Here is a 56,614-nt window from a genome sequence, read left to right on the forward strand (position 1 = left end):
AGCACCTACCAGACCGTGGGCAACAGGCTGCAGGATGCGCACACGCGTGTGGTCGAAATGTCAACCGAGCACGTCGAACAGAGAGTGGCCCATGCGCTCCTCAAGCTGGTGAACCAGACTGGAAGAAAGACGCAGGAGGGTCTCATGATCGACTTTCCGATTTCCCGCCAGGACATCGCCGAGATGACGGGGACGACGCTGCACACGGTTAGCCGCCTGATGAGCGCCTGGGAAGGAAAGGGACTGGTCAGAAGCGGCCGCCAGAAAGTGACTGTCGTGGAGCCGCATCGCCTGCTCATGCTGGCCGAGGGCCGGACGCAGAAGACATAGGAGCCGCCGAACGGCCGGAGGATGCAGCGGCTTCCAGATCGCTGCGCAACAAAACTTCATCCAATCCGTGCTCCCGAGCGGCGTCAGAAACCGTGTGGAACGATGCAATCGGACAACCAACGCACAGCATGCCGCGGCGGATGACCACGCGGATGGTCAGCGGCCATCTGCGCATGATCTGGTCCATGGTCATATCGTCACCAATCAAAGATTCCATCGTCGTCATCCGTTTGCGAAGTCGGTCAACTTTAAAGCCATGCACGTCAGTGGCTCTTTGCGCATCGACAAACTCCGGCGCGGAGCCAGCTTCATTGGCTCAGCCTCGCCGGATCACGACGCGATAATGTCCGTCGGGCTCGAGGGCTCCGCGCCAGAGATGGCCGCGCGCCTGCAGTTCCTCGAGTAGGAAAATCGGCTCGCGGGGCAGCAGTGCGACAAGCGTTTGTCCGGGCGACAGCGCCTCGACCCCTTCCAGCGTCCGCACCAGCGGCTCAGGAGGCTCAAGGTCGCGATTGTCCAGTTCGACGACAGGCGCAGGCCAGGTCTCGCTGGCGGGGGTTCTATCAACCGCCGGCGCCGGTTCTGGTGCCACAGGGTCCGGCTGCTGGTCGGCCGGCGTGAAGATCACCTCCCAGTCGCCATTGCCGATCTCGCGCGCCGCCGGTTCAAAGCCAAGATTGCCCAGGACATGAAACAGGGGGATCGGCTTGAAGGTAGCAAGCAGGCGCAGGCTCTGGCCGGGGACGAGTGCCTCGACCGCCGCCATGATGGCACTGAAAGGTTCCCCGCCTTCGCGCAGGATCGGCCTGACATCGACATCGTAGTAGGGAAGGGCCATTGCTATCTCCAGTAGATTTTCCATCAAGGTAGGGTGGGCAGGAAAAGTCGTGGCCGCGAGGCGCCTTCGGGCAGGCGTTTGTCGTCCGGTAGGTTGGCGAGAAGGCGCGCGAGGACGAGCTCGGCGACAATGGCCAGCGTCGCAAGCAGCGTCACGGCGGCTGCGGCACGAAACAAGCCAGGCTGGTCGCCGAGCAAGGTTGCCGTGCCAGCCATCACTCCAAGGAAATAAAGCGCGAACCACATCCAGCCACGTCGTTCGATGACGAGGTCCTGGACTCGTGGGGTCGGCTTCTTGCCCATGACCGGGCCATAGCATTCCAGCCAGGTCAGGAACGGCACGATCTTGTAGAGCTGCGAAAGTCCCAGCCCAGTTAGCCAGCCGAAGGCAACGAGATAGAGAAGCGCGCCGACATGGTGTTCCAGCGTTCCGGTCGCCAGCAGCGCAAGCAGCAGAACCCCCGACAAGGCGAGTGCCAGAAAGGCAGCTTGGGCCGCGCCGCTGTTCAATTCGATGGCACGGCGCTTGCGGAGTCGGTAGAAGAACGAAAGGTCGAGCCCGTAAAGGACGAGGGCAGCCATCCCGAGTACCACCGCCAGACCCGTAGCCGAGCCGGCCGCCGCCGCAAGTCCCACCTTTCCCAGAGCGGCGGCGATTGGCGAGGCCAGCGCGGTCAGGAGCAGTGCGACGACCCCTGTCCACCAGGACACATGACTGGTGGCGCGCTCCCGGTCCGGCGACAGCATGAACATGGGCAAAAGCCGGTAGGAGACGCCGATCGCCGTGAAACTCAGCCACCCGCCAAGCCCAATGGCGATATGGACAGGAAGCGCCTGCACCCGGAAGTCGACCACGGCCAGCGCGGGAAGATAGCCCGAAAGCAGCAACGAGAACAGCGCGCCGAGGATGGCCGTGACGAGCACGCATACCAAGCCCACGGCAACGAAACGCGCGGGAAGCTGCAGGTTCGCGCGCCAGAGCGTGCCACCGAGCACACCGCAGACGAGCAGGAAGCCGGCAGGCAGAAGCGTGCCTGCCGGGGCGAGCAGAGGAATGCCGGTATCGAAGACGCCGGCCAATTGCAGGAAACCCGCCAGAAGAAAGGCGAGCCCGGTCAAAAGACATATTAAGGCGGGCAACACCAACCGTTCCCCGCGCAGAGGCTGCGCGATCAGCACCGGCACGAACTGAAACAGGGCACCGCACATCAGCATGCTGAGCCAGCCGATCGTAACCATGTGCACGAGGACCAGCGTCTCGGGCGTCTCCGCCGCCACCGCAGGGAAGCCATAGCCGGCGACCATCAACATCTGGGCAGCGACAAGAAAGACCAGCGCTACGGTGAAATATGACATCGTCCAGCGCGATAGCGCAGTGCCTAACATAGCCTTTTCCTCGCAGCGCCTCCTTGACGGACAGCGCATCAAAACCGTCGAAACTTCGCTGTGCTTTCCGGCGAGGGAAGCCTTACTGGACTCCTCTTGCCGAGGCCACTCGCGCCCAAAGTTTAACCTGGCCTGTTTCAATAGACTTTGTCCAAACGCAAACTTTTTTGCGAGCGAAGCATTTTCTCTTCGACGTAAGGGGCGAGCCCACTGGACTGGCGGACGCGCTTGCCTCGATGGGCGTCTCTCGATTTCAGCCTGTCCGACCAGAACGCTGACATACTAGCGCAGCGCTTTTGATGATGTGATCATCGACAAGCGTGGTCAGGCGCAGCGCCGGGCTTTTCGAGGTCATTGTTGAGTTCAAGTAGTGGCGAAACAGGATCATGCCTTCCTGCGGTAGCCCGTTCAGGCCCGTCTGAGGGACAGCCAGTACGCCGGACCGAGCCGCTCGACCGTTTGCGAGGGCGGCGGCGGCGAGGAGTGGGGATAGCCTCAGCGCAGCTATCCCGGTTTCCATGGGGAGACGACGGCGACGTTGAGGAACAGTTTTAGTATAGTACCAATGGCGAAGCGTCGATTTGGATCCGCCAAAACAACAATTGCCGCGGCTTTGGCCAAGCCGTGAAATCATCGACATCAGGTCTCCCCCGCCTCCCCCCGCCGGCGTACGTGCCACCCGAATGCATCGGCTCCACGTATCGGGCACTCTCTCCCGCGAGCGTTGCCGACGTCGACCCCTGCCAGGGTTCAATCGGTTGGCTCCTGCCCGACGGGCGAGCGGAACTCGTCCGCGCGCTCCACGATGTCGGATGTGGAGCCGACACGACACTGCGCAGATAGCGGGCGAAACGTTGGGTCTAAGGGCTTGCGACATTGCCATCGTTCCAGCCGATACCGATAGCTGCGCCTTATGTTCTTGGCACTTGGCGAAGCGATCCGACGTGCAGGAGTTGCGCCGGGATGGCGTATATCCACACACCCTTCTGCGGATGGATGTGGATACGATGCGGTGGTGATCCGCGCGTCACGAAGGCGCATTGTTCGGCTGCCGCGCACGTAATTTGGGTTGAACGAGCATACCGCCAAACAGAACCGCGTATCCGAGGAAAGCCACCACCCACAACGTCGCCGATATGTGGAGAAGTATTGCATCAGTATGGACGAACGCCGCGCCGATGCGCAGGAGAGCCGCGAGTACGATCGCGACAAAGACCGCGCATGTGCCAATGCTCGCCCGCAACTCGCGGCCTGTATGCCCAAGGGTGGCTCGGGTCATGACGGCGAGCGTCATGCATGCCACCGCACCTACGCTGAACGCGTGAATGCCCGCCGCGGAAGGAACTGTCTCCGGTAGGACGGCGGCAAGTCCGGCCAGCAGAAAACCGATCGGCACAAAGACGAACGCTACGTGCAGGATCAGCACCAGCGGCTCGCGGAAGGTGCGATCCCCAGCCCAGCGCCCAAGCCGCATGGCGTTGAGGACCGCTCCGGCGATCAGCATTGCGCCCGTTGCGTTGCTTTCAGAAAAGAAGGCCCAGGCCGCCAATGCGATCGCGGAGAGTGCGATCGTTGCTGCGTCGAAACGGCTGAACGGGGACGGCAGACGTCCCTGATTTTCGCGCGCCAACCAATTCCGGCTGAAACTGGGAACAACGCGTCCCCCTATGATCATTATGAGGACGACAGCAGCCCCGAGGCCGAGCCGGCGGCTTATGTCCGAGATGCCTTGGTAATGGGCTTCGGCATGAAACATCACGTTGGCCGCCAAAAGCACGGCAACCGGCAGCAGCACCTTCAGGTTTCGCCAGTTTCGGCCCGCGATGACTTCGGTCGCGGCGGCGGCTGCTACCGCCAGGAGAAATGCGCAGTCGACTGCGGCGCCGACGAGCCAGCCGGTTTCAGCTGAAAAGAACACCGCAAGCCGTCCTGCAAGCCATAGCAGCACGAGCGCTAGCAGGGGCAGGCCTTGCACAGGCAGACGTCCGGTCCAGTTCGGGATGGCCGTCAGCAGGAATCCCGTCATGATCGCCGCGAGATAGCCAAAGAGCATCTCATGGACATGCCAATCAATGGGCAGAAAGACGCTGGAGGTTGTGATCTGGCCGTAAAACAACGGCAGCCAGAAAAGGATGGCTGCTCCGGCATACAGAGAGCCGAGCAGGAAGAACGGCCGGAAACCGTAAGACAAAACCGCCGGATAAGCGTATCTCATCGTCTTTGCCTTGCTGATCAGATTCTCGAATGACCTTCGTCTTATTTCTAGGCTGTCTTCGGCCCGAGAAGTTTGCGACAGCGCAAACAAGATTAGGAAATGTTAAAAAAAGCCGTAGTGTCCGCCACTTGCCGCTCGCCGGTTGCCTAACATGAGCCGGCTGAAGCGATGCTCGGTACCTAGCCGCCTCGTGTCGCCTTGAGCCTATTCGCTTTCACGGCTCTGTTGGCCGCCCACTTCATGCCAACGTTGGGATGGCAATGGAGGGCTGCAATCCCAATGCTTCAGCTTCCAGCCTCGATACCCAGCAGTGATCTGGAACAGTATTCAGTTGATTGCTAACCTTGTCGGGCCGGAGCTGCTTGATACCTTCGAGCGAGTGCCGGACGCGTGGATCGCGAGGAGATGCTGCAGCTCACATTCATGGGCACAATGAAGCAAGGTCGTCGACGCTCTCGAGGAGGATGGTCCCGAGATTGTTGTTCGCTTCGTTTCCGACATGGTCAACGTTACCCCCTCGGCCAACGATGCGGTTGTCGCCGGCGATCCCAGACAGATTGTCGAGGTGATCGATACGTGGACGTTCGCAATGTGAAACCCCGTTAACGAAACGCAATGCCATGTTGATCGGACTTCGAGTGATTACGCGGGGCAAGCTCGAGCGTCCTGTAGGATTGCGTAGACTACCGGATCGCCGCCAGATGGTCGGAGCGTGATCGGGTTTCATTGCTGCTCTCATTTTGCGGACGCATCGCATGTGCCGGATGATTGTGTCGGCGAGACACGGCATGCTGTTGGTGAGCTCCGTATCGTGATACGATATAAATAGACAAGGCCGTTCTTGCTAAAAGCGATCGCAATCAAAAATGACGCATCCGCAAAAACCACGCCCCGCCATCAGCCAGGCCGACTACCAGCGGCTGTCGGAGTTTCGCTATCTGATCCGCCGCTTCCTCGAATTCAGCCAGGTCCAGGCGGAAGACGCCGGCCTGACGCCGCGCCAGCATCAGGCGCTGCTGGCGATCAAGGGTTTTCCGGGCGGCGGGCCGGTAACGGTCGGCGACCTCGCGGAGCGCCTGCGCATCCGCCACCACAGCGCCGTCGAATTGGTCAATCGCCTTGGCGATGCAGGGCTGGTCGCAAGGGATCAGGACAAGGACGATCACCGTCGTGTGCTGCTGCAGTTAACGGAGCGTGCCGACGACCACCTGGCCGATCTTTCGGTTGCGCATCTGGACGAGCTTTCGCGGATAGAGCCAATGCTGAGACCCTTGCTGCGTCATGGCGACGAATGATCCGGATAGTTTGGATCGACTTCATTGGCATTCGTCGCAACACGCAGCCTCTTGCACGACGACTTGGGGCAGCCCGTCCGACGTCAGCAAAAATAGCGACGGTACATGACCCGATTATGGTTTCCATGCGTCGCGCCCCCACAATCCACGCCAGATCGTCTCCAGCCGTCGGATTCCTTCATCGTCGGATCGCCAGGATAGTACACCTCGTTTAGTGTGCCACGACACCCCATATCCGCTGCATTGCCGTGGCGCGCGAGCGAGCGCAGCATGCCACCCTGAATGGCGCCGAAGCTGTCGCCGCCCACAAAGACAAAAGAGGTCGTTGCCTGCGCAACTTGCTTGAGCACGACGCACCTGCCGAATTGTGGGATCGCGGCGCTTGCCGCGATCCCACGCTCCAGCTACGGTGTCACCGCGAGATGGCCCTTCATATTTGGGTGGAAGCGGCAGAAATAGTCGACCGCTCCCGCGGCCTTCAATGTCAGGCTTGCGGATTTCTTCGGCGGGATCATCACCTCCCAACCGCCCTTGACGGTGGCCGTGTGGGCGAACATGTCCTTGTTCACCCACTCGATCGTATCGCCAACCTTCGCCTCGACCGTCGCTGGCGAGAACACCAGCTTGTCGATGGTGACCTGGATGGTTTGGGCCTTCACCGGCGTAGCAACGATTGTCAGCGCCAGTGCAATCCAAAGATGACGTTTCGGCACCATCAGCGCCGGCCTCATTTCAGCATACTGGCGACGTGTTCGGCATGCTGCTCATGGCCCTGGAATATCATCAGGCCGGTCTCCAGCAGGCTCTTCAGTTCGGCATTGGTGGCTGACGGGATGAGCAGCGTTTCGAGAGCGCCGTCGACCTGCTTGTGATAGGCCACCTCGTTGTCGACGTAAGCCTTGTCGAAGGCCGCGCCCTTGAGCTTGGCGAGCTTGGCCCGCTCCTCGGCGGCTGCCTTGGTCAGCGCCTTGCTGGTAGCGTTGTCTTCCGGCGTAACCTTGAGTTTCTTGACCAGGTCGAGCGCTTGCACATTCACCGCCTCATGGTCGCGAACCATGTCCTTGGCGAAGGCGAGCACCTCCTTGTTCTTCGACTTCTTGAGCGCTTGCTTGGCCGCCTCGACATCGATCACGCCGGCTGTGTAGGCGATGTGGGCGATCTGCGGGTCGGTCGGTTTGTCGGCAGCTTGTGCGAGCGGGGCAATGCCGAACAGAAGCAGCGCGGCCAGGGTGGCTGTGTGACGAATAAGCATGAAATCTCCTTCTCCGGACGCGGGAAGCGCGCCGGCCAGTTTTTTCGGTTGACGGTCATTGGATGCGGGGCGGCGGCAAACGTTCCCAGCTGAATCTGACGAAGGTCAGCCTTCCAGGCCGAGCCGCTTCATCACGGCAGCTGTCAGCCGCTCGCAGCGCCGACCGGCGAAGGGGAAGGCCTCGAGCAACACTGGCCCGATCTGGTCATCCAGCGCCTTGCGTAGCAGGGCCCGGGCGCGGTGAAGTCTTGTCTTCACGGTTTGTGGCCGCACGCCGAGCAGTTCCGAAGTCTCTTCGATGCTCAGGCCCTCGATCACCCGCGCCACAAATACCATCCGGTAGATATCGGGAAGGCTGTCAGTTGCCCGTTCTACTAGTTGGAGGATCTGCCGTTGCGCCATGGTCCGCTCCGGATCGTCGCTAGGGTTGAGAGGGAACTGGATGATCTCGGCCTGCGGGTTCTCGGGCATCGCCACCGTTCGCCGTCTTTTGCGCAGGCGGCCGAGCGCTTCGTTGATGACGATGCGCGACAGCCATGTGCCAAGCGATGCATTGCCGCGAAAACTCTCGAGATGGGCGAAGGCCCTGACATAGGCCTCCTGGACGATGTCCTCGGCTTCGGCGTCGTTGCGCACCACGCCGCGCGCGATGCGGTAAAGCCGCTGGTTATGCGTCTTGATGATGGTGCGGAAGGCGGCGCCGTCGCGCGCCACAGCGCGCTGTGCCAATTCCAGGTCGCCAGAGGCAGCGATAATTTCGGTCGCGTCTCGTCGAACATACGACATGAGCAGTCTCCTTGCCCTTCAATAGATGGGTCTCGACAACAAGGGTTCCCGAAAATTCGTCACACCGGAATCGACGACAGGAATTCGCACCTCTGCTCGGTAGGTTGACCATGCGCGGGCGTGCGCGTGACGCCGCGCGATACCGTGCAGGCTAAAGGAAGACCTTGGTGCAGACTGCCGTGTTCGCGGCAGCCACCTCGGCTCGCCATTGTTCGGACTTGAGCCTAACATAAAAACTGCATCCAATTACGGACAAAAATCGTTTGCTTGATGAGCCGATTGGCGAGAACATAACGTCGTGAGAGCGGAAGTATCTGGCCAATCATTTCGGTCTGCGGCACGTCTCGACGCGGTTAGAGGACACATCAGTCAAGCGCGATGCACGCCCGTTTGATCGCTCACGGCCACAGGCTTGAGATTTTTTGGTACCGGTTCACGCCGTATGACACGATGTGCGTCTTCCGCGTTGCGAGCAGCGATGATTATCCATGAGATGACACGAGCAGAAATTGGTACGGTTCTTTCCGAGAGCCGGCTTGGCCGCTTGGCATGTGTCAAAGACAACCGACCGTATGTAGTGCCCATCCATTTTGCTTTCGCTGAGAACCATCTCTACAGTTTTTCGTTGCTTGGCCGGAAGATCGAGTGGATGCGGATGAACCCGTGGGTGTGCGTCCAGGTCGATCAGTTTTCTGGCAAGCGCACGTGGCGAAGTGTGGTTGTCAACGGTGTCTTTCATGAGTTGCCCGAAGACCCGGTTATGAGGTTTGACCGTGGGCATGCGTGGGACCTTCTCAGAAAACGGGCCGATTGGTGGGAGCCCGGCGGCCTAAAGCCAAGCAGCCAAAGATCGATGAGGGCACCCGAAACTATTTTTTATCGTATTCGGATTGAAAGCAGTAGCGGCCGGCAAGCCACTGTCGATGACGAATTTTAACGCTGATCGAGACGCGCGTTTTCGGCACCGGTTAGGACGACATTCTTTTGTATGAAGGCTCCGGACCTTGGGAGCCTAACTCCAAATAATGCTGCGTCCTCCCTGGGCGAAACCACAAGACTGGCTCTTTCGGCTGTCAATGGCTTGCGATGTGCTTGGTGCATCGGATCAACGGACCGCCAATCCGCCTCGCAGTCATCGAGGCGATAGCACTGCGCGAAAGGCAAGAAGTCCGAGACCGCCTAGCACCGCCACTGTTCCTTCGCCTGCGCGTGGGTGAGGATTGGCGTGATGATGACTGGCCTGGTTGCCGGTTTACCGGCGTAGTGACCTTGACGATGCAGCGCAGGATCTCGGAAAAGATAGGTCATGCTGAGACGGATCTTCTTGGTGGGATCGATGACGTCGTTCCGAAAATTCGTCACACTGGGATCGATGATAGGAACTCGCGCCTCAGATCGAGGTTCGTGTCGAAAACGCCAAACATGCGTTTGGTGACCATGTGCGTGCCGTGCGCGTGGACACCGCGCGATGTCATGCAGCCATGCTCGGCAACAAGCACGACGGCCACTCCGCCCGGCTGCAGAGCATCCTCGATGGCGCGAGCGATGTCATCCGTGAGCCGCTCCTGTATCTGCAGCCGGTGGGCGCAGGCTTCTACAACCCGTACCAATTTGGAGATGCCCACCACTCGGTTGACGGGCATGTAGGCGATGTACGCTTTGCCGTGGATTGCCGCCATGTGGTGTTCGCAGAAAGAGTGAAACGCTATGTCGTGCAGTTCAACCGCTTGGTCATAACTGCCGATCTCATCGAACGTTCGCTCGAGCAGCCTCGCAGGATCTTGCCGATAGCCCGCAAACCATTCTTCATAGGCGCGCACGACACGTGAAGGCGTATCGATAAGTCCGGACCGGGCCGGATCGTCGCCAGCCCATGAGATCAGCGTGCTGACCGCCGCCTCTGCATCGGAGCGCGTCGGGCGCGCTCGGGCGACTGGCCTAAGCTCTCTCACTGAATTTCCCTGGGCGGCTGCCGGCGCGGCGTCTTCAATGCCGTCCAGAATTTGCGATTGCAGGTCCATCGATCTCTCCAGTTCCATGCTCTAAATCATTGGATGCGCTTAGCGAGGATTGGTTCCCGAAGGCACGACGCAGACAGGAAAGCTTGCCGACCGTGGAAACTGCCCCGACCTCTGCGGAGTAATGTCTCACAGTATCCTTGGCTATATCTGGCGCCAGATCTGCATCGTCTCCGGGACCGTTGAAGCGCTCCAGCGTCGTACGTGCGGCCATCGCTGCAGCGCCGCACTGATCTGCGTCACGACGCGATACGCGGCCGCCCGGTGGCTGTCGCGACGACGATGGCTTCGACGAAACTGCGTTCGCCTTCGATTGTAGCAACCCTTATGTCCCGTGCGATCTCGATCCGCGCCTGGTCGGTTCCGGCGCGCTCGGCAAGGCCTGCCGCCAAGGCAAAAATGTGGGCCTCGGCGGCAGCCATCGCTTCGTCCTCGGTGTCATAGTCGTCCAACCGCTCGCCTGAATTCAGACGGAAAAGCCCGATCTCGGGCTGGCTGACGCGCGCTTCAGCCGACATCCTCACTTGCCCGACGACGGCACCCAACGCATTCGCGACATCGGCGTGTTCGGCGATGCTGCAGTCATTGCCGATCAATTGCGGTAGACCGACATAATGGAGCGCGGCGGAGGCTCCCAGGCCGATCACCGGCCGGTCGAGTGCGATCGACAGCCGCGCCATGCCGCCTCGCCGGCCAACCGCCCGCTGTACCAGCGGATTGGCAACGGACAGGCCGCCATCTAGCCCGTCCTCGGCAAAGACTGTTTCAAGAATGGCTTCGGCAGAACGCCGGGTGACCGCAGTGAGGACCATCTCGGAAAAGGTTTCTGCGTCTTTGGCGACATGATGCCCCTGCCCGTCGCGCTTGCGTGCGAACAATTCGGCGCCCAGTCGAGCCGCGACAGGATCCCAATTGTCCTGCCGACCGAGCACATGGGCCGCGTCGGATGGCGTGAAGCCCGCGATGTGCACCAGACCACGGGCAACCAGCCGATTGAGTGTCGCGACCTGTGACGTCGATACGAGCAGCCGGTCGAGCGCGGCGGGAATCGCCGAAATGTCGGCATACAGCCGCGCCTCGGTAGCTGTCAGGCCCGCAGCCAGACGCTCGGGCACGCCTGTGCGCAATGCGAAACGGCCGTCCAGCCGGCTGGCGTTGGGGCTGAGCAATTGCCGCTTGAGTCCTTTGTATATGGCATCGCCGTGTTTCACCGCGGCCAGCGCCAGCGGCACGAGCCGACGGGGGCCGAGAACGATGGTCGAAGTCAGCGACCGCTCATGAAGCGAGACTTCCGAATCTCCACCAAGACCAAAGGTGCGCATGGCGACGGCTTCCACCATGGTTCGCATTCCGCCGACAGTGGCGCCCTCCGGATCGAGCCGCAGGCGGCCACCGTCGAGAATGGCGATGTCCGTGGTGGTGCCGCCAATGTCAGACACCACGGCGTCATCTATGCCGCTCATATACCGCGCTCCCACCAGGCTTGCCGCTGGTCCTGACAGGATGGTCTCGATCGGCCGCGCGCGAGCGAATTCCGCGGTGACAAGCGCGCCGTCGCCGCGCACGACCATGAGCGGAGCGGCAATCCCACGTTCCGCCAGAAAGCCCTCGGTAGCGTCGACAAGGCGATCGATCATCGAGATCAGTCGCGCATTGAGAAGCGTCGTCAGCGCCCGACGCGGGCCACCGAGCTTCGACGACAGTTCGTGCGAACAGGTCACGGGAAGCCCGGTACGTTCGCGGATCACGTCACGTACCGCGATCTCATGTTCGGGATTGCGAACCGCGAAATAGGAGGCTACTGCGACGCCTGAAACCGTGTCGGCGAGAGACGGCAGCGCAGTTATGAGAGCGTCCAGCACCAGCTGACGCGGTTCGCCGTGGACGTCATGTCCGCCCGGGCAGAAGATCACGGGATCGGAGCCGAGGGCTTTTGACAATCCGTTCCGGGCAAGATCGGCTCCAGCGAAGCCGATCATCACCAGCGCGACCCGTCCGCCCTGCCCTTCGACGAGGGCGTTGGTTGCGAGCGTGGTCGACATCGAGACGAGCTTGATCGCACCGGGTTCGATGCCAGCCTCGGACAACACAGCGTCGACGGCGTCGGCTATGCCCTCGGCAAGAGCGTGCCGCGTGGTCAGCGATTTGGCCTTGGCCACGATGCCTTTGGATTCCGACCACAGCACGGCATCGGTATACGTGCCGCCGGTGTCGACGCCCAGATACAGGGGCGACGGCTGGTGGGTATATGCATTCATCTCGATCAATCGCCTAGCCCGGGTTCGGGTGAAAAATATTTCGCGATCTTGTCTGCTTCGCCGTCGAACGCCTTGGCGTCGGCGGGTGGATCGCGCTTGATCGCAATATTGGGCCACACAGACGCGTACTCCGCATTCAGCGCGAGCCAATCGTCGAGACCAGGCACGGTATCGGGAAAAATGGCTTTCGCCGGGCATTCAGGCTCGCACACGCCGCAGTCGATGCATTCGTCGGGGTGGATGACGAGCATGTTCTCGCCCTCGTAGAAACAGTCCACAGGACAGACTTCCACGCAGTCCATGTATTTGCATCTGATGCAATTGTCAGTGACCACAAACGTCATTCCGTGGCCTTCAGACCAAGCCGTAGGTCATATCGAGGGGAATGCGATGGTCGTCGATAGCAAGCACGCCAGCGGTGTTTTCTGCCAGGACGATCGAGGCTTTCCTCTCCTGCTCCGACATGTACGTTCCCCACAGGGTGACCACGCCGTTGTTCACGCTCACCTCCGAAGTCGAGGGCCACGATTCGGATCGCAAGGCGTCGACAATCTCCATCCTGATGCTGCTGTCGTCGTGCAAGGCCGGAGCGCGCCAGCCTTTCCTGGCAACGACCAGTGCTCGCACCAGATTGGCGCGACTGACGATCCCCACCACCTTTCCGTCGCGAACCACCGGAACTCGCTTGATCCGATTGTGTTCAAGCAAGGTTGCGATCTCGGCGACTGGCGTGCTCTCGACCACTGTCGCAACCTGCCGTGTCATGACGTCGGTCACATGTTCGGAATGAGACTTGATGTAGCCTTCCGCCTGAGCCGTGTTGTTGGTGAACAAATGAAGCCACCAGGAACGAGCTTGCGGCACCGTGCCGATCTCCGCCCGGCGGATCAGGTCCCCTTCGCTAACGATGCCCAGCAGCGCACCTCGGTCAATCACTGGCACGGCGCTGATCCCGTGCGACAAGAGAATATCGGCGACCTCATCCACCGTGCTGTCAGGCCCGACCGCGATGACAGGCGACGTCATGACATCCTTAGCGATCAGCATTTCGTTCTCCTTCACCTGTCTGCGGGCGGCAGAACCGGCGGCAAGATCGTTCCAGAGCCTTCCCCGTCGCCAGCGTGGAGGTGGATCGCGCGATAGAACTCCCTCGCATGGAATGCATAGGCTTCCAGATTGGTCGGATCGCCAGCGAACAGCCCCATATTCTCGGCTTTCCGGAAGAACCAGGGAGCGGGCAAACCGGGATCGAGCGCCTTCACGGCAACAGCCGCAACCAATGGCAGGCCTTCGTCCGCATCATCGTCCATCAATTGTTCGAGCGCATCCCGGATCACCCTTGTTGCGTCTGAACCAACTATGCTCTCGCCACTCTTGCATAGGTGATCGGCAGCCGGGTCTGTGCTTGCAGGAGCAGTTTCTCTCGGAGCCGTCTTTTGAGAGCACTGTCATCCACGAGAGCAATTGGGATGCGACCATCTACATCGAGGCGGGCAGATACCATTCGCCCTACTACATGACGCTCGATGTCTCTGCCGGAAAGTATTCTGCCGAAATCGTGTTCAAGCCTGTCCATTATCATCATCGCCGAGCCCAAGGTGCCCCTCGCGCGATAACGCCAAGAACTCCCTGGCGTTGAGACCTGCTGGCTGGCACCGAATGTCAATTTCGTTATGCACGAGCTTCACTCGTCTTTACCTGCAAGACAAACGAAATTTATTGCCGCTTTAACACAATTATTTTGCACCAGGATTCCCATTGCGGCGGGTGACGCAGCCCTTCCCTTTTCGGATTCGATATGCATCTTTGATGAGCGGAAACCATCGCGCCCCTGATTGCCCTGGCTCTTAGCAAGCGGTGATTTCGGCCCCGAGAGCGGTAACAGGAGATTTATGATGATCACTGGTGCTCAATGCCGTGCCGCTCGCGCGCTGGTCGAATGGACCCGTGACAAGCTCTCCAGCAATTCAGGCGTGGATTCGTTGGTCATCGAGGAATTCGAGCGCCGGATCAACCTTCCCGACCAGGATATCTGCGACACGCTTCAAACCGCGCTTGAAAACGCCGGCGCCGTTTTCATCGCCGAGAACGGCGGCGGTGTCGGCGTTCGCTTGAAACTCAACCGCTCGGAAGTCAGACGAATTGGCGTCCTGGAAAATGAAGGCGGCATCGTCGGAACGGACGCCGTTCCATAGGTCTAGGTCTTCGGAGCCGAAGATTCGACGCTCACAGTCCGCTGCTGGGCAGTTCAGATCCCGCTTGGCTGCGCAGGCGCAAGGAAGGAAGTCCTTCATGACGGTTATCTGGGACGATCTCACCGAGGACGAGCAAACGGCTCTCAAACGAATGAACCGCGGACCTTACCCATCTTTATCGAAAGCCTTAGCCGAACGTCTTGTCTCGCTCGGACTGGCGGAAGAAAGACCGGGCGGGACCGGGATAAACAGGGCGGGAAGAGAACTGGTGATAGCCACCTTGCTTGGCGCCCGCCACGATTAGGCGTGCGTCAAACGGATCGGATAGCAACTGACGACAGGGGCCGCTGACGGCATGCCGGAAGCAGCCGAACGCCACTTTTCTTGAAGGTCCGCAGCGAGCGCTCCCATTCACGCTAGGGAGCGTGGCAGTGGCGCTCGAATCCTTGATCGATGTCAGCAACCTCGCAAACTGCTCCTGCCTCCAACTGAGTGGTCATCGCGCGGCGCGGAGGGGTGTTCTGGGAACCCGCCAATCAATGCCTTGCCCAATGTCATCGGAGAACCATAATGGGCGGAGCCAGGCAAGACTTTGGGCTCTAATAGATGACAGACGACACGGCGCTGATACTGATGATTGTCCTGCCTTTCGCAGGCAGCCTTGCCGCTATCATACTCCCGACAAACGCCCGCAGCGCTGCAGCGATCCTCGCCGGCGCAGTGGCTTTTATCTGTCTGGGTCTGGCGGTCATGTTTTATCCCTCCATACTCGATCGACGTGTGGTGCGCAGCGATATCGAATGGCTTCCGACGCTTGGCCTTGATTTCACTTTGCGCCTGGACGGATTTGCCTGGCTGTTCGCCATGCTCATAAGCGGGATCGGCTTCCTCGTCGTCATTTATGCGCGCTACTACATGTCACCGGAAGATCCGGTTCCCAGGTTCTTTTCGTTCTTTCTTGCGTTCATGGGATCAATGCTCGGGGTCGTCATTTCCGGAAACTTGATCCTGCTGGTCGTATTCTGGGAACTGACCAGCATCTTTTCCTTCCTGCTGATCGGCTATTGGCACCACAATGCAAATGCACGTGATGGCGCGCGCATGGCGCTAACCATCACCGGCATCGGCGGCCTCGGTCTGTTGGCTGGCTTCCTGCTGATCGGCCATATCGTTGGAAGCTACGACCTCGATCGTGTTTTGGCGTCGGGCGACCTTATCTGCTCCCACGATCTCTATGTGCCCATCCTGCTTCTTGTGCTCCTCGGGGCGTTCACGAAGAGCGCGCAGTTTCCGTTCCATTTCTGGCTGCCCAATGCCATGGCCGCGCCGACCCCGGTCTCGGCCTACCTGCACTCAGCGACCATGGTGAAGGCCGGCGTGTTCCTGTTGGCGCGCCTGTGGCCGGTGCTTGCGGGCACATACGAATGGTTCTGGATCGTCGGCTTCGCCGGTATGATGTCTTTCGTTCTGGGAGCCTATTTTGCGATCTTCCAGCGGGACATAAAGGGTTTGCTCGCCTACTCGACCATCAGCCATCTCGGTCTGATTACACTTCTGCTCAGCCTCGGCAGCCCCCTGGGAGCCGTCGCCGCCATCTTCCACATGATGAACCACGCCACGTTCAAAGCCTCGTTATTCATGGCCGCGGGCATCATCGACCATGAGACCGGAACGCGCGACATGCAGCGGCTGGGCGGACTTTTCCGCTTCATGCCCTACACCGCAACGCTCGCGATGGTGGCAAGCGGGGCCATGGCGGGCGTCCCGCTCCTCAACGGATTTCTTTCCAAGGAAATGTTCTTCGCCGAGGCGATCGAAACGCACGCCGATTCCATTCTCGATACCGCCGCGCCCTATGCAGCCGTCCTGGGCAGCGCTTTCGCGGTTGCCTACTCGGCACGGTTCATCCACAGCGTGTTTTTCGGATTGCTGCCGGCTGGTCTGCCTCGCGAACCTCACGAACCGCCGTTTTTCATGCGGTTTCCGATCCAACTTCTTGTCCTCGCCTGCCTCCTGGTTGGGACTGTACCCGGCCTGACCATCGGCCCGTTCCTCCACACCGCCGTCACCTCCGTCCTGGGACCCGCGACGCCACAGTACAGTCTGGCCGTCTGGCATGGTTTCACAATTCCGCTGTTCATGAGCGTGTTGGCACTCGCCGGTGGTGCAATCCTTTATCTGCTGCTGAAGGATTATCTGGCGCACTGCGAGGACGGGCCACCCTACTTCCGTCGTCTCAAGGGCCAGCGCGTCTTCGAGCGCGTGTTGGTGGCGGTTTCGTGGAGAGGTGCCCGCTTCATGGAAAGCCATCTCGGAACGCGGCGGCTCCAGCCGCAACTTCGCATGCTGGTCGTCGTGGCCTTCATCGCCGCCGCATGGCCACTCTACAAGCTCGGGTTCGATCCCGGTCGGCTGACAGTCCAAGGCCTCGACGTCACCTTCGCCGGTATCTGGGCGGTCGGCGTCGTATGCGCCCTCGGCGCCGCATGGCAAGCCAAGTTCCACCGGCTGTTCGCCCTTGTCCTGCTCGGCGGAGCCGGACTGGTTACCTGCATCACCTTCGTCTGGTTTTCCGCGCCAGACCTCGCGCTTACTCAACTGCTTGTGGAGGTGGTGACCACGGTTCTCATCCTTCTCGGCCTGCGCTGGTTGCCCAAGCGGTCGGCAGACGTCACCCGCAGCGTGGCAACGACGGGGGCAAGACTACGCCGCTACCGCGATCTGGCCATGGCGGTTGCGTACGGAACCGGCATGACGATTATCGCCTTTTCGGTCATGACGCGGCCCCCGCCCGCCACTATCGCCGACTTCTTCCTGAAAAAGGCCTATTCGGAAGGCGGTGGCAAGAACGTCGTCAACGTCATCCTGGTGGACTTCCGGGGTTTCGACACGTTCGGCGAGATCACGGTTCTCGGCATCGTCGCCTTGACGGTGTTCGCCCTGCTTCGCCGGTTTCGGCCGGCGCCCGACAATGTGGAATCCCCTGAACAGCAACGCGTCCAGAGGGCATTTGACGAAGCCCGACCCGACCGCGAGGCGGGCGATACGGTGAGCGACTATTTGCTGATCCCTGCGGTGATCATGCAATGGCTGTTCCCGGTGATCATCGTGTTCGCCGCCTATCTGTTCATGCGCGGCCACGACCTCCCCGGCGGCGGCTTTGTCGCCGGCATCGCATTGGCCGCCGCCTTCATTTTGCAGTATCTGGCGGCGGGCACACGCTGGGTTGAAGACAGGCTGCGGGTCCTGCCGGTGAACTGGATCGGCTTCGGCCTTCTCCTGGCTGCCCTCGTCGGCTCCGGCTCCTGGGTGTTCGGATACCCTTTCTTGACCTCGTATTCCCGCTATGTCGAACTGCCACTGATCGGTTCCGTGCCGGCGGCTACCGCGACCCTTTTCGATCTCGGCGTCTTCTCGCTCGTTCTCGGCGCGACAGTGCTGATGCTGGTCGCTCTAGCCCACCAGTCCATCCGCCGACTGCGCGCATCCCGGATTGCCGCGCAAAGCAACGAGGAAATCGCGTAGTGGAGCTTATCCTCGCCATCGGGATCGGCGTGCTGACGGGGTCCGGCGTTTGGCTGTTGCTGCGGCCGCGGACCTTTCAGGTCATCATCGGCCTGTCGCTCATCGGCTATGGCGTCAACCTGTTCATCTTCTCAATGGGCAGACTTAGGGTGAATACGCCGCCCGTTCTCCAATCCGGCGCGGCGATCAACCCTGCGGACTACGCCGACCCCATCCCGCAGGCGCTTGTTTTGACCGCGATCGTCATTGGCTTCGCGACAACTGCCCTGTTCCTCGTGGTGCTGCTGGTATCGCGAGGCCTGACGGGCAGCGACCATGTCGACGGCAGGGAGCCCAACTGATGGAAACGGCAGGTCATCTCATGATCATGCCGATCGTCCTGCCGCTCGCGGCAGGGGCCTTTCTGCTGCTGCTGGACGAGCGTCGCCATGTCACCAAGGCAGTGATCAGCCTCGTCTCGGCGCTTGCGTTGATGGTCATCGCCATCGCTCTGCTTCGCTCCGCCGACAATGCCGCTGCCTCGGCCAGCGCAGCAACCACCGGCGTTTACCTGCTCGGCAATTGGCCGGCGCCATTCGGCATCGTGCTCGTGCTCGACAGGCTGTCTGCCCTGATGCTGTTCCTGACCAGCGTACTGGCGCTCGCTTCCCTGGCCTTCTCGCTGGCGCGCTGGCACAAGGCAGGTCCGCATTTCCATACGCTCTTCCAGCTTCTGCTGATGGGGCTGAACGGGGCGTTCCTCACTGGCGACCTGTTCAACCTGTTCGTCTTCTTCGAGGTGCTTCTCGCTGCGTCCTATGGTCTCGTTCTGCATGGCTCGGGACCGCTCCGAGTCAAGGCGGGCCTGCACTACATTGCAGTCAATCTCGCGGCTTCGTCGCTGTTTCTGATCGGGGTCAGCCTGATCTACGGCGTGACCGGAACGCTGAACATGGCAGATCTTGCGCAGCGAATCCCGGCGGTGCCGGCGCAGGATCGAATGCTGCTCGAAGCCGGCGCCGCTGTCCTCGGCATCGCCTTCCTTGTCAAGGCCGGCATGTGGCCGCTGAGTTTCTGGCTGCCGGGCGCTTATTCAGCAGCAGCGGCTCCGGTCGCCGCGATCTTCGTGATCATGACCAAGGTCGGCATCTATATCCTGCTGAGGCTTTCCCTGTTGCTGTTTGGCGTGGACGCCGGCGCCACAGCGGGCTTTGGCGACTCGTGGCTGCTGTTCGGCGGCATGGCCACCATCGCCTTCGGCTCTATCGGCGTGCTGGCGTCGCAGGCGGTGGGCCGGCTTGCCGGCTTCAGCATCCTCGTCTCATCCGGCACATTGCTGGCCGCGATCGGCATGGCCGATGCGAGGGTCACTGCCGGAGCCCTCTTCTACATGGTCAGTTCAACCCTGACGATCAGCGCGTTCTTTCTCCTGATCGAGCTCGTCGAGCGGGTGCAGGACCCAGCCGCGAATGTTCTATCGGTGACCATGGAAGCCTATGGCGACGACATAGAGGAGGAAGTGGCAGAGCAGGACGAAGTCGGCGTTGCCATTCCCGGCACGCTGGCCGTTCTTGGCATCTGTTTCGCGGCATGCGGCCTCTTGCTCGCGGGCCTGCCACCGCTTTCGGGATTCGTCGGAAAGTTTGCGCTGCTGACCGCGATGGTGCGCCCCGATCCGGTGGCGGACGGCGGTGTAATCGCGGGCTCGACATGGGTCCTTGTCGCGTTGCTGATTCTGTCCGGCCTCTGCGCCCTGATCGCCACAATGCGCGCCGGCATCCAGATTTTCTGGGCGCCGATCGGAGGCACCGTACCCCGCGTGCTGCTCGTGGAGATCGCGCCAGTAGCCTTCCTCCTGGCGCTCTGCCTGTTGATGACGATCCAGGGTGGACAAATGATGCGCTACATGGAGGCAACCGCCCAGTCCCTGCATTCGCCTGCGGACTATTTGCGAAATGTTCTGTCCACGCAGCCGATGCCAGGCCCCAACGCATCGAGGGACAAATGAGCGCCCTTTTGCCTTATCCGCTGCTGACAGTCTCGCTGCTCGTCATGTGGATTCTGCTTAATGGGCTGTCGGTCGGCCAGGTGATTCTCGGCGGCGTGATCGCTCTTGCAGCGTCCTTGGCGATGGCAGCGCTTCAACCCGCCAAACCAAAAATACGACGCTGGGACATGATCCCGCAATTGGTCCTGGTCGTCCTGGCGGACATTCTTCGCTCCAACATCGCCGTGGCGGGGATCATCCTGCAAGGCGGGCGGCATGCGCGGACATCCGGCTTCGTGATGATCCCGCTCGAACTGCGCGACCGGACTGGATTGGCCGTACTCGGCTGCATCATCACCAGCACGCCCGGCACCGCCTGGGTCGAATATCATGCCGGCAGCGGCAGGCTTCGGATCCATGTTCTCGACCTGATCGACCAGCAGGCGTGGATCGACCTGATCAAGCAGCGTTATGAACGGCGGTTGATGGAGATTTTCGAATGAGCGGCGTCATAATCGCATGGTCCGTCACCATCGCTCAATTGCTTCTGGTCGCCGCCATGGCATGCGCTCTGCTGCGCCTCGCTCGGGGGCCGCGCGCGCAGGACCGGATCCTGAGCTTCGATGCGCTCTATGTCGGCGCCATGCTTTTCCTGCTGACCTTCGGCATCCGTGCCGGCAGCACGGTCTATTTCGAGGCTGCCCTGGTGATCGCGCTGCTCGGCTTTGTCTCGACCGTGGCGCTGGCGAAATTCCTTATGCGCGGCGAGGTAATAGAATGACCCCTCTCGCCGACCTGCCGGTCTGGGCTGCTCTGCTCACGGGGTTCTTCCTGATCCTGGGATCGACGTTGACCCTGCTCGGGTCGGTCGGGCTCCTGCGGTTCAGAAGCTTTTACGAACGAATCCATGCGCCGACGCTAGGGACCACCTGGGGCACGGGCGGTGTTCTGATCGCCTCGATCATCTTTCATTCCGTGCTTCAGTCGAAACCTGTCCTGCACGAGATACTGATCGCACTGTTCGTGACTGTCACGACACCAGTCTCGCTTATGCTCCTGGCGCGCGCGGCGCTTTACCGGGACCGCAGCGAGGGCAACGATGGCGTCCCGCCATTCGAGACGGCCGCGGAATCCCAAGACGAACAACCACGATCATCTGGCGCGTAGGCCACGATCAACTTCGGATCGGCGGCACCGCGAAAACATCCACGTCGACCGATCGCAGAATGCTTTCTGTCACGCTTCCCAGAAGTACCTTGATGAGACCCGAACGCCCATGCGTTCCGATCACCAGAAGGTCGGGCGTCACCTCCCTGATCGCCTCCATGATTGCTTCGACGGGGCCTGCTTCCTTGATACGCAGCGACCAGTTGTCGACGCCAAAGTCGTTCGCCTCCAGAAACGCGACCAGTTCCCTACCCGCCTGCAAACGTTCTGCCGCCACGTAGCGCGCTATCTCGTCCTTGCCTATTCCAGCATTTGACATTTTTCCCTTGGCGAACGCATCGAAACCATGGACCAGCGAAAGACTGGCGTCGCCTATCAGCCCACTTTCCCTCGCCATCCTGATTGCGCGCGCGGACGGGTCGGACATATCCACGGCGGCCATCACCTTTTTGTATGAATGCTCTACCTCAGCATTCACCATGAGCACCGGGAATGGTCCGGTTCGGATCACACGCTCGATGGTCGTTCCGACAAAAATATCGCGGAGCAACTGCTTGCGGTGCGCGCCCATGACAATGAGATCCGCCGAGCCCGCCGCGGCCGCCTTCAGAATGCCGTCGAACGGATCGCCAGCAACAACGGTGGATTTACAGGGGAGCCCCTGGAGTTCGGCGATCGAGACCATTTGTTCTTCAAGATATCGCTGTGCCTCACGTCTTTCGAGCTCGAGTATATCTGCGGGCTGGTCGTCGTCGACGACATGGACGAGCGTGAGTTCGGCGCTGAATTCCCTAGCCACTAGACCAGCTCGCCGCAATGCACGTTGTGAACGGGTGGAAAAATCTGTCGCGGCAAGGATTTTCATGGCAGCTCCTTGTTCCTCGTCCCTGAGATCATAACCGCCTATCGTTCAGCGGCCTTTCGCTCGTGATCCAGCTGACGATGCTATCGCTTATTCGAAGTGGCATCCTAGGCGGCGGCTCCACTGTGCTGCAAGGGCCGCCGGAAATGCTTGATCGGCTTCTCTTGCCGCTGAGCCTGGCGCCCGCGCGGCTTGACTTCGCAAATTACTTCCCCAACTATAGGTGTATGAGTACCGCTGCCAAAATCCGCCGTGATTTTCTTTTCCGGGTTTGCCCCATAGCGGGATCGTAACCCCCGGCTCGGTTGCCATGCGCGCCCCGAGCCGGGGGGTGAACATGTAAAAATTGAACATGTGACATTGGCGCAGGGTTGCATCAGTCCCTGCGGAATCGGCGCATTCAGCAAATTTCCGTCGCACTGACAACCGTTGGCGACCCCTACGCGGGTTCCGGACGCGAGGCAGAACATGAGTATTCAAATGCAAGACAACACGAAAACGCGGCGCAAGCCGAACATCCGCATCTCGAAGTCGGACCACGCGCGGCTATCGGCCCTCGCGAACACCGTTGCCGCCCGAAATCCGGAGGCGGCAGATGAGTTGTTCGCAGAGCTCGAGCGCGCCCGCATCGTCGCCGATGCCTGGGTCTCCGCCGGCACCGTCCGGATGGGTTCGACCGTGACTTTCAAACCCGACACCGGCGATCGGAAAACGGTCACGCTGGTTTTCCCTGGCGATGCGGACATCTCCGAAGGAAAGGTTTCAATCCTCACACCGATCGGCACAGCGCTGATCGGCCTCTCGGCTGGGCAGTCGATCATGTGGACCGCCCGGGACGGGCGTCGGCACGAATTGTTGGTGCTTGACGTGAGCCAGCCCGCACCGGAAGGCGATGTAGCCGATCGGCGCGCGCCAGCGCCTTCGACAATTGCTGCGGGCGTCTAGACATGGGCGTTTCCATCCGTCTCCTCAATCACGCGGGCAGCCTCATCGCGGGAGTGTGACCCCTGCGCCGGCCTATCATGGCCCGGCACAGGGGTAACTTTCCACACCCAATTGCTTGACGCCGGGTCTTTTGCACAGGGCCGGCTGGAGACGCGCCATGCCCACTATCGATAGCTGCCAACTGACCACCAAGGACTACACGATTCTTGAAGTGATGCAGGAGCGCCGACCTGCCTCGGCGATGCCTTGTCGGCGATCCTTCAACGGAAGATTTCGAGCGCAGTTGTGATGTTTCGGGAAGACATCCCGGCAAACGTCGTGACGCTCAGCAGCCGCGTGGCTTATCGGGTAAACGACGGCACTGCTGAAACCCGCATCGTCGCACATGACCACATGCGCGGTCTGGTTGGCATGCTGTTGCCGATCACCAATCCGCGCGGCCTGGCGCTGCTCGGTCTGGCCGAGGGTCAGTCCATTTCCATTCCGACCTCGGACGGCAGGCTTGAAACGCTGACCGTACATGAAGTGGTTTATCAGCCGGAAGCCGCGAGGCGCGAGAGGCTGAAGCTGGCGGGAGTTGCCGAGCCGTGGCCGCTGCGGTCGGCCGGGCGGGGTCTACGCGTCGTCCATCGTTCCGATGAACCGCACGACGAAGCTCAGAACAAAGTCGCGGTGGTCTTCGATGCCGGGTTGACGACCCGGGACCGTCGGCCGCCTGAGAACTCGACTATTCCGATGGCTGTGAAGCCGGGTGGACAAGCGTTCCTTCGGGCCTTGCCTGTATCAATTGAGGCCAACAAACTAGGGTCTGATTATGGATGATTACGACAACCAGAACAGCGCCAAGCCTGAAGATGTGCGAGCCGCATTGAGAGGCTGGGCATTCTTCGCCGTTTTAATGACCGGAATCTTTGGCCTGGCCTACGCTTTGATCGAAATGTAGAGGATCCGACGAAGCCGACCGGCGTGTCGTTGCAGTCTTTGCGGTCAAACGCCGTGGCTTCGCGCCGGGAGCGACGATCATTTCACCACTTGCTTCAGACCGCGGAGCGCCTCCTGCACGTCGGCTCGCGCCTCGTTTGCTTCGGGATACACTGCATAGGCCGGATAGGTGAATTCCGGCGCGCCTTCTACCACCTCCAGTTGCCCGGCCTCGATATGGGGAGCTGCTGCGCCCCTGCGGAAATAACCCACTCCGCCGGCGCGCAAGATGTAGCTCAGCCCCAGCGGTCCCAGGCCGACCATCAATCCCGGCTCGCCGAAGGCAGAGGAACTGGCACCATGCTGGGCTGCAAACAGCGGCCCCCAGTCGACATAGACATAGTCCTTGGAGCCGCCGGGTTGCCCATCTCGGTAAATGGTCCGGACCAGGACGAGTTGCTCTTCGACGAGAAGCTCCACCTTGAAACCCGGCAGCAGCTTAGGCGCATAGAGCACCGCGATGTCGAGTACCCCGGTCCTGAGTTGCTCGATCAGTTGGTCCGGTACGCCGACTTGGGCTTGGATGGCGATTTCCGGCCTGGCTTTCTTCATCCAGACCAGCCAATCGAGCAACAGCGGGTTCCATAGGCTGAGTTCCCCGCCCAAGGCAACGACGCTCGTCCGTCCCGAAGGGATGGCGAGCTGGTGTCGAGCGCGTTCCCAGATCTGCACGAAGGATTGGGCGAACCGCACGAACTCGCGCCCCGCCGGCGTCAGTTGCGCACCGTTGCGGTTACGGATGAAGAGCTGACGTCCGAGCTCCTCCTCCAGCGTGCGAATGCGTGCGCTCACAGTGGTCTGGGTGACGTGGAGCCGGTCGGCGGCTTTCAGAAAGCTGCCGGAATGAACGATTTCCAAAAACGTACGAGCGCGGTCGATGTCCATTCCGGCTTCCGGTTTGGTGCAATAATCTTGCATCAATACAGCATTTAATTCCGTTTGCCTTCCCGTTTTTCGCAGCGCAACCTTTATGACGGCGAGATGGTTTCCCTGCAACGGCCAATGGAGCGCGCAAATGTCTGATCAGGAGGATAATCCCTTGGAGACGCGAGAGTACGCCTCTCCGCCGTGCTTCATGCACGAACTTGTTCCAGGATATGCCACCGAACCAGTCGTCCAGGACACCTGGCCGGATGTGTGTCGATGGCGCAAGGCGGAGCGCAAGCGACTGATCGACGAGCGTCTCGCTGTCGACACCGATGAACGCCTCGCGAAGTCTTTACGCATCGCTTCCGCTCTTGACCTGGCTGTCGGCCGGGTGAGCGGCCGCATCGTGAGTGGCTATTGGCCTTTTCGAGGTGAACCGGACCTTCGCAACTGGGCAATCCGGGTGATCGAGCGCGGCGGGCGGATCGCGCTGCCGGTCGTCATCAAAAAAGGCTGGCCGCTCGAGTTTCGTATCTGGGGACCGGGAGACCCACTGGAACGAGGGATCTGGAATATTCTTGTCCCGTCACACGGGCCTTCGGTCCAGCCGGATGTGGTCATCGCGCCCGTAGTCGGTTTCGACCAGGCGAATTATCGCCTGGGCTATGGCGGCGGCTTCTTCGACCGGACCCTGGCCGCGGCGCCAAAGCATCCTCTCGTCGTCGGCGTCGGTTACGCCAGCAGCAAAATCCAGACCATCTATCCGCAGCCACACGACATTCCGATGGATGTAATCGTCACGGATGAATGAATGAGTGCAGGCAAGGCCTAATCCTTTGTGACGGCGGATCGCAGATGCCGTCCATTGTTGAGGCCGTCTTGCCTGCTAGCAGTGAAAGCAGGAAGCACGTCATGTCCAATCCAGCCACAACCTTGGATGACCACAAGCCCCGTTTTCTTGCCAGGTGGCTGTGGTCGACGAACCACAAGGACATCGGGACGCTCTATCTGCTGTTCTCGATCATGACAGGTGTCTTCGGCACCGCGCTTTCCGTGTTGATTCGCATGGAACTGCAGGAGCCGGGACTGCAGATATTCGGCGATCCGGCAGTCTACAACGTCGTCGTCAGCGCCCATGGGCTGGTCATGATCTTTTTCGTCCTTATGCCGGCGCTGATCGGCGGCTTTGGCAACTGGATGGTGCCTATCATGATCGGCGCGCCCGATATGGCGTTTCCGCGACTGAACAATATCTCTTTCTGGCTTCTGGTGATGGCGTTCATCCTCTTCATCACCTCGATGTTCGTTCCAGGAGCGCCCGGCACCCTCGGCCACGGCGGCGGCTGGACCCTCTATCCGCCGCTTTCGACCTCCGGCCAGCCCGGCCCCGCTGTCGACCTCGTCATTCTTTCGATCCATCTTGCGGGCGCTTCCTCAATCCTCGGCGCTATCAACTTCATCACCACAATCTTCAACATGCGCGCGCCGGGAATGACGATGCACAAGATGCCTCTGTTCGCCTGGTCGATGCTGGTCACCGCATTCATGCTTCTCATGTCACTGCCGGTGCTCGCCGGCGCGATCACGATGCTGCTCACGGATCGCAACTTCGGCACGACTTTCTTCGCCCCGGACGGCGGCGGTGACCCGATCCTCTACCAGCATCTGTTCTGGTTCTTCGGTCATCCCGAAGTCTACATCATGATCCTTCCCGGCTTCGGCATCATCAGCCATGTCATCTCGACCTTCGCCAAGAAGCCGATCTTCGGCTACATCGGCATGGCCTATGCGATGGTAGCGATCGGCATGATCGGTTTCGTCGTCTGGGCGCACCACATGTATACGACCGGCATCTCCCTCGACAGCCAGCGCTATTTCGCCTTCGCCTCGATGGTCATCGCCGTTCCAACTGGGGTGAAGGTGTTTTCATGGCTGGCGACCATGTGGGGAGGATCAATCGAGTTCAAGACCCCCATGCTCTGGGCTCTCGGCTTCGTCCTGCTCTTCACCATCGGTGGTGTCACTGGCATCATGGTTGCGAACCCCGGTATCGACCGCGTCTATCACGACACTTATTTTGTGATCGCCCACTTCCACTATGTGCTGTCATTGGGCGCGGTCTTCGCCATCTTCGCCGGCTTCTACTACTGGTTCCCGAAGATGACCGGCTACATGTACAACGAAACGCTCGGCAAGCTGCATTTCTGGCTGATGTTCCTCGGCGTCAACCTCGTCTTCTTCCCGCAGCATTTTCTCGGCATGGCCGGCATGCCACGACGCTACGCCGACTACCCCGACGCTTTCGCCGGCTGGAATTTCGTGTCGTCGATCGGTTCCTACATTTCTACGGCCGGACTTATCGTCTTCTTCATCGCGGTCGCGGAGGCCTTCGCCCGAAAGCGTCAAGCTGGCGCCAATCCATGGGGCGAAGGTGCGACCACGCTCGAATGGCTGCTGCCGTCGCCGCCGCCATTCCATCAATGGGAACGGCTGCCGCGCATTGTTTAAAAGTCACCTCCGGTTCCGAACCGGCGCCCGCTTCGACATTTTGTCGGGAGAACGTCATGAACGAGACAACAGATCCAAACAGCCAGATACTGCTCATGGCGATCATCGCGTTTTATTGGGCGTTTCTAAGCAGTTGGGGCAAACGTCAGTCACGTCCGGGCGAAGACAAGGCAAAACCGGATGTGCCGACTGAGCGTCTAGCCGGAAGTAACGAAATCATGTCTTCCGGCGACACGCCCTTGGAGGTTATCCGAAAGAGCGATCCGAGTTTTGACCCTGCCACGTTTCTGGCCGGCGCCAAGGCGGCTTATGAAATTGTCCTGTTGGCCTATGCAAGTGCCGACATCCAGACATTGAAGCGCCTTGTCGGACCGGAAGTGCTCGACATCTTCGAACGAGCGATTGCCGGGCGCCGGGCTCGGGAGGAGATGCTACAGCTCACCTTCATCGGCATGCGCGAAGCCGCAGTCGTGGGCGTCCTCGAAGAGGATGGCATCGCCGAAATCGCCGTTCGCTTCGTTTCCGACGTGGTCACCGTTACGCGCTCGGCCAACAACGAGATCGTTTCAGGAGATCCCCAGCAGATCATTGAAGTGATCGATACGTGGACGTTTGCCGGTGACATCCAGTCAAGGAAGCGAAATTGGATGCTGATCGCCACAGACGGCGGCTAGCTGCTTGCGTCATTCCGGCGACCGCTGAAGGGCGACTCTTGGACGCTTGTGTGTGGCTTTCATCGCCTGCGCCGCGATTAACCTAAGAGACCGGCGGTGATGACGTTTGAAACGCATCTGCGCTGCAGGTGCGGTGGAGATATGTTGATGGCTTCCCTGCTAAGTCGCCTCGGTTTGGCGCCGGCGCTTTCGTTGTGGAACGACACGAGCGCTATTCGCGAAATGTTGTTCAGCGTCGAACGGCTCCAAGAGCACGCCCGCAGCCTGGCGGCCGCCCAGCAGATCAGGCAGGACAGACCGAACGGGCATTCGCTGCTGAAGCGGCTCACCGACAATGAAGCCAGTCTGATCGCTGCTTATCGCTCCATCTGCGAGGCCGTAAGTGACGGGGCGGCTATCACTCCTGCCGCGGAGTGGTTGATCGATAATTTCCATCAAGTGGAACGGCAAATCCGACAAGTCAGGTTGGATCTGCCACCTCGTTACTATCGCCAACTCCCTACGCTCGCGGACGGCCCGTTCGCGGGCTATCCGCGTGTCTTCGGGATGGCTTGGGCATTCGTCGCCCACACGGACAGCCGGTTCGATGTCGACGCATGGTGCGACTACGTGCGCGCCTATCAAACCATACAGCCACTGACGATCGGCGAACTCTGGGCATCGGCGATTACTCTTAGGATCATTCTTATAGAAAACCTCAGACGGATCGCAGCGCGTATCGTTTATAGCCGCGAGGAGCGCCGCAGGGCGGATGATCTTGCCGACAGGCTTCTCGCGGTGGGCGCGCATGCGGCCGAGCCTCCTAAGTCAGTAATGGCCGAGCTCGATCAAGGGGCGCTCTCAGAGGCCTTCCTCCTTCAACTCGTTCATCGGCTACGCGATGAAGATCCCTCCGTCTCGTCACTGATCACACGTCTCGACAAACGGCTGGCGGCGCAGCAGAAGACCGTGGACGCAGCTGTCAATGACGAGCAACAAAAGCAGATTTCGGCCAACGTTACCGTCCGAAACATCATCACCAGCATGCGCCGCATGTCCGATGTCGATTGGACGGAAATCTTCGAGCGTGTCACCCTGATCGACGCGGTGTTGGCGGACGGCTGCAGCTTTGCGGAGATGGACTTCCCGACCCGCAATCTGTACCGCTCGGCCGTCGAGGAACTCGCCCGCGGATCCGGCCTTAGTGAGCTGGAAATCGCTCACCGAGCAGTTTTAACCGGCGCTCAGGCCGAGCCCGAAGCCTTGGAATCAGACGAACGCCAGACCGATCCTGGCTATTACCTTTGCGCAGGCGGTCGCGTCGAGTTCGAAGCGGAAATCGGATTTCGCCCACGACCTCAACTGTTACTCGGACGGTTTTATCGCACCCTTGGCATTGGAGGGTATATCGGCGCCGGCGCGATCGTGGCCGCGCTGCTGCTGGCGATGCCGATCGTCGTCCATGCTCAAGCCAGCCCGGGCTGGATATGGTTGGGCATACTGGGAACACTCGGGGCCATCCCAGCCCTGGACGCAGCGGTTGCGCTCGTCAACCAGGAGCTGACCCACCGTTTCGGCCCGACCCAACTGCCGGGTCTCGAACTTCGCGATGGCGTGCCCAAACGGCTTCGCACGCTCGTGGTTGTGCCGACCTTGCTGACGACTCACGAGGTTGTTGCCGCGCAAATCGAACAGTTGGAAATCCACTATCTCGCGAGCATCGCTGGTGATGTTCAACTCGCCTTGCTGTCTGACTGGACCGATGCGGCGACCGAGACCGTCGAAGGTGACCAGGAACTCCTTCAAGTTGCCATCGATGCGATTGCGCGCCTGAACCTGCGCCATGGGCAAGCGCCTGGCGGCGATCGTTTCCTGCTGCTCCATCGCCGGCGCGTATGGAATGAGAGCCAACAAAAGTGGATTGGCTGGGAGCGTAAACGCGGCAAGCTTCATGAGCTGAACCAATTGTTGCGCGGTGCCTCCGATACTACTTTCCTGACCCTTGATGGCCGGCCGCCTCAGGTTCCGGAGGGCGTGTTCTATGTCATCACACTGGACGCGGATACGAGACTTCGGCGTGATTCGATCCGGCGTATGATCGGCAAGATGGCGCACCCGCTAAACCAGCCACGCCACGACGCGGCCACCGGCCGCGTCGTGGAAGGCCATGCCGTGCTGCAGCCTCGTGTTGCCACCGCCCTGCCGACGGCAGCCGAGGGATCGGTCTACCAGCGCGTGTTCTCCAGCATGAACGCGATCGACCCGTATTCAACGGCTGTAGCTGACGTCCATCAAGACTTGCTTGAGGAAGGGTCCTACGCAGGCAAAGGCATCTATGCGGTCGACGCCTTCGAATTCGCACTCAAGGGCCGTTCGCCCGATTCGATCCTCCTCAGCCATGACCTCTTCGAAGGCGTATTTGCCCGCTCCGCTCTGGCCGCCGACATCGAGGTCGTCGAAGCCTACCCGGCCAGCTACGATGCTGCCTCACTTCGCTATCATCGCTGGGCGCGCGGGGACTGGCAGTTGCTGCCGTGGATATTAGGGTGGTCCGGTCTCTTGGGAGGGGGCCGCAAGCAGTCTGCCGCCATGCCTGCCAGTGGTCGTTGGAAGATGGTCGACAATCTACGACGCACACTTTCTCCGATCACGTGCCTGCTCGCGCTCATGGCGGGATGGCTGCTGCCTTTCGACGCCGCGGTAATCTGGACGATCTTTGTCGTGGCCACGCTCGTGCTGCCCAGTTCCGTGCCAGCTCTGGCGGGGATTGCGCCGCGTCATGCCGGTCTCAGCCAGCGCATTCACTTCAAAACCGTGATGTCGGACTTTCGTCTCGCGCTGCTTCAATCACTGTTGATAATCACCTTGCTGGCGCACCAGGCGTGGCTGATGGGCGATGCCATCGCCAGCACCCTGTTCCGGCTGTTTATCACCCGGCGCAACCTTCTCGAATGGACCCCATCGGCACAAGCCACAATTGGTCACGAACCTGCAACGTCCGCTTACTATCGCTGGATGGCGGGCGCGGTGCTGATCGGTGTGGCCGCGCCGATCGTAGCCTTGTTCTCCGGAAACCAGACCTGGTTCCTGGCCGTCCCATTTGCGATCCTGTGGATCGCCTCTCCCGCAATCGCCCGGTGGGTGAGCCTGCCTTCGGTCGAAGGAGCAAAACCAGCGCCGACCGCAGCGGACACTCGCGCCTTGCGGTTGATCGCGCGACGGACCTGGCGGTTCTTCGAGACTTTCGTTGCGGCCGACGATCACAATCTTCCGCCGGACAATTTCCAGGAAGACCCCGAGCCGGTCGTCGCACATCGCACATCACCGACCAATATCGGCCTTTATCTGCTGTCGACAGCGAGCGCGCATGACTTTGGTTGGCTGGGCCTCACTGACACGATCGAGCGGTTGGAGGCGACGCTTTCGACGATGGGACGCCTCGCCCGCTTTCGAGGACACTTCTATAACTGGTACGACACGAGCGATCTTCGTCCGCTCGATCCGCAATATGTCTCGTCCGTCGATAGCGGCAATCTTGCTGGGCATCTCATCGCGCTCGCCAACGCAACCGAGGATTGGGGAGACCTCGCCGTGGCAGTGCGTTTGAAGGGGATCGGCGATGCTCTCGACCTCATGGTCGACGAGGTGAACGCCCTGCGGGACAGCCGCCGCACGGAGACCGTCACCTGGCGTCAGATCGACGACGCCCTCGCGCTCCTCGTGACTGACCTGCATCAGCCCCTTGTGGCCCCTGAAGAGATCGTCGCGCGCCTTTCGAGGCTGGCGACATCCGCCGAAACCTTGGTCGACATCACTCGGGCGTTCGCCCTCGAACGGGCCGATGGTGCCAACTCAGATATACTATTTTGGGCGCAAGCCGTCCGTACCTCCATCGGTAGTCATGAGCGCGATCTGAACGGTACGACGTTGGCCGTCACTGACCTGTCTGCACGCCTCTCCGCGATCGGCGCAACGGCTCGGGAAATGGCCTTGGCGATGGAGTTCGACTTTCTGCTCGACCGCCAACGCATGTTGCTCTCCATCGGCTTCCTGGTTCCAGGGGGTGCTGCGGACGAGAGCTGTTACGATCTGCTGGCGTCGGAAGCGCGGCTTGCTAGCTACGTCGGTATCGCGAAAGGCGACCTTCCGACCCGGCACTGGTTTCGCCTCGGACACGACGTAACCCCGGTCAATGGCAGCGCCGCGCTGATCTCGTGGTCGGGCTCAATGTTTGAATATTTGATGCCGTCCATCGTCATGCGCACGCCGACGGGGAGCGTGCTGGAGCATACCAACCGCGTCATTGTCCAACGGCAGATCGAATATGGGAAGACCCTCGGCACTCCCTGGGGTGTCTCCGAGTCCGCCTACAACGCCCGCGACCTGGAGCTAACCTATCAATACTCTAACTTTGGCGTACCCGGTCTCGGGTTGAAGCGCGGACTCGGCGAAAGCGCTGTTGTGGCGCCCTATGCAACCGCCCTCGCAGCGACCGTCGATCCGGTTGCTGCGGCGCGAAACTTCGAGCGGCTGATAGCCGATGGCGGGCGGGGCCGCCACGGCTTTTTCGAGGCGCTCGACTACACACCCACCCGAGTTCCGGACGGAAAAACAGTCGCGGTTGTCCGTGCCTATATGGCCCATCACCAAGGCATGACGATCACCGCCATCGCGGACGCCTTGTTGGGAGGCGCGATGCGGCGCCGATTCCACGCAGAACCCATGATGAAGGCGGCCGAACTGCTGCTGCAGGAGCCTATGCCCCGGGAGGTCGCCGTGCCATCGCCTTGGGCGAGCCAGGGGACGTCTGTGGCGAATATCCGTGAATTCGATCTGCCCGAGGCCTCGCGGCGCGTCGATCCTCATGCCATGACGCCGGCAACGCACATGCTCTCCAACGGCCGTTACAGCGTCATGCTGACAGCCGCCGGCTCGGGATACAGCCGTTACGAGGCACTGGCTGTTACACGTTGGCGAGAGGACGCCACCTGCGATGATTGGGGATCCTACATCTATTTCAGGGATATCGAGAGCGATGACGTCTGGTCGGCGGGAATCGCCCCGACCGGCGTTGAGCCGGATCATTACGCGGTCACTTTCAGCGCGGATCGTGCCTCCTTCTCGCGCCGCGACGGCGAGTTGAGCACCATCCTCGAAGTTGTTGTTTCAGCGGGGGACGACGCTGAGGTACGCCGTGTGACCGTCACCAATTCCGGCAGTCGCTCGCGAGACATCGAGGTCACATCCTACGCCGAGGTGGTCATTGCGCCCTCCGCCACCGATGCCGCCCATCCAGCCTTCGCGAAACTTTTCGTCCAGACCGAGTACGATACGCGTCCGGGGGCCATCCTGGCCACGCGGCGGCGGCGCTCGCCGGACGAACCTGAAATCTGGGCCGCGCATCATTCGGTGGTTGAGGGCGCGAGCGTTGGAAGGCCGGAATTTGAAACTGACAGGGGGCGCTTCCTCGGCCGAGGACGAGGCGTTCGAAACCCTGCCGCCGTGATCGACGGTCGGCTCCTGTCCGGTTCGACAGGATCGGTCCTCGATCCCATCTTCGCCCTGCGGCGTCGCGTGCGCCTCGCTCCTGGTGCGACGGTCCGCATTGCATACTGGACCGTGGTCGCGGAATCACGAATGGGGGTCCTTGACCTGATCGACAAGACGAACGACATCAGCGCATTCGACCGCGCCGCGACGCTCGCCTGGACGAAGGCGCAAGTGGAACTCCATCACCTCGGGATCAATCGAGCCGATGCGACCTTGTTTCAGCGCTTGGCGGGCCATCTCCTTTACGCCACGTCCGCGATGCGCTCCTCGTCGGAGACAATCCTTCGCGGCGCAAGCGCCCAACATGGGCTTTGGGCACAAGGTATATCCGGCGATCTGCCTATTATCCTCCTGCGTATTGCCAATGCGGACGATATGCGGATCGCGCATCAACTTCTTCAGGCGATGGAGTATTGGCGGCATCAAAGGCTCGCGGTGGACCTCGTCATCATCAACGAGCGTGCCTCTTCTTACATTCAAGATCTGCAAAACGCCCTCGAGGGCTTGGTGCGGAGCAGCCACGGTGGTCTCTCGTCGGTCATTTCGCAGGACGCCTCCGCCGGTCGTGTGTTCGTCCTCCGAGCCGACTTGGTTCCCACGGAGACCCGCGCGCTGCTTGGATCGATCGCGCGGATCGTGCTCGTCGCCGAGCATGGCGGGTTAGCCGAACAGCTCAACCGCATTTCCGATGCCGGCGACGGGATCCCGCCGGCCCGAAGCTCTCGCGCCCGGCGCCCGCTGCAACCGGTTGCGACGCCGACCTTGCAGCTTGAATATTTCAACGGCCTCGGCGGCTTCGCCGATGATGGTAAGGAATACGTGACGGTCCTTGGCGCCGGTCAGTCGACTCCTGCGCCCTGGATCAATGTCGTCGCCAATCCCGCTTTCGGTTTTCAAATGTCCGCAGAGGGATGCGGCTTCACCTGGTCGGTCAACAGCCGCGAACACCAGTTAACGCCATGGTCAAACGATCCAGTCACCGATCGATCGGGCGAAGCGGTTTATCTGCGCGATGAGGATACGGACGAATTGTGGTCTCCGACGGCATCGCCGATCCGTGATGACGCAAGCACCTACTTGGCCCGGCATGGTTGGGGATACAGCCGGTTCGAGCATGAGGCGCACGGCATCGCGTCGGAATTGCTGGTTTATGTACCCTTGACTGATGCGATCAAGATATCGCGCCTCAAACTCTGCAACACCACCAACCGCCGACGCAGGCTATCCGTGACGGCTTATGTCGAATGGGTACTCGGCGTCTCCCGCGCGTCATCGGCTCCGTTCGTTCTGACGGAGATTGATCCTGGATCCGGCGCACTTTTCGCAAGGAACCCATGGAGCGCCGCCTTCGGGTCTCGGGTCTCCTTCCTCGACTTGGGCGGACGTCAAACAAGTTGGACCGCCGATCGTCGGGAGTTCATTGGCCGCAACAGTGACCTTGCCGACCCGGCCGGCCTAGCAGCCGGCGTCCGCCTTTCGGGAGCGGTCGGCGCCGGCCTCGACCCTTGCGGCGTTTTGCAAACTATCATCGAGCTCGCTCCAGGAGAGGAAACCGAAATCGTCCTTTTCCTCGGCGACACCGCTGGCCCCAGAGAGGCTGCGGAACTAATCACGCGGTATCGTCGGGCCGATCTCGACGCGGTGCTGAACGAGGTGCGTGCGCATTGGCAGGACATTCTCGGCACGGTGCAGGTCAAAACGCCCGATCGGTCGATGGACATCATGCTGAACGGTTGGCTTCTCTATCAGACAATTGCATGTCGCATCTGGGCCCGGTCCGCCTTCTATCAGGCGAGTGGAGCGTACGGATTCCGCGACCAGATCCAGGATGGCATGGCGCTGGCGGCAATCCTTCCCTCGCTTACACGGGAACATCTGATTCGTGCTGCGGGTCGCCAGTTTGCGGAGGGCGACGTTCAGCATTGGTGGCTGCCGCATTCAGGCCAGGGCGTACGCTCGCGGATTTCCGACGACAAGGCGTGGCTCGCTTATGCTGTCGCCCAGTACATCGAGGTATCCGGGGATGTCGAGGTCCTCGACGAGGCCATACCGTTCGTGGAGGGACCTAACCTAACCGCTGATCAACACGATAACTTCTTCTCGCCTGCGATTTCAGACCGGACCGCAAGCCTCTACCAGCATTGCGCAATGGCGCTCGATGCGAGCCTCGCGGTGGGCCGCCACGGTCTTCCATTGATCGGCGGCGGCGACTGGAACGATGGAATGAACCGCGTGGGTGAAGGCGGTCAGGGCGAGAGCGTCTGGCTGGCTTGGCTCCTGCATACGACCCTGACCGCCTTTGCTGGGGTTGCTGATACACGTCATGATGTCGCCCGCGCTGACGCCTGGCGCGCGCACGCCACCGCGCTGGGGGAGTCGCTCGAACATCAAGCATGGGACGGCGACTGGTATCGGCGTGCCTGGTTCGACGACGGCACCGTGATTGGCTCCGCGACAAACGATGAATGCCGAATCGACTCTATCGCGCAATCCTGGGCCGTAATTTCCGGCGCCGCCGAGCCTCAGCGCGCGGCCCAAGCCATGGTTGCCCTCGAACGCGAACTGATCGACGAGGACAACAGTCTTGCGCTTTTGTTCACGCCGCCTTTCAACCGAATGTCGCACGATCCGGGATACATCAAGGGCTATCCACCCGGCATCCGTGAGAATGGCGGCCAGTACACCCATGCCGCAGCGTGGTCGGTCATCGCCTTTGCTCTTCTCGGCGAAGGCGACAAGGCGGCCGGCTTGTTCGCTCAGCTCAACCCGATCAACCACGCCCGCACGCGGGCCGAACTCCGCCACTACAAGGTGGAGCCATATGTGGTTGCCGCCGACATTTATTCAGCGCCCGATCATCTCGGACATGGCGGATGGACCTGGTACACCGGATCGGCTGGGTGGATGCACCGCGCCGGACTCGAAAGCATCCTGGGTGTGCGGTTTGAGGGATCGTTACTGCATCTCGACCCCTGCATCCCGAACAGCTGGCAAGGTTTCGAGGTCACCCTTCGTCGCCGATCCGCCCGGGTGCGAATAAAGGTTGAAAACCCCAATGGGTCCTCCCGCGGAGTGGCTTCGGCACAGTTAGATGGGATATCGCTCGTTCAGCGTCCCCTCCGGGTCGAGTTGATCGACGACGGGCGCGTTCACGAACTCCTGGTTACGCTAGGCTGACGCGAGCGAGGAGCCGACCGCGCGAATTCTGCATCCTCAAGCGCATGTTATCGACGTGACGGACATAGGAGAGGTGTGGCTAGACATGGGAACAACACCGACCATACGCTATCGTCAGTGGCGCGACTTGCCGGTCAAGAGATTGCGGGGATCGCTCCTTGTCTCGCTTATGGCCTGTCAGGAAGTCGACAGCCGTTGGCTTCGACTCCTGTACGCGCGACGTTTTCCAGAACCTGATTGAGATCACCGATTCTCTAGACCTAAAGTGCGTTCGGTTGAAGTTTGATACACGCAATGTGGGCAGACGAAGACGTAAACAAATTTAGCCGGATCGATCCGGCCCTATCGCATGGCGACCATATTAGGTGCGACCGAACGCGGCCTATCGAGCTGCGGTAGTGGAGCAAGCGAAGGTGAGTGAGCTGACGGTCCCAATCCTGCGAATTCCGCAGTCGCTAAAGATCGCAAATACCGCATGCATTTCGTGTCGAAATGTCGCAACAGGGCGGCTCCGGATTGAAAGATCCTATTCAAGGACCATATCGCAGTAATGATCTCGTTCAGTCATCATAGGAGGTTCCTGCTTTTCGCAGGCTCACTACTGAACCGCTCGTAGCCCCGAGCGGGCCGACGCTCGCGTCTGCTACCGCCTCGGGGCATACTTTGTGATCCCTAACCGATCAAATGAACAGGACGGCACGTAGTCGCCGACTGGGGAACGACTTGAGGTCATTCCACACCGGATTCTCGGCTTGTCGAACCTCAGTCGCCGATCGCGTCCTTCCGCCCACTGGATGCGGCGAACGCCAATTCCGCGCCAATTGTATCTCGACAATGGAGAGCGACATGTCCGATCACCTGAGAACACAGGTGCAGAAGCGTAAGCCGGGATTTCTGCAACGGCTAGTTCTTGCGCCTTTCGAGACTAGGCAGAGGCGCCAGGCGATCAATCAGCTTGAATGCTTGGACGATAGAATGCTTGCAGACATTGGAATCTTGCGCAGCGAAATTCCGCAGGTGATTGACGGGTTGAGCTCCCAATACGCCGAGACGGCGTGTCTGCGAACGCTTGTCGCCGGACCGGAATGCAGAAGCGACCCGCTACGGAAGGCAGCATGAGGGGCCTGCGCCAGAGACCTCGTCGCCAGGTCCATCTACGCTGATTACAGAGAACACCGACCTATGATCTCCTTCGCGTATTTGTCTGCATTGGCCAATGGGATGAGCGACAAATATTGGACAGTGCTTCGACGCTGCCCGAAATCCCTTACGCAGATGACAGAACGTGTGACCCGCTGTATCCTTCCGGTGACGGCCGCCTTGCGGGCTAAGGGCGAACGTCGGAAGTCCTAGGGATAATCCTAGGAGTAGCCCTATGACGATGCCGCGGGTGGAGGTGATCACGTCGGTGGAGAGACGCCGGCGGTGGTCGCGTGAGGAGAAGGAGCGCCTGGTCGCGGCCTCGCTTGAGCCTGGCGTGTCAGTGTCGGAAGTGGCGCGATCGGCGGGTATTCACGTCAGCCAGCTCTTTCGATGGCGCAAGGACCTGTGCGATCGGGTGGATGCGGGTTCATCGCAATTGGTCCCGGTCGAGATTGTACCTGCAGTTGCCATGCCGCCCGCCGTTGAGGTGCCATCAGCATCTCCCGGCCGACGTCGCCGCAAGAGCGGTATCATCGAGATCGAGCTTGGCGGCGGGCGCCGCGTCCGCGTCGATCGCGACGTAGATGCCGAGGCGCTGCGGCGCGTTCTGGACGCGCTTAGGTCCCGATGATCCCGGTTCCGAGCGGTGTGCGGGTGTGGCTGGCGACCGGCCACACTGACATGAGGAAGGGCTTTCCGGGCCTGGCGCTGGTGGTGCAGGAGACGCTAAAGCGTGATCCGCACAATGGTCATCTGTTCGTCTTCCGCGGCCGTCGCGGCGATCTGATCAAGGTTCTGTGGCACGACGGCCAGGGCGCCTGCCTGTTCTCGAAGAAGCTCGAGCGCGGCCGCTTCATCTGGCCATCGCCGGCCGACGGCGTAGTCACGATCACGCCGGCCCAACTCGGCTATCTGCTCGAAGGCATTGATTGGCGCATGCCGCAGAGGACCTGGCGGCCGACGGCGACCGGCTGACGATTTTGGCCTTGCACATGGTGGTGGATATGATTCCATTGCTTGGTGTCTGCTGCTGAATCGCTCCCTTCCGATCTTGCCACCGCCCACGCGATGATCCTCGCGGAGCGAGCCGCGCGCGTCGAGGCCGAAGCGCTTGCCGCCCGCGCGGCGGCGGTCAGTTCCGGGACGGAGGCGTTGATTGCACGACTAAAGCTGGAGATCGAGAAGCTCAGGCGGGAGCTCTACGGTAGCCGATCGGAGCGCAAGGCCAGACTGCTAGAGCAGATGGAGCTTCAGCTCGAGGATCTGGAGGCGGACGCATCGGAGGACGAGATCGCTGCCGAGAAGGCGGCCTCCCAGACACAGACGGTTCGCTCGTTCGAGCGTCGGCGCCCGTCGCGCAAGCCGTTTCCTGAGCATCTGCCGCGTGAGCGCGTCGTGATCGTCGTGCCCGAGAGCTGTCCCTGCTGCGGTTCGATGAGGCTATCGAAGCTGGGCGAGGACGTCACCGAGACGCTGGAGGTGATCCCGCGCCAGTGGAAGGTGATCCAGACAGTGCGAGAGAAGTTCTCGTGCCGGCAGTGCGAGGCGATCACGCAGCCACCGGCGCCGTTCCACGTCACGCCGCGCGGCTTTGCCGGCCCGAACCTGCTTGCCATGGTGCTGTTCGAGAAGTTCGGCCAGCACCAGCCGCTGAACCGGCAGAGTGAGCGTTATGCCCGCGAAGGCGTCGAGCTGAGCCTGTCGACGCTGGCCGATCAGGTCGGCGCGTGCGCGGCGGTGCTGCGGCCGCTGCATGCACTGATCGAGGACCATGTGCTGAAAGCAGAGCGGCTTCACGGCGACGACACCACGGTGCCGATCCTGGCAAAAGGCAAGACCGACATCGGCCGAGCCTGGGTCTATGTCCGCGACGACCGGCCCTTCGGCGGGACATCACCACCGGCAGCCCTGTTCTACGCATCCCGAGACCGGTCAGGCGGTCATCCTGAGCGGCACCTGAAGCAGTTCGCCGGCATCCTGCAGGCCGATGCCTATGCCGGCTACAACCGGCTTTACCTCCCGGACCGGAAGCCCGGACCGGTGACGGAGGCGCTCTGCTGGAGCCATGCACGGCGCAAATTCTTCGTGCTCGCCGACATCGCCGCCAATGCGCGTCGGGCAAAGACCGCGTCGCCGATCTCGCCGATTGCCTTCGAGGCCGTCAGACGCATTGATCTCCTGTTCGACATTGAGCGCGATATCAACGGACTGGCCGCCGAACAGCGCCTCGCCGTCAGGACCGAAAGGAGCGCGTCGCTCGTTGCCGAGCTGGAAGCATGGACGCGTTGCGAGCGTGCGAAGCTCTCGCGCCACGCCCCGGTCGCCCACGCAATCGACTACATGCTCAAGCGCTGGGAAGGGTTCACACGCTTCCTCGCAGACGGGCGCATCTGCCTGACCAACAATGCGGCCGAGCGGGCGCTGCGCGGCCTGGCTCTCGGGAGAAAGTCCTGGCTCTTCGCCGGTTCGGACCGTGGCGCAGATCGCGCCGCCGTCATGTATACGCTGATCGGCACGGCGAAGCTCAATGATGCCGACCCGCAGGCCTGGCTCGCAGACGTGCTCGCCCGCATCGCCGACACGCCGCAAAGCCGACTGGCCGATCTCCTGCCGTGGAACTGGGAGCTTCGATCAGCGAAAGCCATCGCTGCATAGGACAAGAGAATGGCTCACGGACGAAACAAATATCAGTCACGAGAGAACCGGGCACGGGTTCGCGAGATATTGCTTCGCGATTGGGATCCTATCGGTATCTACGGCATACTAGAGGCCGCCGACGAATACGACGCATACGCAAACACGGCCTATGTCATGCTGATGGACGAAGGCGCCACCGCCGGCGAGATCGCGGGCTATCTCTTCACCGTAGCAACCGAGCACATGGGACTAACCAACCGCGGACGACTCGCTGAGAGAAGCGATCAGGTAGCCAAACTACTCGTCAGTCTCCGGCCTGAGTTCAAGACCCACTGACGGCAGCTCGGCCGGATATCTGGGAACCGCGGCCTTTGCCGGAGGCTTACGACCCGCTGGGGGACAGGCATCCTTTTTCTACCATGCCTGTGTTTGCCGCTATCTGGGCCACTGTCGCTATCCTCTCGATGTCCGGTGGGAGTTACCTCGGAGCAAAGGCGCCGCGACTCAAGCGGTGACCGGAAGTAAGCCGCAAGGCGCCCCGGAATCGTCGTGATGCCACGCGCAATTGTCTATCCGTGCAGATCGTGTCTTCCGAACTACATCTCATGCGACTTCGACTCACCTCGGTCGGCAAATTCGAGGCGGATTTTCGACTTGACGAGAGAGCGAGGATGATGCCGCCTCCGATCGCTTTTTATGCGGATCAGACACTTTATGAAAAAAAGCGTTGGACTAACAGCGGTGTCGCGAGGCTCGGCGCATGCTTGGTGTCTCTGGATCGGAACCAAGGCAGTAGCCTCCAAACAAGGAAGCACAGTATGAAACTCGAAATACTGTCCCTCTAGTTACCTATCCTAATGCGAGCTCTGACGCGGTCGCCCCGAATGCGGGCGCTGTCGCTCGCCATCTTGGTGGTGATCTCCACGCGCTCGGACATTAATGTCGACATTCCGAGCGTTTCCAACGCGCTTTCTAGGCTGTTGCTGAAGCTTTCCGAGATGATCCATGAAGCGGAAATGAACAGCCGGACGCGAGGGCAAGCGCTTGTTGCGGCCATGAAAGAACATGCGCCGAAAGCGGGGATCGCTTTGACAACGAGTGAAATCGCGGCGCCACCTGCCGAATTCGGTAATGTCGCGGCCGCAAACGCGCGCTACTACGATCTATCGCTTATCGGCTGGGAGCCTGGAAACCAAGCCCGACGTATGACGGCGGAAGGCCTCGTGTTCGAATCCGGCCGCCTGTCGTCGTCATTCCGGATACAGTTCAGGTCGGCGTCATCGACCATGTCGTCATAGGCTGGGACGGCAGCCGGGCGGCAGCGCGGGGCGTCGCTGACGCGCAACCTTTTCTGCAGCGGGCTTCGAAAATCACCGACGTCACAGTCATGGATGAAAAGCCCTTTCGCGAAACGACCATTTCGGCCCGAATAGCTGGGGAACTGAACAAGCGCGGCTATCCTGCCAAAGGCAGGTCGATCAACGTCGAGGATCGCGAAATTGGCGAAACCCTTCAGGCGCACGCTCTGGAGATCGGCGGGCAGCTTCTCGTGATGGGCGGGTATGGCCATTCCCGGATCCGAGATTTCATTCTCGGCGGTGCGACCAACGGCGTGCTCGGCAATCTCCACTTGCCGGTTCTCGTGTCGCACTAAAACGGGGCAATCGCGGGACCCCGCCCCACTCGAAATCAGCCGGCCGCTCGATGGCACGCCGTGATGCTCGACCATACGTCTATCAGCGATAGCCAAAGCCCATGACGTAGTCGCGCAACAGCGTCTCCACTTGTTCCACTTCTTGCATGAGGGCCTCGAGCGCATCTCGCGCGTTGAGCACTCCGATCAGCCGAGATCCTGCGTCGGTGACGGGAATGTTTTTCAGTCGGCGCTCCTTCATGATCGACCAGACGTCATGCAACCAGTCCGTCGGCTGGCAGATGGCGACATCCTCGGTCATCACCGACGATACCGCGATCTGGCAGATGGAGCCCTGACACTTGCCCATCTGCCTTACGATATCCGTTTTCGTAATCACGCCTTTCAAAAGCCTATCGGGGTCGCAGACAACGACGAGGTCCGAAGAGCCGCCAAGCAGCCGCGCCGCCTCGAGCATCGGAGCATCATATCCGATGGTGACGAGCCTCTTGCGGGCCATAGGTAGGACTCTATCGACGAGCATTTGGTCGTCCTTTTCCGTCTCTCAGCCGCCGAAGGAGATACGCAACGTGACAACAATGCCCGTTACGGCCAGCGTAAAGCAGCCCAAGCGCATCGCCATCAACGCCGCAAACCTCGCTCCAGAATGAACGTAGTCCTCGATTACTACCTGAAGTCCAAGGGCCATGTGATAGAACAGCGCCACCAGCAGCAGCAACATGCCGATCGTTGCGGACGCTGTCCTGAGCCAGGTTACGACGCCAGCACGGTCACTGCCGGTGAGAGCGACGACAGACGCCAGGAACCATATTGTCAGCGGAACCAGTGCAATAGCCGTTACGCGCTCGGCCCACCAATGGCCGAAGCCTTTTTTGGCCGAGCCGAGCCCGGTCGCGCGGCTTAGCGGTGAGCGCGTATCCTGCTTGTGCACCTTCTTACCTTGCCGCCATGTAGATGCTGAGCACCCAGGTTGCCCCCGTGAGCATAAAGCTTGTTATGACCACTGCCCAGCCGGAGGCATAGATCGTGCGAAGTTGAAAACCATATCCCGCGTCCCAGAACAAATGTCGGATACCGCCGCTGAGGTGCATGAAAAAGGAAAACAGGGCTGAAATCATTAAACCCTGCCCGATCCAGGATCCTGTGACACTTTGAACGGTGGCGAATGCTTGCGGACCGGTAGCGACGGCAGAGAGCCAGATCACCAGCAACACTGCGAAAGCGCTTAGGACGACGCCGGTGATGCGATTGGCGATCGACAGAACCGAGGTAAGCTGCGGTCGGTAGATTTGAATGTTGGGGGAAAGTGGCCGCATGCGGCGGATTGTAGTCTTCATTTTCTCTCCCCTCAGCCTGTCCGCTCGACAATCATTTTCTTGATCTCCGCGATGGCCTTGCCGGGATTCAGTCCCTTGGGACATGTGCGCGTACAGTTGAGAATCGTGTGGCATCGGTAGAGCCGGAAAGGATCCTCCAGATCGTCGAGCCGCTCGCCAGTCGCCTCGTCGCGGCTGTCAATGAGCCAACGGTAGGCATGGAGCAGCGCGGCAGGGCCAAGGAAGCGAGCGCCGTTCCACCAATGACTGGGGCATCCCGACGTACAGCAGAAGCAGAGAATGCACTCATAGTAACCGTCAAGCTCGGCCCTCTCGCCGGGCGACTGAAGGCGCTCCTTCTCCGGCACTGGCGCCTCGGAATGGAGCCAGGGTTCGATAAGGCTGTATTGGGCAAACATATGTGTGAGATCGGGAACGAGATCCTTGATGATCCTCATGTTGCTCAAGGGATAAATTGTTGCTGGGTTCTCCGCTTCCGCTATGAATCTCGTGCACGCCAGCCAGTTCGTGCCGTCGATGTTCATCGCACAGGAGCCGCACACGCCTTCGCGGCATGAGCGGCGAAACGTCAGCGTAGGGTCGACTTTGTTCTTGATCCAGATGAGGGCGTCCAGAACCATCGGGCCGCAGTCGTCGAGATCGATCTCGAAAGTGTCTATGACCGGATTGTCGCCAGAGTCGGGATCGTAGCGGTAGATCTCGAATGTCTTGACACGCGCTGCGGCCGCCGCAGGCACAGGCCAGCGTCTTCCTCTTCCTATGCGGGATTCTTTACTGATACCGAGTGTTCTAGGCAAGGGAAACCGCTTCAACACCGTCACCTGGGGAAGTTGTGCTGAGGATTCGATGAGAAACGGGCTTCTTTTATCCTCGTTCATCCATGTGGCCTTCGAGGTGCGGCAGAATCGCGGCATCGACCTGCACTTCTTCGTCTTTGAATTAATCGTCATCAATCATGTGGGGCAGCCTTTCGTGGGCGGCTACTCTTAGTCCGCCGATCAGAATATCGGCAGGAGAACTGTTATCCGGTTCCACGTCAGACTCGGCCAGCCGGCTTATCGTTCTTCTTTCTCGACCATTGCCGCCCGGATCGCATTTGCGATCGAGCTTCGCCTGCAACTCCGGCACAACAACAGGGCTGGCACCATCCATCCTCACCGAAGGCGAGGACCTAGCCGACAATGTTGATGTGATTATGGACCCTGACCACGCCCGGCGCCCGCCAAGCCGTTCGCTCGGCCTCCTGCTTTTCCGACCACGAGCTTACCGTCCCAGCGAGGCTCACGTCACCGCCATCGGCGGTGACACTGATATGTTGTGCGTCGAACTCCGCATTTCGCTTGAAGGCTGTTTCGATCTTGGTTTTGATCTCAACGGGCGCCACGCGCGGCTTCAACACCACGCGATTGGTGACACCCTTGACGCCGTGTAGTCTGCGCGCAGCGAGTTCAGCCTGATTGCGTTGATACTGCCACTCGGCATCGCCCTCCAAGGTAAGCCAACCATCTTTTGCGATGACCTTGAACCGCTCGTGTGAGGAAGGAAGCTCGATGGAGATCGCCTCGATTGCCGCCCGTGCGAGTTCCGGATCTGTCTTTTGATGACTGGACGGAACGCGAACTTCAATGTCGTTGGCAATGCCGAGCACTCCTTTGACTCGCTTCGCCGCATTCTCCGCCTCGTACTTCTGCATATAGAAAGGGACATAGCCGGTAAGCGAGACGACGCCGTTTTTTACGGTGACGCCGACATCGGTGGCAATGATGTCAGGGTCCCAATTCAGTTCGCTTTCCAAGTCTTGCTTGATATCTTTGTCAAATCTCATGTCGCAATTCCTCATAATGGCCAACTCAGGATTTCAAGCGCTGCGAAAGAGCCGGTTACCGGCGCGCCATATTTAAGTCTTGTCATTCCAGGGGAATTCGCAAACGAATTTTATTATGATTTCAACGCAATTATGTTGCCGTTACCTTCGCTTCGGCGGCCACACCACGGGTCTTTTTGCTAGTCGTCCCGGACCATTGCGATGAGCCTGGGATCGTGACGAGATAACCGCCGCATTGCCCGCCGCTTGTCCTTTTTGATGACGGCCGAAATTGGGCTGGAAACGCACTGCAGTTGCACGCTGCTTCCACGCTTCCAAATTCGGGATCGCTCACGCAGGTTCACAATCGCCGGCAGCTAGTCTCCTGCGCCTCGGTAGCGCCGGACCGGGTTCTTCACATCTCAATCAAGACATAGGCCACGCCAAAGATGGCGCCCATCAGAATGGCAAAAAAGCCATCCCTTAGTGCATGGCGGACATCTCGAAACCCGGTCCATCGACCGCACTTCGTCCAAAATTGATCGGCAACCCGTCAACGGGTTGTCACCCCTGTCCAATCCGGGGATCGGTATCGCGATATGAAGGACGAGATCAAGCATCCTCATGTGCAAGACGGTGGTAAGCCGAAAAAGCATCGCCATTTAAGACAGAGTGCAATCCAGCCAAAGCAGGGGCCACCACGGCTTCATCTGCGTTGGCAGACTGGACGGCGTAAGCGGGATATGAGAACTGCGGCGTTTCGGGCACCAGGTGAAGCCGTCCGGCCTCGATATGGGGTTGTACAGCGCTCATCCTGAAATAGCCGGATCCACCAACCGAAAGAATATAGCTGAGCGCAAGCGGGCCGAGATCCATAAAAAGATCCGGCGCGACGTCAGGGAAATTCATGCCATGATGAAACGTAAAATCTGGCCCCCAGTCTATGTGCGCGTAGTCTATGCTGCCCGCCAGGCGTGCTTCCAGATCGGTTGTCACGAGCACGAGTTTTTCTTCCAGGAGCAGATCGATCTTCAGGCCGGGCCGATGCTGGGGCGCATACATGATTGCCACGTCGACGAGCCCGGATGCGACTTGATCGATTAGGTCCTGCGGCACATCGACGTGCACATGAAGCGCGACATCCGGAAGGGATTGACGCATCCATCGAACCCAGTCGAGCAGAAGGGGCTCGGCGATGCTGATTTCGCTACCAACAGTCAGAACAGCACGACGGCCGGGTGGAACAGCAACCTGGTGAAGAGTGCGCTGCCACAACTGAACGAACATCGGAGCGTGGCGTAGGAACTGCTCGCCGGCGGGAGTGAGCGAAGCGCCGCCTTTGTGGCGGACGAAAAGTTGGCGACCCAGTTGTTGCTCAAGGCTGCGAATTCGCGCGCTCACGGTTGTCTGGGCGACATTCAACCGTTCGGAGGCCCGGATGAAGCTTCCGCTGGAAACAATCTCAAGAAAAGAACGAGCAAGCTCGACGTCCATGAAAAAACATAACATAAAAACTGCGTTTAAATGACAGATAAATTGCGTTCTGAAGTGCCCCCCATTTGGCGTGGCCATCCGATCAAGCCATATCGAATCCAAAAGCAACAACAATTCGGATCTATCATAAAATCGGTATTCATTTGTCGATTAAATTCGTTTGCTACGCGGCATACGCCAACAATACGCTCCGAGAAATCCACCAAGCTTAGCGCTGGATGCTGCGCAGCGCCGGTTGGAGCGGGCGCAGGCTCTCTCCACCTACCCATCGTTTTGCCTGCAGCGTCACAGGAGGAATCATGTCGAGGGAAGAAAAGAGCAAAGGCGATGTGGGGCGGCGTGAGTTTCTGAAGCTGTTCGGCGCGGCTGGAGCTGCCGGAGCGGCGGCGAGCACCCTGCCGCTTGGGGCATCCGCTTCGGCGGACGAAGTCATAGCTGCGACCGCTGACACAAAACATCATCACGTTGCCGAAGCCACCGAACCTCAGGCTGGAGGCATTGGCTACGAATTCTTCAACATCGATGAGTCCGCTTTCATCGAGGCGGCGGTCGATACGCTCATTCCAAGCGATTCAACAGGTCCCGGCGCCAAGGAACTCGGCGTCGCGATCTATATCGATCGGCAGATGGCCGGCGGATACGGCAAGGGCGACCGCCTGTATCTGGAAGGGCCATTTGGCGAGGGTACGCCCGAGCAGGGCTATCAATTGCCGATGACGCCATCGGAACTTATCCGGGCCGGCATCGCCGATATCAGTGCATACGTACAGAAGAACCACAAGAGCACCTTCGACGGCCTTTCGGCAAAGGATCGTGCCGCGGTGATGACCGAACTCGACGGCAAGAAGGTCGAGCTTTCAACGGTGCCGACCGCGACCTTCTTCGGGCTTCTGCTCCAACTCACGATTGAGGGCTATCTGGCCGACCCGATGTATGGCGGAAACAAGGACAGGGCGGCCTGGAAGATGATCGGATTCCCAGGCGCCGACGCCATGTACATGGACAAGATCGAACCCTTTCGGAACAAGCTCTATACGGCTGAACCGAAGGGTATCCAGGATCTGGTTTAATCGGCGAAAGAACAAGGAGACTATAACATGGCCACCAAATTGAACGCGGTCGATGTCTTGATTGTCGGATTGGGCTGGACGGGCGGCATCATTGCCAAGGAACTTGCTTCGACCAAGCTGAAAATCGTCGCCCTTGAGCGGGGAGGCCCGCGTGACACCAATCCGGACTTCATCGACCCGCAGATCCATGACGAACTGCGTTACGCCGCCCGCTACGATCTCATGCAGAACGTCCGGCGGGAAACCATCACGTTCCGCAACAGTGAAGCGCAAACGGCGCTGCCGATGCGGCAACTCGGCTCGTTCCTGCCTGGCCAGGGCGTTGGCGGCGCCGGCGTGCACTGGAACGGTGTGACCTGGCGCTGGCTCGAATGGGACCATCAGGCGCGCACCCGGACGGTCGACAAATACGGCGAAAAGATCATCCCGTCGGATATGCACCTGCAGGACTGGCCGATCACCTATGACGATCTCGAACCCTATTATGACAGGTTCGAAAAAACCTGCGGCACATCCGGCAAGGCCGGCAATATTAACGGCCGGAAAATCGATGGTGGCAACATCTTCGAGGGATCGCGAAAGGACGAGTACCCCAATCCGCCTATGATTGCCGCGCAGAGCATGGTGATGTTCGAGAAGGCGGCCCGCGATCTCGGCTATCACCCGTTCCCCAACCCATCGTCCAACGCGTCGCGGGATTACGTCAATCCCGATGGCGTGGCCTTCGGCCAGTGTCACTACTGTGGATTCTGCGAACGTTTCGGCTGCGAGGCGAATGCCAAGGCCAGCCCGCACTTCACCGTCATTCCGCTGGCGCTGAAGAACCCGAATTTCGAACTGCGCACCAACTCGATCGTGATGAAGGTCAATCTCGACTCGACCCGCAAGAAAGCGGTCAGCGTCACCTATCTCGACGCACGCGGGCGCGAATTCGAACAGCCCGCCGACCTCATCATCCTGTCGGCCTATGCGCTCGGCAACGTCAACCTGCTGCTGCAATCGGGCATCGGCGTGCCTTATGACCCGGCAACAGGCAAGGGAGTGGTCGGCCGCAACTACGCGTATCAGTGCGGTGGCGGGGCTACGGCCTTCTTCGATAAGGAAACCATCCTCAATCGCTTCATGGGCGCCGGCGCGCTCGGCACGACCATGGACGATTTCAACGGCGACAACTACGATTTCGTGAAGGCCGGCTACATCGGCGGCGGCGGCATCAGCTGCAGCAACTCGGGCGCCCGGCCCATCCAGTCGCATCCAACTCCGCACGGCACTCCGCGCTGGGGCTCCGCCTGGAAGAAGGCAGTGGTCGACAATTACGACCACGCGGCCAGCGTCGGCAATCAAGGCGCGGTGATGGCTTACCGGCAGAACTATCTTAGTCTCGACCCAACCTACACCGACGTCTTCGGGCGTCCATTGATGAGGATGACGTTCGACTTCCAGGACAACGAGGTCAAGCAGATGAACGGTCAGGCCGACATCTGCGTGAAGATCGCCAAGGAGATGGGTGCGACCAAGGTCGATCGGAGCATTCCGCCCGTGCCCTATTCGATCGTGCCTTATCAAAGCACGCACAATACGGGTGGGGCAGTGTTTGGAGCCGATCCGAACACCAGCGTCCTGAACAAATACCTTCAGGTCTGGGATGTCCCGAACGTGTTCGTGACCGGCGCTTGCGTGTTTCCGCAGAACGCCGGGAAGAACCCGACCGGACCCGTAGGCGCTCTTGCCTACTGGGCGGTGGACGCGATCAAGAACACGTATCTGAAGAACCCCGGCCCACTGGTTTCCTCCTGAGGCAACGCTGCCGGATCCGGATCCGCGGTTCGGGTCCGGCAGACTGGGTGTGTTTCGAATCCCATATTGTAGGGGCCGGTTCGGCAGGAACCGACCCAGCCACTCACTGAAAGAAGCAAACATGAAATCGACTTTGCTTGGATTGACAACCGCAATTCTCACTACAGTGGGGTCGGCCCATGCGCTGGAGGCATCCCCCGGCAACGCCGAAGCCGGCGCAGCCGTCTTCAAGAGGTGCATGGCCTGCCACTCGGTCGGCCCAGACGCAAAGAACGGAGTAGGTCCGGTCTTGAATGGCATCGTCGGCCGAGCGGCCGGCGTGTATCCGGGCTACGATTATTCCGCGGCGAACAAGAATTCCGGTCTGACCTGGGATGAACCGACCCTGACGATCTATCTGCACGCGCCGCGCAAACTGGTCCCCGGCACAAAGATGACGTTTGCCGGTCTCAGCAAGGATCAGGACATCGCCGACGTGATCGCCTATCTGAAACAGTTCAACGCGCAGGGCCAGAAGGTCGGTCCTTGAGTCAGGGGGCAACCTTCCGGATCGCAAAGCACGACCTTTATGAAGTTCCTGCTGCACCAGGGCCTGGGATATTCCTCGATCCATCGGATCGGTGACTACCTGCGCAGCCATGGTGCGGGTCGTCACTGGATCGAGCGATATCGCGGCGACGTCTTTCTGGTCGTATCGGACGAAGTCGACGAGGCGATCCTTAGAAATGAATTCTCCGAACGTCTTGATGCGGTCAACGAGACGGACGGAGACGGGACGAGGTCGATGAGTGAAAAAATCTTCAATGACAGAATAAAATTGAAACGGGCATATGAGAGTCCCGCTGCCGACGACGGCAAACGAGTGTTGGTTGACCGGCTTTGGCCGCGCGGGGTCAAGAAGACCGACGCCGCCATCGACCATTGGCTGAAGCAACTCGCGCCAAGCACCGAGCTTCGGAAATGGTTCGGACACGATCCGGCCCGCTGGGATGAATTCCGCCGGCGATATGCGGCGGAAATCCATGAGCATCGCGATGAACTCGAGCAGCTGCGCGACATGACGCGCGAGGGCGTCGTTACACTCGTCTACTCGGCTCATGACGAGGCCCACAACGATGCCATCGTCCTTAGAGAGATTTTGCTGAGACACCGATAGAGACGGGGCGCTCCCCCACTGTCATCGGGCGTGCGATCGCGGCCACGACAACAAACTCTCCGGGAACCAAAGCAGAAAACACCCATCCAATGATCGATGGGCGTTCACCTTAGAGGAGAAGACTATGAAATTCTTCGTCGATACCGCCGATATATCCGAAATTCGTGAGCTTGCCGCCGCTGGCGTTCTCGACGGGGTGACCACAAACCCGTCGCTTGTAGCAAAGACCGGCCGCCCGATCAGGGATGTGATCAAGGAAATTTGCCAGACGATCGAGGGCCCGGTCTCAGCAGAGGTCACCGCGATCGACTTCGACGGCATGATCGCCGAAGGAGAGCGTTTGGCCAGCATTGCCGCCAATGTGGCCGTCAAGGTGCCATCGACCTGGGACGGGCTCAGGGCTTGCCGGGCTCTCAGTCAGCTCGGCCACAAGGTCAATGTCACCCTGTGCTTTTCAGCCAACCAGGCATTGCTCGCCGCCAAGACAGGCGCGACCTTCATTTCGCCGTTCGTCGGCAGGCTCGACGATCTTGGTCTGGACGGCATGGAGGTGATCCGGGAAATCCGCAAGATCTACGACAACGACAAATCCTTCACGACGGAAATCCTAGCGTCTTCAATTCGCACCCCTCTCCATGTCAAACAGGCGGCGATCGCCGGCGCCGATATCGCGACCGTGCCACCTGCGGTGCTCAGAAACCTCGCCAGACATCCACTCACCGACAAGGGCCTGGCGTCCTTTCTCGCCGACTGGGGTAAGACGGGGCAAGTAATCCTGTAATTGCCTGCCCGGGATCACGCGAGGAGCAATCATAAATATTGCACACAACTGTCGATTAAATTCGTTTGCATGATAGCAGAGATGGCGAGAAACTGTAACAGACGTCCAATCGGCATCGAGTGCCATGTCTGCACGTTTAAGCACATGCGGTGCCGAGAGCCTGAAGACGCACGATCAGGTGAAGGTATTCAGAGGCTGGCGGGCCTGAGTTCCCGCTTCTCGTCGGTATAGGCGATTTCAACACCTGATCGCCAAGGGAGAAGAAAATGGCTGAAGGCCATAACAAACCGAACGGGCCGGATCTGGTCCAGGGGATCGCGTTGTCCGATCTTCCCGATGGTGCAAAGCTTGTCGGCCATTGCGGCGATGAGCAGGTGCTGCTTGTGCGCCGCGGGGCGGAGGTCTTCGCCGTCGGGGCGACCTGCACACATTACGGCGGGCCGCTCGTCGAGGGTCTTGTATTGGAGGATACCGTCCGGTGTCCTTGGCATCATGCGTGCTTCGATTTGCGCACAGGCGAGGCTTTGCGCGCCCCCGCCTTCAATCCACTCGCCTGCTGGTCGGTGGAACAACGCGATGATCGGATATTCGTCGGCGAGAAAATCAAACGGACGGTTCCGAAACCGCGTTCTGGAGGCTCCAGCCAAGTCCCCGAGAAGATCGTCATTGTCGGCGGAGGCGCCGCGGGTTTCGCAGCGGCCGACATGCTGCGGCGCGAGCAGTTCCAGGGCAGCATCGTGATGATTAGCGAGGACCAATCGGCGCCCGTCGACCGGCCGAACCTCTCCAAAGACTACCTCGCGGGAAAATCGCCGGAGGACTGGATCCCGCTCCGCAGGGAGAAATTCTATTCAAAAAACAACATCGACCTCCGTCTCGACACGAAGGCCGTTGATATCGACCTGCGTTCCCGCGAGGTCGTCCTCGCTGATGAAAGAAGGGTTCCTTACCACAGGCTGCTGCTTGCGACCGGCGCCGAACCCGTCCGCCTGACCATCCCCGGCGCCGACTTGCCGCACGTTCACACGCTGCGCTCGTTCGCAGACTGCAAGGCGATCATCGAGCATGCCGCGACTGCCCGTCGGGCGGTCGTGCTTGGCGCCAGTTTCATTGGCCTGGAAGTTGCCGCGGCTCTGCGCGCGCGCGCGATCGAAGTTCATGTCGTGGCGCCGGAAAAACGGCCCATGGAGCGCGTCCTCGGCCCGCAAATGAGCGACTTCATCCGCGCCTTGCATGAAGAGCATGGCGTCGTATTCCATCTCGAGGATACAGCGAGCAGCATCGACGCCAAGAAGGTAAATCTCAGCAGTGGCGGCTCGTTGTCGGCAGATTTCGTCGTCGTCGGCATCGGCGTGCGGCCGCGGATCAGACTTGCCGAGACGGCGGGGCTGGTCGTTGACCATGGCGTTGTTGTGGACGCCTTTCTGGAAACGAGCGAGCCAGGGATATTCGCGGCCGGCGACATTGCGCGATGGCGCGATGCCCACAGCGGTGAGAACATTCGGGTCGAGCATTGGGTCGTTGCAGAGAGGCAGGGACGAACCGCGGCCCTCAACATGCTCGGCCAACGCGAGAAATTCAACGGCGTGCCGTTCTTCTGGAGCCAGCATTACGATGTTCCCATCAACTATGTCGGCCATGCCGAGCGATGGGACGAGATCGCGGTCGATGGGAATATCGCCTCCAGAGATTGCCTGCTGCGCTTCAGGCGCGAAGGACGCACGCTGGCTGTCGCTTCGATCTTCCGCGACATCGAAAGTCTGGAGGCCGAGGTGGAAATGGAGCAGCAAATGGCGACCTAGCAGAGCGCTCTCGGGCACCGCAGTCCGAAGAAGAGCGGAACCAGAAATGGCTGAACGGAATCCCATCATGACCGAAAGGAGTTCGAATTATGCCGACAATTCAACAGGAACTTAGCACCACCAATGGTTTGGGTACGGTCTCACCCGCTCAACATTATTCAACGATCGTCAAATTCATCAAGGCGGTCGGCAGGGAAGCGTCCAACACGACGCCGACCTCGGTTGAAATCTTCTCGAACGGCAGCCAGTGGTACTGTCAGGTCCGTCGCGGTAACAAAACGACCAAGCCGATGGGCCCCTATGCCAAACTACAGGCTGAGCGAATCCAGGATGCCCGGCGAATGCTGATCGCAAAAAGAGGCACAGCTAATCTCGTGTTTGAGTAGGGCGAGGAGCTTTGACGGGCGGCGCCAGTTGACGAACTGCTTCATTGCGATGATCGGTGCGACGTCGGGCTCTCAGCGCAGTACGCGCTTTTCTAACGCTTGATGACAGTTGTCGCGGAGCGTTTTCGCCGCACATCGCCGGTTGGCGTTCCTCCTTAGCCGACCGGCTCATTACTCACTCCCGGAAGGAAGTCCAATGGCCTACAAGTCAATCGTTCTCAATCTCGACATCGATGGTATGGTCGCTCCTGTCATCAAGCTCGGTGTCGATCTGGCCCGGCGGTTCGACGCGCGTCTGATCGGCCTTTCGGCTGCCGATGTTCCGCCACCCATCGTAATGGAAGGAGGCGTCGCATTCGACGGTGAGGACATGCTGCGCCAGCGGAAGAACATCGAGCGACGAATTGAGGACCTCCGCGCGGAATTCGAAGGTCTTGCTGGCGCGACGGTTGAGACGGAATGGCGCGGCGCGGTGGGCAATCCGACCCGCTTGCTGATCGACTCGGCGCGTGTGGCCGATCTCATCGTCACAGCATCGCCCGAAGGTGCCTCTTCTGGCGACACTCATCGTTCCACCGATCTGGGCAATGTAATCCTTCAGGCAGGACGGCCTGTATTTGTTGCCTCCACCAACCAGGAAAATTTCCGGATCAACAAGGTTATTGTCGGGTGGAAAGACACGCGTGAAGCCAGGCGCGCGGTTGCTGATGCCATGCCGTTTCTGCAAATGGCCAAGGAGGTTCGCGTGATCACGATCGACGATGACGCGACCGATGAAACCTCGAACAGCCTGGACGATGTTGTCGCCTTCCTCTCGTTTCACGGCGTAACGGCGAAGGCGGAAGTTTTTCGGGAAAAACCCGATGGCGGAACGATCGCCGACGTGGCCGACGCAATGCAAGCGGATCTGATCATATCCGGCGCCTACGGTCATAGCAGGTTCAGGGAGTGGATCTTCGGCGGTGCTACCCGCTCGCTGCTTGAAAATGATCGGCTGAACCGGGTGATGTCGAATTGATCACGTTGCTCGAACGGTCCATACGCTCAATCTGAATGACGCGAGAAGGACTGTGCCCGCTTTAGGATTTTCGTCGTGCCGTCCCCCGAGCCAGTTGCATGCCCCACGGTGTCGGCCTGAATAAGGAGGCCTTTCATGAACTCCGATACACCTGATACTGACCGCCTGGACTTCGGCATAGGCATCCCTCGGAGCCAACTCGCAGATGGCGCCATGCTCGCCGGCTATGTCGGCAAGGAGCCTGTCTTGCTGGCACGCCGGGGTGAGGAAATATTCGCCGTTGGATCGGTCTGTACACACTACGGCGCACCTTTGGCCGACGGGCTCCTCGTTGAGGATACTGTGCGTTGCCCTTGGCATCACGCCTGTTTCAGTCTGCGCACGGGGGAAGCGGTCCGCGCCCCTGCCCTATCATCAATCCCGTGCTATGACGTCGAGCAAACTGACGCTCACATGAGGGTTCGGGTGCGGCGCCAGCCTATAGCGCGTCGATCGCTTCCAGCCCGGACGGGCATGCCCGAGTCGATCGTGATCGTCGGCGGAGGCGCTGCCGGCCAGGCGGCCGCTGAAACCCTGCGGCGTGAGGGCTATGACGGCCGCCTGACGATGCTGAGCGCCGATGCGGCGGGCCCTTGTGACCGGCCCAACCTGTCGAAGGGCTATCTGGCGGGGACCGCGCCAGACAGTTCTAATCCGTTGCGCTCACCTGAATTCTACCGCGCTCAGGACATCGGACTGAAGCTGGGTGCGCATGTGGGGGTTGTCGATACACGCGCTCGGCACGTGGAGCTAACTGACGGGACTCGCTATGCCTACGACGCGCTCCTGCTGGCCACAGGCGCCGAGCCCGTGCGGCTAGGAGCGGGTGACGAACGGCCCCATGTCCACTACCTGCGAACGCTCGCCGACGCGCACGCGTTGAACGCCGACGCTGTGACGTCCCGTCGGGCCGTGGTCATCGGCGCCAGCTTCATCGGCCTGGAAGTCGCCGCTTCGCTGCGCACGCGGGGTGTCGAGGTCCATGTGGTGGCCCCCGGAGCAATCCCCATGCAACGAATTCTCGGGGACGACCTCGGCCGGCACATCCGGACGCTTCACGAGCATCATGGCGTCGTCTTCCACCTTGGCACGACGGCGGCGTCGATCGGTTCGAGCAGCGTTACCCTGAAGAACGGAGAGATCCTCGCGGCCGATTTCGTCGTCGCAGGGATCGGTGTGCGCCCTGCCCTGACGCTGGCCAAGCGGGCCGGGTTGGAGCTCGACCGCGGGGTCACGGTAGACACCTACCTGGAAACCAGTGTTCCGGGAATTTTCGCCGCCGGGGACATCGCCCGCTGGCCCGACCGTCTCACGGGTGAGAACGTTCGCGTGGAGCACTGGGTGGTCGCTGAGCGCCAGGGGCAGACCGCTGCACGAAATATGCTCGGGCTTCGCGAGCGGTTCGATTGCGTACCATTTTTCTGGACCGAACAGTACGATTTCAGCTTGGCCTACGTTGGCCACGCCGAAGGATGGGACGAGGCGGCAATCGACGGTAACCTTGCGGCAAGAGACTGCACAGTCACCTATCGGCGCGGTGGAGAGAAGGTGGCCGCAGCCTTCGTCCATCGCGACCTGGCGGGACTTCGCGCCGAACTGGAGTTCGAGCAGGCGATGGGCAAGAACGGGTGACTGCCAAGCCTCAGCCAAATGCGCCAAAATTGACCCTACCCAGGCGGAGCACCGAGAAATGACGGAACACAAGAAGGCACCACGGCGCCGA

General features: G+C 60.3%; 54 protein-coding genes and 2 pseudogenes (1 of these 56 running past the window's edge). 34 read left to right on the plus strand and 22 right to left on the minus strand.

The window, feature by feature from the left end:
- Positions 1 to 330 carry the 3' portion of a Crp/Fnr family transcriptional regulator gene (locus FJ954_RS18245; RefSeq protein WP_140662258.1) on the plus strand. Its footprint begins 375 nt before the window's first position, so 330 of the gene's 705 nt are visible here — the last part of the coding sequence; its start codon lies off the left edge, out of view; its stop codon occupies positions 328 to 330.
- Here the strand turns inward: FJ954_RS18245 and FJ954_RS18250 are convergent.
- The 4 genes from FJ954_RS18250 to FJ954_RS18265 form a co-directional block, all read right to left on the minus strand.
- Positions 296 to 547 (minus strand): DUF1858 domain-containing protein, encoded by a 252-nt coding sequence (locus FJ954_RS18250; RefSeq protein WP_140662259.1) that lies wholly within the window; start codon positions 545 to 547, stop codon positions 296 to 298. The genes FJ954_RS18245 and FJ954_RS18250 overlap by 35 nt on opposite strands.
- Positions 548 to 646: 99 nt before the next feature.
- Positions 647 to 1,168 (minus strand): DUF2249 domain-containing protein, encoded by a 522-nt coding sequence (locus FJ954_RS18255; RefSeq protein ID WP_140662260.1) that lies wholly within the window; start codon positions 1,166 to 1,168, stop codon positions 647 to 649.
- Between the two features lie 23 nt (positions 1,169 to 1,191).
- Complete coding sequence (locus FJ954_RS18260) at positions 1,192 to 2,553, minus strand: hypothetical protein (protein ID WP_181177852.1); 1,362 nt, start codon at positions 2,551 to 2,553, stop codon at positions 1,192 to 1,194.
- Positions 2,554 to 3,580: 1,027 nt separating this feature from the next.
- Positions 3,581 to 4,768 (minus strand): NnrS family protein, encoded by a 1,188-nt coding sequence (locus tag FJ954_RS18265; protein ID WP_140662261.1) that lies wholly within the window; start codon positions 4,766 to 4,768, stop codon positions 3,581 to 3,583.
- An 866-nt stretch (positions 4,769 to 5,634) separates the two neighbouring features.
- On the opposite strand from FJ954_RS18265, the gene FJ954_RS18275 reads away from it, so the two are divergent.
- Positions 5,635 to 6,063 carry a helix-turn-helix domain-containing protein gene (locus tag FJ954_RS18275; protein ID WP_140662263.1) on the plus strand — a complete coding sequence of 143 codons (429 nt, stop codon included), beginning with the start codon at positions 5,635 to 5,637 and terminating at the stop codon, positions 6,061 to 6,063.
- Positions 6,064 to 6,146: 83 nt separating this feature from the next.
- Here the strand turns inward: FJ954_RS18275 and FJ954_RS18280 are convergent, their stop codons facing one another.
- The 4 genes from FJ954_RS18280 to FJ954_RS18295 form a co-directional block, all read right to left on the minus strand.
- The gene (locus FJ954_RS18280; protein WP_140662264.1) at positions 6,147 to 6,413 is read right to left on the minus strand and encodes a hypothetical protein; all 267 of its coding nucleotides are present in this window, start codon (positions 6,411 to 6,413) and stop codon (positions 6,147 to 6,149) included.
- Positions 6,414 to 6,467: 54 nt separating this feature from the next.
- Positions 6,468 to 6,779, minus strand: coding sequence for a cupredoxin family copper-binding protein (locus tag FJ954_RS18285; protein ID WP_140662265.1), 312 nt, complete (start codon positions 6,777 to 6,779; stop codon positions 6,468 to 6,470).
- Between the two features lie 11 nt (positions 6,780 to 6,790).
- The gene (locus tag FJ954_RS18290; RefSeq protein ID WP_140662266.1) at positions 6,791 to 7,315 is read right to left on the minus strand and encodes a DUF4142 domain-containing protein; all 525 of its coding nucleotides are present in this window, start codon (positions 7,313 to 7,315) and stop codon (positions 6,791 to 6,793) included.
- A 105-nt stretch (positions 7,316 to 7,420) separates the two neighbouring features.
- On the minus strand, positions 7,421 to 8,101 hold the full coding sequence (locus FJ954_RS18295; RefSeq protein WP_140662267.1) for an RNA polymerase sigma factor: 681 nt from the start codon (positions 8,099 to 8,101) through the stop codon (positions 7,421 to 7,423).
- A gap of 493 nt (positions 8,102 to 8,594) precedes the next feature.
- Here FJ954_RS18295 and FJ954_RS18300 point away from each other — a divergent pair, with 493 nt between their 5' ends.
- Complete coding sequence (locus FJ954_RS18300; protein ID WP_246681110.1) at positions 8,595 to 9,038, plus strand: pyridoxamine 5'-phosphate oxidase family protein; 444 nt, start codon at positions 8,595 to 8,597, stop codon at positions 9,036 to 9,038.
- A 421-nt stretch (positions 9,039 to 9,459) separates the two neighbouring features.
- Here FJ954_RS18300 and folE read toward each other — a convergent pair whose 3' ends face one another.
- The 5 genes from folE to FJ954_RS18325 form a co-directional block, all read right to left on the minus strand.
- Positions 9,460 to 10,122, minus strand: coding sequence for a GTP cyclohydrolase I (gene folE / locus FJ954_RS18305; RefSeq protein ID WP_140662269.1), 663 nt, complete (start codon positions 10,120 to 10,122; stop codon positions 9,460 to 9,462).
- Between the two features lie 236 nt (positions 10,123 to 10,358).
- Complete coding sequence (locus FJ954_RS18310) at positions 10,359 to 12,377, minus strand: hydantoinase/oxoprolinase family protein (protein WP_140662270.1); 2,019 nt, start codon at positions 12,375 to 12,377, stop codon at positions 10,359 to 10,361.
- 5 nt (positions 12,378 to 12,382) lie between these two features.
- Positions 12,383 to 12,721: a ferredoxin FdxA gene (fdxA, locus tag FJ954_RS18315; RefSeq protein ID WP_140662271.1), complete on the minus strand. Its 339-nt coding sequence runs from the start codon at positions 12,719 to 12,721 to the stop codon at positions 12,383 to 12,385.
- Positions 12,722 to 12,731: 10 nt separating this feature from the next.
- Entirely contained in the window at positions 12,732 to 13,424 is a 693-nt protein-coding gene (locus tag FJ954_RS18320) for a CBS domain-containing protein (RefSeq protein ID WP_210243323.1), read from the minus strand.
- A gap of 11 nt (positions 13,425 to 13,435) precedes the next feature.
- The gene (locus FJ954_RS18325) at positions 13,436 to 13,687 is read right to left on the minus strand and encodes a hypothetical protein (RefSeq protein WP_140662272.1); all 252 of its coding nucleotides are present in this window, start codon (positions 13,685 to 13,687) and stop codon (positions 13,436 to 13,438) included.
- Between the two features lie 585 nt (positions 13,688 to 14,272).
- Here FJ954_RS18325 and FJ954_RS31845 point away from each other — a divergent pair.
- The 8 genes from FJ954_RS31845 to mnhG all read left to right on the plus strand — a co-directional run bounded on the left by FJ954_RS31845 (position 14,273) and on the right by mnhG (position 21,230).
- A complete protein-coding gene (locus tag FJ954_RS31845; protein WP_210243324.1) occupies positions 14,273 to 14,572 on the plus strand; it encodes an XRE family transcriptional regulator in 300 nt (99 codons plus the stop codon).
- A gap of 97 nt (positions 14,573 to 14,669) precedes the next feature.
- A complete protein-coding gene (locus tag FJ954_RS18335; protein ID WP_140662274.1) occupies positions 14,670 to 14,876 on the plus strand; it encodes a hypothetical protein in 207 nt (68 codons plus the stop codon).
- Positions 14,877 to 15,178: 302 nt separating this feature from the next.
- Complete coding sequence (locus tag FJ954_RS18340; protein ID WP_140662275.1) at positions 15,179 to 18,097, plus strand: monovalent cation/H+ antiporter subunit A; 2,919 nt, start codon at positions 15,179 to 15,181, stop codon at positions 18,095 to 18,097.
- On the plus strand, positions 18,097 to 18,438 hold the full coding sequence (locus FJ954_RS18345; protein ID WP_126067824.1) for a Na+/H+ antiporter subunit C: 342 nt from the start codon (positions 18,097 to 18,099) through the stop codon (positions 18,436 to 18,438). The genes FJ954_RS18340 and FJ954_RS18345 overlap by 1 nt, the downstream gene beginning before the upstream one ends.
- On the plus strand, positions 18,438 to 20,084 hold the full coding sequence (locus FJ954_RS18350) for a monovalent cation/H+ antiporter subunit D (RefSeq protein ID WP_140662276.1): 1,647 nt from the start codon (positions 18,438 to 18,440) through the stop codon (positions 20,082 to 20,084). The genes FJ954_RS18345 and FJ954_RS18350 overlap by 1 nt, the downstream gene beginning before the upstream one ends.
- A complete protein-coding gene (locus tag FJ954_RS18355) occupies positions 20,081 to 20,566 on the plus strand; it encodes a Na+/H+ antiporter subunit E (protein WP_140662277.1) in 486 nt (161 codons plus the stop codon). The genes FJ954_RS18350 and FJ954_RS18355 overlap by 4 nt, the downstream gene beginning before the upstream one ends.
- Positions 20,563 to 20,844: a K+/H+ antiporter subunit F gene (locus tag FJ954_RS18360; protein ID WP_140662278.1), complete on the plus strand. Its 282-nt coding sequence runs from the start codon at positions 20,563 to 20,565 to the stop codon at positions 20,842 to 20,844. The genes FJ954_RS18355 and FJ954_RS18360 overlap by 4 nt, the downstream gene beginning before the upstream one ends.
- Positions 20,841 to 21,230, plus strand: a complete 390-nt coding sequence (gene mnhG, locus FJ954_RS18365) for a monovalent cation/H(+) antiporter subunit G (RefSeq protein ID WP_140662279.1) — start codon at positions 20,841 to 20,843, stop codon at positions 21,228 to 21,230. The genes FJ954_RS18360 and mnhG overlap by 4 nt, the downstream gene beginning before the upstream one ends.
- Positions 21,231 to 21,237: 7 nt before the next feature.
- On the opposite strand, the gene FJ954_RS18370 is transcribed toward mnhG, so the two are convergent.
- Positions 21,238 to 22,095: a universal stress protein gene (locus tag FJ954_RS18370; RefSeq protein ID WP_140662280.1), complete on the minus strand. Its 858-nt coding sequence runs from the start codon at positions 22,093 to 22,095 to the stop codon at positions 21,238 to 21,240.
- Between the two features lie 477 nt (positions 22,096 to 22,572).
- Here FJ954_RS18370 and rnk point away from each other — a divergent pair, with 477 nt between their 5' ends.
- The 3 genes from rnk to FJ954_RS32270 all read left to right on the plus strand — a co-directional run bounded on the left by rnk (position 22,573) and on the right by FJ954_RS32270 (position 23,980).
- Entirely contained in the window at positions 22,573 to 23,037 is a 465-nt protein-coding gene (gene rnk / locus FJ954_RS18375) for a nucleoside diphosphate kinase regulator (RefSeq protein ID WP_140662449.1), read from the plus strand.
- Between the two features lie 246 nt (positions 23,038 to 23,283).
- Complete coding sequence (locus FJ954_RS31625) at positions 23,284 to 23,859, plus strand: nucleoside-diphosphate kinase (protein ID WP_181177856.1); 576 nt, start codon at positions 23,284 to 23,286, stop codon at positions 23,857 to 23,859.
- Positions 23,852 to 23,980 carry a hypothetical protein gene (locus FJ954_RS32270; RefSeq protein WP_281407730.1) on the plus strand — a complete coding sequence of 43 codons (129 nt, stop codon included), beginning with the start codon at positions 23,852 to 23,854 and terminating at the stop codon, positions 23,978 to 23,980. Before FJ954_RS31625 ends, FJ954_RS32270 begins: the two co-directional genes overlap by 8 nt.
- 77 nt (positions 23,981 to 24,057) lie before the next feature.
- On the opposite strand, the gene FJ954_RS18385 is transcribed toward FJ954_RS32270, so the two are convergent.
- Positions 24,058 to 24,903, minus strand: a complete 846-nt coding sequence (locus FJ954_RS18385; protein WP_140662281.1) for a LysR family transcriptional regulator — start codon at positions 24,901 to 24,903, stop codon at positions 24,058 to 24,060.
- 130 nt (positions 24,904 to 25,033) lie between these two features.
- On the opposite strand from FJ954_RS18385, the gene FJ954_RS18390 reads away from it, so the two are divergent.
- From FJ954_RS18390 to FJ954_RS32070, 10 genes and pseudogenes are all read left to right on the plus strand, one after another.
- A complete protein-coding gene (locus tag FJ954_RS18390) occupies positions 25,034 to 25,696 on the plus strand; it encodes a 5-formyltetrahydrofolate cyclo-ligase (protein WP_140662282.1) in 663 nt (220 codons plus the stop codon).
- A gap of 101 nt (positions 25,697 to 25,797) precedes the next feature.
- Positions 25,798 to 27,393, plus strand: coding sequence for a cytochrome c oxidase subunit I (ctaD, locus tag FJ954_RS18395; protein ID WP_140662283.1), 1,596 nt, complete (start codon positions 25,798 to 25,800; stop codon positions 27,391 to 27,393).
- 56 nt (positions 27,394 to 27,449) lie between these two features.
- Positions 27,450 to 28,067 (plus strand): Tim44/TimA family putative adaptor protein, encoded by a 618-nt coding sequence (locus FJ954_RS18400; RefSeq protein WP_181177857.1) that lies wholly within the window; start codon positions 27,450 to 27,452, stop codon positions 28,065 to 28,067.
- A 147-nt stretch (positions 28,068 to 28,214) separates the two neighbouring features.
- A complete protein-coding gene (locus FJ954_RS18405) occupies positions 28,215 to 36,773 on the plus strand; it encodes a glucoamylase family protein (protein WP_140662286.1) in 8,559 nt (2,852 codons plus the stop codon).
- Positions 36,774 to 38,163: 1,390 nt separating this feature from the next.
- Positions 38,164 to 38,316, plus strand: a pseudogene (locus tag FJ954_RS32060) (transposase); the annotation flags it as partial.
- A gap of 227 nt (positions 38,317 to 38,543) precedes the next feature.
- Positions 38,544 to 38,891: an IS66 family insertion sequence element accessory protein TnpB gene (gene tnpB / locus FJ954_RS18420; RefSeq protein WP_140662292.1), complete on the plus strand. Its 348-nt coding sequence runs from the start codon at positions 38,544 to 38,546 to the stop codon at positions 38,889 to 38,891.
- Positions 38,892 to 38,984: 93 nt separating this feature from the next.
- Positions 38,985 to 40,571, plus strand: coding sequence for an IS66 family transposase (locus tag FJ954_RS18425; protein WP_181177865.1), 1,587 nt, complete (start codon positions 38,985 to 38,987; stop codon positions 40,569 to 40,571).
- A 9-nt stretch (positions 40,572 to 40,580) separates the two neighbouring features.
- Positions 40,581 to 40,889, plus strand: a complete 309-nt coding sequence (locus FJ954_RS18430; protein ID WP_246681099.1) for a hypothetical protein — start codon at positions 40,581 to 40,583, stop codon at positions 40,887 to 40,889.
- 548 nt (positions 40,890 to 41,437) lie between these two features.
- Positions 41,438 to 41,851: a hypothetical protein gene (locus FJ954_RS32065; RefSeq protein WP_246681100.1), complete on the plus strand. Its 414-nt coding sequence runs from the start codon at positions 41,438 to 41,440 to the stop codon at positions 41,849 to 41,851.
- Positions 41,848 to 42,207 carry a universal stress protein gene (locus tag FJ954_RS32070; protein WP_281407731.1) on the plus strand — a complete coding sequence of 120 codons (360 nt, stop codon included), beginning with the start codon at positions 41,848 to 41,850 and terminating at the stop codon, positions 42,205 to 42,207. The genes FJ954_RS32065 and FJ954_RS32070 overlap by 4 nt, the downstream gene beginning before the upstream one ends.
- An 82-nt stretch (positions 42,208 to 42,289) precedes the next feature.
- Here the strand turns inward: FJ954_RS32070 and FJ954_RS18440 are convergent, their stop codons facing one another.
- From FJ954_RS18440 to FJ954_RS18470, 7 genes are all read right to left on the minus strand, one after another.
- Positions 42,290 to 42,730 (minus strand): CBS domain-containing protein, encoded by a 441-nt coding sequence (locus tag FJ954_RS18440; RefSeq protein WP_140662296.1) that lies wholly within the window; start codon positions 42,728 to 42,730, stop codon positions 42,290 to 42,292.
- 21 nt (positions 42,731 to 42,751) lie between these two features.
- Positions 42,752 to 43,138: a succinate dehydrogenase, hydrophobic membrane anchor protein gene (sdhD, locus tag FJ954_RS18445; protein ID WP_140662297.1), complete on the minus strand. Its 387-nt coding sequence runs from the start codon at positions 43,136 to 43,138 to the stop codon at positions 42,752 to 42,754.
- A gap of 4 nt (positions 43,139 to 43,142) precedes the next feature.
- On the minus strand, positions 43,143 to 43,544 hold the full coding sequence (gene sdhC, locus FJ954_RS18450) for a succinate dehydrogenase, cytochrome b556 subunit (protein ID WP_140662299.1): 402 nt from the start codon (positions 43,542 to 43,544) through the stop codon (positions 43,143 to 43,145).
- An 11-nt stretch (positions 43,545 to 43,555) separates the two neighbouring features.
- Entirely contained in the window at positions 43,556 to 44,422 is an 867-nt protein-coding gene (locus tag FJ954_RS18455) for a succinate dehydrogenase iron-sulfur subunit (RefSeq protein ID WP_140662301.1), read from the minus strand.
- A 61-nt stretch (positions 44,423 to 44,483) separates the two neighbouring features.
- Positions 44,484 to 44,696: a hypothetical protein gene (locus tag FJ954_RS18460; protein ID WP_140662303.1), complete on the minus strand. Its 213-nt coding sequence runs from the start codon at positions 44,694 to 44,696 to the stop codon at positions 44,484 to 44,486.
- 19 nt (positions 44,697 to 44,715) lie between these two features.
- Positions 44,716 to 45,369 (minus strand): BON domain-containing protein, encoded by a 654-nt coding sequence (locus FJ954_RS18465; protein ID WP_140662305.1) that lies wholly within the window; start codon positions 45,367 to 45,369, stop codon positions 44,716 to 44,718.
- Positions 45,370 to 45,960: 591 nt separating this feature from the next.
- Positions 45,961 to 46,920 (minus strand): LysR family transcriptional regulator, encoded by a 960-nt coding sequence (locus tag FJ954_RS18470; protein WP_246681101.1) that lies wholly within the window; start codon positions 46,918 to 46,920, stop codon positions 45,961 to 45,963.
- A 140-nt stretch (positions 46,921 to 47,060) separates the two neighbouring features.
- Here FJ954_RS18470 and FJ954_RS18475 point away from each other — a divergent pair, with 140 nt between their 5' ends.
- The 10 genes and pseudogenes from FJ954_RS18475 (at position 47,061) to FJ954_RS18515 (ending at position 56,523) form a co-directional block, all read left to right on the plus strand.
- Positions 47,061 to 47,912 carry a gluconate 2-dehydrogenase subunit 3 family protein gene (locus FJ954_RS18475; protein WP_140662307.1) on the plus strand — a complete coding sequence of 284 codons (852 nt, stop codon included), beginning with the start codon at positions 47,061 to 47,063 and terminating at the stop codon, positions 47,910 to 47,912.
- A gap of 27 nt (positions 47,913 to 47,939) precedes the next feature.
- Positions 47,940 to 49,709, plus strand: coding sequence for a GMC family oxidoreductase (locus tag FJ954_RS18480; protein ID WP_140662309.1), 1,770 nt, complete (start codon positions 47,940 to 47,942; stop codon positions 49,707 to 49,709).
- Positions 49,710 to 49,830: 121 nt separating this feature from the next.
- A complete protein-coding gene (locus FJ954_RS18485) occupies positions 49,831 to 50,238 on the plus strand; it encodes a cytochrome c family protein (RefSeq protein WP_140662311.1) in 408 nt (135 codons plus the stop codon).
- A gap of 39 nt (positions 50,239 to 50,277) precedes the next feature.
- On the plus strand, positions 50,278 to 50,865 hold the full coding sequence (locus FJ954_RS32385; protein ID WP_348641137.1) for a DUF488 domain-containing protein: 588 nt from the start codon (positions 50,278 to 50,280) through the stop codon (positions 50,863 to 50,865).
- A gap of 124 nt (positions 50,866 to 50,989) precedes the next feature.
- The gene (fsa, locus tag FJ954_RS18495; RefSeq protein ID WP_140662313.1) at positions 50,990 to 51,646 is read left to right on the plus strand and encodes a fructose-6-phosphate aldolase; all 657 of its coding nucleotides are present in this window, start codon (positions 50,990 to 50,992) and stop codon (positions 51,644 to 51,646) included.
- A 266-nt stretch (positions 51,647 to 51,912) separates the two neighbouring features.
- Positions 51,913 to 53,448: an FAD-dependent oxidoreductase gene (locus FJ954_RS18500; protein WP_140662314.1), complete on the plus strand. Its 1,536-nt coding sequence runs from the start codon at positions 51,913 to 51,915 to the stop codon at positions 53,446 to 53,448.
- Positions 53,449 to 53,537: 89 nt separating this feature from the next.
- Positions 53,538 to 53,834, plus strand: coding sequence for a hypothetical protein (locus FJ954_RS18505; protein ID WP_140662316.1), 297 nt, complete (start codon positions 53,538 to 53,540; stop codon positions 53,832 to 53,834).
- 196 nt (positions 53,835 to 54,030) lie between these two features.
- Positions 54,031 to 54,852 (plus strand): universal stress protein, encoded by an 822-nt coding sequence (locus FJ954_RS18510; protein WP_140662318.1) that lies wholly within the window; start codon positions 54,031 to 54,033, stop codon positions 54,850 to 54,852.
- A gap of 135 nt (positions 54,853 to 54,987) precedes the next feature.
- Positions 54,988 to 55,302: pseudogene (locus FJ954_RS32390) on the plus strand (Rieske 2Fe-2S domain-containing protein); the annotation flags it as partial.
- Positions 55,303 to 55,365: 63 nt separating this feature from the next.
- On the plus strand, positions 55,366 to 56,523 hold the full coding sequence (locus FJ954_RS18515) for an FAD-dependent oxidoreductase (RefSeq protein ID WP_348641140.1): 1,158 nt from the start codon (positions 55,366 to 55,368) through the stop codon (positions 56,521 to 56,523).
- Positions 56,524 to 56,614: the final 91 nt, after the last annotated feature.

This window comes from Mesorhizobium sp. B2-3-15 (assembly GCF_006442875.1).
Taxonomy (GTDB): Bacteria; Pseudomonadota; Alphaproteobacteria; order Rhizobiales; family Rhizobiaceae; genus Mesorhizobium; species Mesorhizobium australicum.

Coding starts and splice junctions, on each gene's coding strand:
- FJ954_RS18250 (WP_140662259.1), bottom strand. CDS start 547: ATGGAATCTTTGATTGGTGACGATATGACCATGGACCAGATCATGCGC.
- FJ954_RS18255 (WP_140662260.1), bottom strand. CDS start 1,168: ATGGCCCTTCCCTACTACGATGTCGATGTCAGGCCGATCCTGCGCGAA.
- FJ954_RS18260 (WP_181177852.1), bottom strand. CDS start 2,553: ATGTTAGGCACTGCGCTATCGCGCTGGACGATGTCATATTTCACCGTA.
- FJ954_RS18265 (WP_140662261.1), bottom strand. CDS start 4,768: ATGAGATACGCTTATCCGGCGGTTTTGTCTTACGGTTTCCGGCCGTTC.
- FJ954_RS18275 (WP_140662263.1), top strand. CDS start 5,635: ATGACGCATCCGCAAAAACCACGCCCCGCCATCAGCCAGGCCGACTAC.
- FJ954_RS18285 (WP_140662265.1), bottom strand. CDS start 6,779: ATGGTGCCGAAACGTCATCTTTGGATTGCACTGGCGCTGACAATCGTT.
- FJ954_RS18290 (WP_140662266.1), bottom strand. CDS start 7,315: ATGCTTATTCGTCACACAGCCACCCTGGCCGCGCTGCTTCTGTTCGGC.
- FJ954_RS18295 (WP_140662267.1), bottom strand. CDS start 8,101: ATGTCGTATGTTCGACGAGACGCGACCGAAATTATCGCTGCCTCTGGC.
- FJ954_RS18300 (WP_246681110.1), top strand. CDS start 8,595: ATGACACGAGCAGAAATTGGTACGGTTCTTTCCGAGAGCCGGCTTGGC.
- folE (WP_140662269.1), bottom strand. CDS start 10,122: ATGGACCTGCAATCGCAAATTCTGGACGGCATTGAAGACGCCGCGCCG.
- FJ954_RS18310 (WP_140662270.1), bottom strand. CDS start 12,377: ATGAATGCATATACCCACCAGCCGTCGCCCCTGTATCTGGGCGTCGAC.
- fdxA (WP_140662271.1), bottom strand. CDS start 12,721: ATGACGTTTGTGGTCACTGACAATTGCATCAGATGCAAATACATGGAC.
- FJ954_RS18320 (WP_210243323.1), bottom strand. CDS start 13,424: ATGCTGATCGCTAAGGATGTCATGACGTCGCCTGTCATCGCGGTCGGG.
- FJ954_RS18325 (WP_140662272.1), bottom strand. CDS start 13,687: ATGGACGATGATGCGGACGAAGGCCTGCCATTGGTTGCGGCTGTTGCC.
- FJ954_RS31845 (WP_210243324.1), top strand. CDS start 14,273: ATGATCACTGGTGCTCAATGCCGTGCCGCTCGCGCGCTGGTCGAATGG.
- FJ954_RS18335 (WP_140662274.1), top strand. CDS start 14,670: ATGACGGTTATCTGGGACGATCTCACCGAGGACGAGCAAACGGCTCTC.
- FJ954_RS18340 (WP_140662275.1), top strand. CDS start 15,179: ATGACAGACGACACGGCGCTGATACTGATGATTGTCCTGCCTTTCGCA.
- FJ954_RS18350 (WP_140662276.1), top strand. CDS start 18,438: ATGGAAACGGCAGGTCATCTCATGATCATGCCGATCGTCCTGCCGCTC.
- FJ954_RS18355 (WP_140662277.1), top strand. CDS start 20,081: ATGAGCGCCCTTTTGCCTTATCCGCTGCTGACAGTCTCGCTGCTCGTC.
- FJ954_RS18360 (WP_140662278.1), top strand. CDS start 20,563: ATGAGCGGCGTCATAATCGCATGGTCCGTCACCATCGCTCAATTGCTT.
- mnhG (WP_140662279.1), top strand. CDS start 20,841: ATGACCCCTCTCGCCGACCTGCCGGTCTGGGCTGCTCTGCTCACGGGG.
- FJ954_RS18370 (WP_140662280.1), bottom strand. CDS start 22,095: ATGAAAATCCTTGCCGCGACAGATTTTTCCACCCGTTCACAACGTGCA.
- rnk (WP_140662449.1), top strand. CDS start 22,573: ATGCAAGACAACACGAAAACGCGGCGCAAGCCGAACATCCGCATCTCG.
- FJ954_RS32270 (WP_281407730.1), top strand. CDS start 23,852: ATGGATGATTACGACAACCAGAACAGCGCCAAGCCTGAAGATGTGCGA.
- FJ954_RS18385 (WP_140662281.1), bottom strand. CDS start 24,903: ATGGACATCGACCGCGCTCGTACGTTTTTGGAAATCGTTCATTCCGGC.
- FJ954_RS18390 (WP_140662282.1), top strand. CDS start 25,034: ATGTCTGATCAGGAGGATAATCCCTTGGAGACGCGAGAGTACGCCTCT.
- ctaD (WP_140662283.1), top strand. CDS start 25,798: ATGTCCAATCCAGCCACAACCTTGGATGACCACAAGCCCCGTTTTCTT.
- FJ954_RS18400 (WP_181177857.1), top strand. CDS start 27,450: ATGAACGAGACAACAGATCCAAACAGCCAGATACTGCTCATGGCGATC.
- FJ954_RS18405 (WP_140662286.1), top strand. CDS start 28,215: ATGGCTTCCCTGCTAAGTCGCCTCGGTTTGGCGCCGGCGCTTTCGTTG.
- tnpB (WP_140662292.1), top strand. CDS start 38,544: ATGATCCCGGTTCCGAGCGGTGTGCGGGTGTGGCTGGCGACCGGCCAC.
- FJ954_RS18425 (WP_181177865.1), top strand. CDS start 38,985: ATGATCCTCGCGGAGCGAGCCGCGCGCGTCGAGGCCGAAGCGCTTGCC.
- FJ954_RS18430 (WP_246681099.1), top strand. CDS start 40,581: ATGGCTCACGGACGAAACAAATATCAGTCACGAGAGAACCGGGCACGG.
- FJ954_RS32065 (WP_246681100.1), top strand. CDS start 41,438: ATGCGGGCGCTGTCGCTCGCCATCTTGGTGGTGATCTCCACGCGCTCG.
- FJ954_RS18440 (WP_140662296.1), bottom strand. CDS start 42,730: ATGCTCGTCGATAGAGTCCTACCTATGGCCCGCAAGAGGCTCGTCACC.
- sdhC (WP_140662299.1), bottom strand. CDS start 43,544: ATGAAGACTACAATCCGCCGCATGCGGCCACTTTCCCCCAACATTCAA.
- FJ954_RS18455 (WP_140662301.1), bottom strand. CDS start 44,422: ATGAACGAGGATAAAAGAAGCCCGTTTCTCATCGAATCCTCAGCACAA.
- FJ954_RS18460 (WP_140662303.1), bottom strand. CDS start 44,696: ATGGATGGTGCCAGCCCTGTTGTTGTGCCGGAGTTGCAGGCGAAGCTC.
- FJ954_RS18465 (WP_140662305.1), bottom strand. CDS start 45,369: ATGAGATTTGACAAAGATATCAAGCAAGACTTGGAAAGCGAACTGAAT.
- FJ954_RS18470 (WP_246681101.1), bottom strand. CDS start 46,920: ATGGCCACGCCAAATGGGGGGCACTTCAGAACGCAATTTATCTGTCAT.
- FJ954_RS18475 (WP_140662307.1), top strand. CDS start 47,061: ATGCTGCGCAGCGCCGGTTGGAGCGGGCGCAGGCTCTCTCCACCTACC.
- FJ954_RS18480 (WP_140662309.1), top strand. CDS start 47,940: ATGGCCACCAAATTGAACGCGGTCGATGTCTTGATTGTCGGATTGGGC.
- FJ954_RS18485 (WP_140662311.1), top strand. CDS start 49,831: ATGAAATCGACTTTGCTTGGATTGACAACCGCAATTCTCACTACAGTG.
- FJ954_RS32385 (WP_348641137.1), top strand. CDS start 50,278: ATGAAGTTCCTGCTGCACCAGGGCCTGGGATATTCCTCGATCCATCGG.
- fsa (WP_140662313.1), top strand. CDS start 50,990: ATGAAATTCTTCGTCGATACCGCCGATATATCCGAAATTCGTGAGCTT.
- FJ954_RS18500 (WP_140662314.1), top strand. CDS start 51,913: ATGGCTGAAGGCCATAACAAACCGAACGGGCCGGATCTGGTCCAGGGG.
- FJ954_RS18505 (WP_140662316.1), top strand. CDS start 53,538: ATGCCGACAATTCAACAGGAACTTAGCACCACCAATGGTTTGGGTACG.
- FJ954_RS18510 (WP_140662318.1), top strand. CDS start 54,031: ATGGCCTACAAGTCAATCGTTCTCAATCTCGACATCGATGGTATGGTC.
- FJ954_RS18515 (WP_348641140.1), top strand. CDS start 55,366: ATGCCCGAGTCGATCGTGATCGTCGGCGGAGGCGCTGCCGGCCAGGCG.